Origin of the sequence: Microbacterium sp. DT81.1 (assembly GCF_049844955.1) — a bacterium.
GTDB lineage: Bacteria > Actinomycetota > Actinomycetes > Actinomycetales > Microbacteriaceae > Microbacterium.
Genome location: NZ_JBNCMA010000008.1, coordinates 170,358 through 227,617 on the forward strand (window position 1 = coordinate 170,358; position 57,260 = coordinate 227,617).

Here is a 57,260-nt window from a genome sequence, read left to right on the forward strand (position 1 = left end):
ATGCCTTCTCGACGCGGCTCTGGTACGCGGCCCGCAGGGCCGGGCTGCACCTCGACGGAGACGACACCGACGAGTGGCGCACGGCTGATCGGCTTCAGAAGGCGCTGCACCAGATCGCGCCGATCCTCGGGCTTCGAGGCGGCGAGGCCGATGCGCTCGCGAGCTCGGCCCGCCTCGAACGCTACTGCCAGGGCGAGGTGATCCTGCGACCGGGCACGGTGCCGGATGCGACCCGGTTCATCCTCGACGGCCGGGTGGTCCTCGGCATCCCGACCGAGGACCAGGGCTTCGTGCAGGTGACCACGCTCGGCCGCGACGATGCCATCGGCATCACCGCGCTGACCCGCACGACGACGATCTCTCGCGCGGTGGCTCTGAGCGAGGTGGATGTCGTGTCCCTGCCGGTCGCCATGCTCGATGAGATCGTGCGCGGGCATCCGCTTCTCGCGCGCGAGATCGTGCGTGAGAGCGAGAATCGGGTGCGGCTGGCTCGCGCGGCGCTCGCCGCGGTGGGAGAGGTGCTGCCATACGGGCGCAGCATGCTGGGGTGAGCCACCGAGCCGACCGGCGCAGCCCGCGACGCCCGCCAGGGGCTCGGTAGGCTGGCCCCGTGCGGATCCGGCTCGACATCGCGTATGACGGCACGCACTTCCGCGGCTGGGCCAGGCAGCCCGGGCTCCGCACGGTGCAGGGCACCCTCGAGGACGGCCTGGAGCGCATCCTCGGCTCCCCGGCGGCACTCACCGTCGCCGGGCGGACGGATGCCGGCGTGCATGCGCGGGGACAGGTGGCGCACGCCGACCTCGACGACGCGCAGGTCGCGCGCCTCAGCGCGACCCGGCGCGGCGACGCGGCATCCGACCCTCTGCAAGGCCTCGCGCGCCGCATGCGCGGCGTGCTCGGCGCGTACTCGGACGTCGCCGTCACGGCCAGCGGCCGGGCTGCCGCCGGTTTCGACGCGCGGTTCTCGGCCGTCTGGCGGCGCTACGAGTACCGCCTGGCCGACGGGGTGACCGGCTACGACCCGCTCGAGCGGCACCGCACGACGACGGTGCGTCCCGATCTCGATGTGGTGGCGATGGATGCCGCGGCCCGCTCCCTGATCGGGCTGCACGACTTCGCCGCCTACTGCAAGCCGCGGGAGGAGGCGACGACGATCCGCACGCTGCTGGAGTTCGACTGGCACCGCGATTCCGAGGGGGTGCTCGTCGCCAACGTGCGAGCCGATGCGTTCTGCCACAGCATGGTGCGAGCCCTCGTCGGGGCGTGCGTGGCGGTGGGAGAAGGACGGCTCGAGGTCCACGACGTCGCGGCCCTGCGTGACGCGGGCGAGCGGACCAGCGAATTCAAGGTGCTCGCGGCGCGGGGACTGACGCTGACGCAGGTGGGGTACCCGGATGTCGCCGAACTCGCCGCCCGCGCGGAACAGACCAGGGCGCGGAGGCTCGCCGACTGATCGCCGACTCAGGCGTGCGCGATGCGCGCGGGGCTGGGCTCGGCGTCGATCATGATCGGCAGGTGGTCGGACCGTCCCTGCGGCAGGGTCGTGACACGCGCGATGTCGAAGCCGACGGACGTCGCGAAGTCGTAGTGCCCGCGGAAGAACTTGTAGCGCGTGTACGTGCGCGCGTCGCTCAGGGTCAGCTCGTACCCCTGGTCGCGCACCTTCTGGCCGAGGTGCTCCTTGAACACCGGATAGTTGTAGTCGCCCACCATGAGGGCAGGCAGACCCGGACCCAGCTGTTCCAGTTCGCGCAGGGCCGCCCGGATCTGGTGCCGGCGCAGCGAGTTCAGCGCCGTCAGCGGCGCGGCGTGGAACGACGCGACGATGACGCTGCGGTTCTGATCGATGTCGTGCAGGCGGACGCCGAGCATGCGCTCGTGCGCGGGCTTCAGCACACGATCGTGGAGCGACTTCTTCAACGCGATCGCGCGGACCTCGCTCGCCCGATAGGTGTTCTCACGGTAGTAAAGTGCCAGCCCGAGCCGATTGCCCTGCGTCGAGTGGGCGAGCCGAAGCCCTGCGATGCCCTCGGGGAGCTCATTGGTGTCGCACTCCTGCAGGCACAGGATATCGGGCGCATGGCGCTCCGCCAGCCCGGCGAGTTCGTTGGCCGCGCGGTGCTTGCGCAAGTTGTACGAGATGACCTTCATTGCGAAACCAGCCTAGGGCGCGCGGGAGGCGCAGAGGAGCGCGCGAACTCATGCGAAGCGGATCCCCAGAGGACCCGAAGACGGCGGGCGTCTCCGGCGCTCAGGAAAACACCGACCCGCGGCGGTAGGATCCTGAGGACGAGCGGCGACGACGCGGCATCCCATCTGCCTTCGGAGGACCGCGTGACTCACCTGCACACCACTCGCGCGGGCCTGCAAACGCGTAGGGCCGTTTCCGCCGGCCTGCTCCTCGCCTATGGCGCGCTGCTCGCCGTCGTCGCGCTCTACCCGACCCCCGTCGACCGGCCCGTGTCGGGACTGCTGCAGGGGCTCGATGAGTGGATGCGGGGCAGCTACGACGTGCTGGAATTCACGTCGAACGTGGCGCTCTTCGTGCCGGTGGGCGTGCTCGTCGCCCTACAGCTTCCTCCCCGGCTGCGGTGGGCCGCCGTGCCGATCGGCGCAGCCGTGTCACTGGGCATCGAGCTGCTGCAGGCGGCACTTCTCCCCGAGCGCGTCGCGACGCCTTCGGATGTCTTCGCCAACACCATCGGGACCGCCGTCGGCGTGCTGCTCGTCGCCGTCGTGTCGCGGTCGAGGCAGAGGCGGCGTCGACCGAGCCGCTGAAGGGTGCCGCCCGCTACCCTTGCGGCATGGAGAACCCGACGGACTCCGCACGGTCGGTGTGGCACGACGGGACGGACGCGCTCGAGGTGATGCGCCGGCTCACCGGACGGCCGGTGTTGCAGGACCGGCAGTGGTCGGATGCCGTGCTCGCAGAGCTGTCCCGGCAACTCGATGACCCCCGGATCGTTCGGCGGGATCCGCAAGAGCGCCCCCTGCCCGGCGCCCCGGGCGTGCTCATCCCCGGCGCGCGCTGGCATGTCAACCTCTCGGCGATTCGCGGCCGTTGGCCCGAGCTCGCGCTGGCGGTGCTCGCCACTGTGACGACGCGCGATCCGCTGGTCGCGGCGGGCGCACTGGTTTCGCTGCGCCATACGCTCACGCAGCTCTCCGACGATGAAGCCGAGGTGGCCGCGACCCTGGTCCGTCTGGCCGAGGAGCGAGGAGGGTCGATCCCGCGTGCCGACCTCGAGGCGGCCTTTGCGTACGACCCCGCCCGCGACGGCGAGATGCCTCCGGGCATCCACCCGATAGACGCCCCGGCCGTCATCGGCGTGCTGCTGCAACGAGGTGTGCTCGCCGAGAAGGCCGGGAGTCTGTCGGTGCAGCTCTGAATCTCGCGGCACTCGCCCCAGGCCCCGGACTCGAGCGGGGCAGCCTTTACCTCTGTGAAACAGGCCATTCATTTGCGCTTGGTAGAGTTTCGGCATGCGGTCCACTCTTCTTGCCATCCTTCGCGCCCCGGCCGGCGCATCGAGGAGCCGTGACAGGTGACCGCTCAACTCCGATACTGCCCAGGAGTCCTGGACCACGCGCCCTTCTCGCCTGGCGCAGTCCTGGCCGGAACATAGCCTCTGCCGGCGTCTTGCGACGCCCGCCCGAACCATGTCCCAACGGCGGGACCGTCACGCCGAAAGGATAGACATCCGTGACTGAACTGAGAGGTCTCAGCTCAAGCGCTTCCGATAGGAGCCTGCCATGACGGCGGTGCAGAGCCTCGGTCGCACCGTAGGCCGGGGTGCCGTCGTCACATTCGGCGGCCAGATCGTGCGAATAGCGATCCAACTCGTCGGCATCGTGTTGCTGGCGCGGCTGCTCTCTCCTGCCGATTACGGCGTCACCGCGATGGTCCTCGCGATCGTCGGGGTCGGTGAGATCATGCGCGATTTCGGACTGTCGAGCGCGGCGATCCAGGCGAAGACGCTGACGGCGGGCCAGCGCGCGAACCTTTTCTGGATCAACTTCGGGATCGGAGCTGCGTTGACGGGCGCCGTCGCGGCACTCGCGCACCCGATCGCCGCATTCTACGGCGATGAGCGGCTCGTCCTCGTAACGCTCGCGCTCTCCACGACGTTCGTCCTCGGCGGATTCGTGACACAGTTCCGCGCCGACCTCACGCGAAACCTTCGGTTCGGACCTCTCGCGGCGATCGAGATTGCGGCCCAGGCAGCTGCGCTCGTCATTGCGCTCGCGCTCGCGGCCCTCGGCTGGGGGTACTGGGCGCTGGTGGCGCAGCAGGTGCTGCAGGTGTTCTTCCAGGCGGTGGCACTGCCGATCATGGGTGGCTGGTGGCCCGGCTTCCCTCGTCGCGGTGAGGAGATGAAGCCACTGCTGAAGTTCGGCGGCGGGCTCGTCGGCGCCCAGATCCTCACCTACGCGAGTCGTAACGTCGACTCGATCGTCATCGGCCGCGTCTTCGGCGCTCAGTCGCTCGGCTACTACAACAGAGCCTTCCAGCTGATGCTGCTTCCGCTCAACCAGATCAACGCTCCGTCGACGCGCGTTGCACTCCCGGCGCTCTCGCGGCTTCAGGATCAGCCCGCGAGGTACGCCGAGTTCATCAGCTTCGGCCAGATAGTCCTGCTGAACATCGTGAGCCTCGTACTCGGCTTCTCGGTCGCGCAGGCCACCGACATCATAGCCGTAGCTCTCGGTCCCCAGTGGGCGCCGACCGTTCCGCTGTTCCAGATCCTTGCCATCGCCGGCTTCTTCCAAGCGGCTGCGTTCGCGACGTACTGGGTCTTCCTCTCGCACGGCCTCACGGGGCGCTTTCTCCTTTACACCGTCTGGACCAGGCCGTTCGTCATCGGACTCGTGATCCTTGGCGTCTTGTGGGGCGTCGAGGGCGTTGCATTGGCATACCTGGTTACGACGGCCCTGCTCTGGCCGATCGGCATGCTCTGGCTGCGGGGTCGGTCGACCGCACCGCTCCTCCGCCTCTTCCTCAACGGACTTCGCACGCTTGCCGTCTACGGCGTCGCTGCGGTCGCCTCATACGCGTCGACGATGCTGCTGCCCGAGGCGTCGCCGTTCGTGCGCATCGGTGTCGGATTCGTGTCCTTGATCGCGGCGCTCGTGATCATGGCCGTCATCCTGCCCGCGTACCGACGCGACGTGCTGTCGATCATCGCCGGCCGGCGGTTCCTCGCCCGCGCGCGGCGGACCACCGACGATTCCGAGCCCGATCCTGCACGGGGGGATGCAGGATGACGCCCACGGGGGACGGTTGCGTCGCGTCGTGAACATGTTCGGACTGGGAGGCCGAGATGGGTAACACCGAAACCGTATGGGGCAGGATGCTCCGCACCGACGTCGGAAGGCGGGAGTGGGTGGACTTCGTCAAGGGGACGGCGATCATCCTCATCGTCGCCTATCACACGACACTGTTCCTGACGTCGATCGGGTTCGACGCGGCGGGGATCGGGCGGCTCAAGGTCGTGCTGGAGCTTTTCCCGATGCCGGCGTTCTTCCTGATCACGGGCGTGTTCCACAACCGCGTGGGGCAGTGGTCGTTCGCTGACGTCTGGAAGCGCCGCTTGCGTCAATACCTCTACCTGTACCTGCTGTGGTCCGTGATCAGATTCGTGCTGTACCGGCTGGCGCCGAATGTGCGCTCAGACGGTGCAGGATCGACGGCTTCCGATCCGCTCGCACTGCTCGGCATCCTGATCTGGCCGATCAGCTCCTATTGGTTCATCTACGCGCTCTTCATCTTCACGCTGGCACTCTGGCTCTTCCGCAAGGCCCCTCAGTGGGTGCTGATCTCCATCGCGCTCGTGCTGTCAGTGCTGTCGTCGTCGGGGATCCTCAACGCGCACAATGTCGGCATCAACCGCATGACGGAGTACCTCATCTTCTTCACGCTCGGTGCCTACTTCAGCCGCAAGATCTTCGACCTGTTCGACGGGATGCGGTTGTGGCGCGCGATCGCGCTGGTGATCGGCTTCGCCGGTTTCGCAGCGGTCGTGACGCTGTTCCCGGTCCTGCAGCGAATCCCGGGATCGGCCTTCGTGGGCCAGCTGCTTGCGATCGCGACGGGGTTCGCACTCGCGTACTACCTTGTGCATCTCGTCTTCCTCAAGTGGGTCGTCTATGTAGGGCTGCGGACGCTCAACATCTACCTCGTCCACCTCTTCGTCATCGCGCTCCTCGTCGCTCCGCTGGCGTTTGTCCCGGTGCTCGATGAGCTCCCGGGGCGAGGGCTCCTCCTCATCGGCGTGCTCACGACGCTCGTCATCCTGCTGTCGATCCTCATCACGCGGTATCTCACGCGGTTCTCCTGGCTCTTCGTCTATCCCTTCACGGGGCGAAAAAAGGGTCGCGCGCGCGCGGCGCACAATATGGAGGCGGATGCCACGGCCGAGCGGGCGGCGCGAGCGCCCGAGGGCACGGGTCCAGAGCAAGACCCGCCACAGAGTCCGACAGGGAAGGTTGGAACGGCTTGAGGCTCGCGTGGGCGGACGTCGCGCGCGGCGGCGCGATGATCCTCGTCGTACTGGCACACGCCCTTCAGCTGATGAACGTCTATGGCTGGCACAACGGATGGCTCGACACGCTGAACCTGTACCTGACGGCGGTCAGGATGCCGCTGTTCTTCCTGGTTGCGGGCGTTTTCGCTGCCAACGCGATCCGCCGGACGTGGGGCGGCCTCTTCGCCACTCGTCTCGCGCTGCTGCTCTACATGTACTTCCTCTGGATGCTCATCCGCGCCGTGTGGTTCACGTTCGTGCCGTGGCCGCTCAGTGAGGTGCATCCGTGGATCGCCTTCGTGATATCGCCGATCTGGCCGACCAACGGCCTCTGGTTCCTCTATGCGCTCATCGTTTACCTTGTTGTCGGCAGGCTGACGCAGCAGCTCCCCGCGTGGATCCCGCTCCTTGCATCCGGTGCTCTGGGCGTGGCGGCAGCGATGGGTGTCCTGCCGACGGCGGACAACATCGTGTGGCGCTCGGTTGCGATGTACATGTTCTTCTTCCTGCTCGGCGCGCGGCTTCCGGAGGTGTGGCGATCCGTCGCGGCGCGCGCCAATCCGGTGCTGCTTGTCGCCGCTATCATCGCCGTGCCCGCCGCCATGGCGGCCTTCTCCTTCATTCCCGGCCCCGCGAGGGGGGTGGGGCGCATGGCTCTATCGGTGGTCTGCGTGACAGCGTGTCTGGTCATCGCCGCGATGATCGCGAAAGTGGGGTGGCTGTCCGCTCCCTTCCGGTACATCGGCCAGCGAACGATCGCCGTCTACGTCGCGCACGCGATGCTGCTGGCAGCAGTCGTGCCGCTCATTCCGGTGGGCGTCGTGTCCCCGGTTCTCGCCGCCGCCGCGCTGACGGCGTTCGGAGTCGGTGTGCCGCTCGTCCTCTATCGGTTGCTCGCCCCCGTAGGCGGCATATTCAACCTGCCCAAGCCGATCGCCCGAGCTCTCGATCCGCAGGGGAAGCGGTTGCTCGAGTGATGTGAACGACAAGAAGCTGCACTCAAGGCCGAGGGGATCCCTCGGCCTTGAGTGCACGTCGTCCAAGCAGCGTGGCTCTGCCTACGGCCGCCCCATCCCGAAGTACGTCCATCCGGCCGCTCGCCACGCTGGAGCGTCCAAGCAGTTGCGGCCGTCGACGACGATGCGCCCCGCCGTGAGCGAGGAGGCGTGCGCTGGCGAGAGCTGGCGTCGGTATTCGTCCCACTCCGTGACCACGACGACCGCGTGGGCTCCCGTGAGCGCCTCGTCTCGTTCTGCATAAGTGAGCTGAGGGTGCCTGGACCTGGCGTTCTCAATGGCTTCGGGGTCGGTCACGACGACGTCCGCCCCGAGTCCGCGCAGCTTGACCGCGACATCGAGAGCGGGGGAGTCCCTGATATCGTCGCTGTGCGGCTTGAAGGCAGCACCCAGCACGGCGATCTTCTTCTCGTAGACGTCGCCGTCGAGGGCATCGACGACGAGCTGAACGGCGCGGTCCCGTCGGCGAAGGTTGATGGCGTCCACCTCGCGCAGGAACGCGACGGACTCGCCGCGCCCCAGTTCCTCGGCGCGCGCGGAGAATGCCCGGATGTCTTTCGGCAGGCAGCCGCCCCCGAATCCGATGCCGGCGCCGAGGAATCGGCGACCGATGCGGGCATCGTGCCCGATCGCGTCGGCGAGCTCGGTGACGTCCGCGCCGGTCACCTCGGCGATCTCAGCCATTGCGTTGATGAAAGAGATCTTGGTCGCGAGGAACGCATTGGCCGCAACCTTGACGAGCTCGGCGGTCGCATAGTCGGTGACGATGAAGGGCGTGTCGGTCGCTATCGCGGTGTGGTACACCTCGCGGAGGACGTCGGCGGCCCGTTCACCCTGGGCGCCCGACGGAACGCCCGCGACGAGCCGATCGGGCGAGATCGTGTCTTGCACGGCCCAGCCCTCGCGAAGGAACTCGGGGTTCCACACGAGCGTTGCCCCCGTCGCCGCGACCCGCTCGGCGAGGATGGCAGCAGTGCCGACCGGAACCGTCGACTTGCCCGCCACGATATCGCCGGGCTTGAGATGGGGGATGAGGGCGTCGACCGCGGCGTTCACGTAGGTCAGGTCGGCGGCGTAGCCATCCTTCTGCTGAGGCGTACCGACGCCGATGAAGTGGACGGTCGCTTCCGCAGCCGCGGACATGTCGGTCGTGAAGCGAAGCCGGCCGGACGCGACTCCCTCCGTGAGCAGTTCGGGCAGGCCCGGTTCGAAGAACGGTGCCTTCCCAGCGGCGAGTGCTTGGATCTTCGGCTCGTCGACGTCGATCCCGACGACGTCATGGCCGATGGAGGTCATGGCGGCCGCGTGTACGGCCCCGAGATAGCCGCAGCCGATGACAGACAGACGCATGGAACTCCTTGGTGAATCGTTGTACTACCGAGCGCCTTCGCCCGCCTGATGGTTCATTCCTACCGCCTGGCTGTTACGGCGAGGTTAACGCGGCAGGGTGCGTTAGGGTGGGAGGGGAGGCCTCTGGCGGCTTCGCCCTTTTTGCAGAGGTCGGGTCAAGCCCGCAGTGCAGAACATTAATCCCGCCGAAACAGACACTTCACGGCGACTCTCTACGATTCTGAACATGAACCCGCACGTTCCCGGAGGCACCATCAACGGCTTTATGCGCACGGGGACCAGTCTGTGACGCCTCCATACCTCGTCGCCGGGCGCACGGAGTGGAACCACCGGCTCCGGTCGGCCGCGGTGTTCGTCGTGGCCGTCGCATTCACGGGTATCACGACCGTCGGCCTGCTTGCTACGGTCGAGCAGCCGTCCTATGAGCTTGCGCTGGCGATCCCGTTGCTGACGGTTCTCGTCCTCGGCGTCTTCCTCATGCCGGTGCACATGATCCCGGCGGTGGTCGGTGCGGTGCTCTGCGTGGTGCCGACGAGATTCGTTCCCAACGACGGGCCGTTCAACGCCCTGCCTCCACTCGCTCTGGTGATGGGGATCTGGGTACTGCGCCGAATCGTACTCGCCCACGGCGCGGGGCGTGCATCCCGCCTTCCACCGTTGTCGCGGATCGGCCCCCGTCTGGCCGTGTATACCTTCGCTGTCCTGCTCGTCGCGTGGCTCGGGGTTTCCATCCTGCGGTCGGGCGTCAACGAGACGACGGTCGGATGGACGCTCGCATTCGTGGTCAGCGCACTGGTTCCTCTCCTCGTGTTCGATGCGCGCCAGGAGGTCGCGCTTCTGCGGACGGTCCTCCTGATCGGCGGTGCTCTCGCGGGCGCGAACATCATGGTCGAGCTGGTGCTCGGGATGTCGCCCGTCTACGGCTGGCTGGGCGGTTCGCGGGAATTCGGCTTCGCGGTCTACCGCGCGCAGGGGCCATTCAGCCACCCACTGTTCGCTGCCGCCTTTCTCACCGTCCCCGCCATGCTCGGGATCGGCACGTGGCTGACTACAGGGCGCCGGTGGATGCTCCTATGCGGCGGCCTGGCCGCCGGTGGGGTTCTGGCGACGGTATCGCGTGGCTCGATCGTCGCGCTGGGGGTGGCCGTCGGCGTTGCGGTGATTGCGGCGCCGTTCTTCCTGGGCTGGCGGAACGTCGGCCGGTGGTTTGTTTTCGTCGGCCTGGCCGGGCTCGGGGCCGTGGTGGCCCTCAATTTCGGCCCGCTTGTGGAACGTGCATCGTCGATCGAGTCGCAGCTGTCTGCCGGTGTTCGCGAGCGCGCGATCACCGTGGCGATCAGCGCGGCTGAGTACAGCGACTGGTTCGGCACCGGGCCCGGAACCTCGGGCCAGACGGGACGCCTGTTCGACACCATCGTCATCGAGAACTCGCTTCTCCAGCTGCTCATCAGCATCGGCCTGCCTGGGCTGGTGCTGTTCGTTCTGTTCCTCTCAAGCCTCATCTGGAGCGCGTGGGCGCGCGGAGACCTTGCGGTTGGGCTCGCGATAATCGCGTACACCGTCTCCATCAGCAGCTTCAATTCGCTGGACGCGGTGCGGGGCATGCACATCGTGATCGGACTCCTGGTGCTTCTCGCCGTGCACGACTCGACACCGCGACCGCGCGCCGACGAGTTCGAGCCGCTTTCCGCAGGCCGCGTGATGCAGCCGACCAGCGGGTGACTTCCCCCGATCAGCTCCCGCGCCGAACGGCGCCCACTTCGACCCAGAGGACTCCAATGATCGTTCGCCACGTCCGCCTCCGATACACCCTCCTCACCCGAGGAGTCTTCGATCACCTGGGAATCACCGAGCAGCGGGTCGCCTCGGCGCTCGAGGGCGTCCGGCGCGGATCCGCCCGCCATGTCCTCATCGCGCCACCCGGAGCCGGAAACATCGGCGACCAGGCCATGGTGGAGGCGTTTGTGGCGGCCGCGGACCGGCCGGTGACTGTCGTGACACGCGGTCCGAAGGACTTCACGCTCCCGGTCGATCTCGCCGCCGGCGCGGAGATCGTCGCCCTCCCCGGTCTGTTCTACGGGGCAGGCGGCGCTCACGCGAACGCCCTCGCGCGACTGAAGGTGCTGCTGACCGATGCCGCGACCGTGTCGATCGTCGGGGCCGACATCATGGACGGGGTGTACGTGCTGCGCAGCTCGCTCCGCCGCTCCGCGATCGCCGCGGGCAGTGCCCGCGCGGGCATCGACACGACGGTGCTCGGGTTCAGCTGGAGCGGAAAAGCACCCGCAGCGGCCCTGCGTGCGCTGCGCCGGGCGGGGGCGGCCGGTGTGCGCCTGCTTCTTCGCGATCCTGCGTCCGCTGCCCGAGTGCGTGACGCCGGCATCGGCGGCGTCGTCGAGACGGCTGACATCGTTTTCACCGACGATCGGCGCGACGACGCGAAGGCCGACGGCATCCTGAGGGGGATCGACGGTCCCTTCGCGATCGTGAACGTGAGTGGTCTGATCGCGCGCACGGTCGATCAGGTACCCGAGTACACGGCGCTGCTGGACCACCTGCGCGCGGACGGATTCACCGTCGTCCTGCTGCCGCACGTGCTGCGCGACACGGCGGACGACCTCACTGCGTGTCGCGAAGTCTATGCAGCCAGCGGAGGCGAGGGAGTCCTGCTCATCGACGAGCAGCTTTCGCCGTCCACCATCCGTTCACTCGCGAATCGTGCATCGCTCATCGTCACGGGGCGTATGCACCTGGCCATCATGTCGCTGGCCCAAGGTACCCCCGCGATCACTCTTGCGACTCAGGGCAAGGTCGAGGGTCTGATGAAGCTGTTCGGATGGCCCGAGCTCTGCGTCGCACCCGGACCGGGGATGGGTGAGCGGATCTGGGCCGTAGCGAGCCAGGTGCTGGCGGCGCCGGACGCCCGCGACCGCGTGCAGGCGGGCGCCGCCCGCGCGCGTGCCTTGGCCGCCGCCAACATCGATCGGATCAGTGGGAACGACGCGCGGGAGCGCTACGCGGAGCGCAACGCGAGTCGCTGACGGCTCGGCGCCTCGCGATCGTCGAGCGCGTCGAGCCAGATTCGCTCCACACGGGGATACACCGACTCTGCCGAGTACTCCTCTTCGAACCGGGAGTGCCCCTGAGCCGCGACCTCCGCACGCCAGGTCGCGTCACCCACGGCCTTGCGGAGCGCCTCACCCAGCCCCGCGGCGTCGCCCGGCGGCAGCAGCACGCCCGCGCCCCCACCGAGCACAAGGGGGATACCCCCGACCTCGGTGGAGATCACGCACGCGCGACGCGCCATCGCTTCGAGGATGAACATCGGCATGGCCTCGTCACGGGAGGGCAGAACCGCGATCTCCGCGCGCTCGAGCAGCTCCATGAGTCGAGCATGCGAGACACTGCCGAGCCACCGCGTGCGCGGGAGCGCACGGTCGACCAGGTGCTCGTCGCGCACCGGACCTGCGACCACGAGCTCCCACTCCGGGTGCTCGTCCGAGACCTCGCGCCATGCCTCCTGCAGGACATCGATGCCCTTGCGGTGCGAGACGACACCTCCGAAGACGACCAGCTTCTCTTTCGCTCGCGGCGTCCCACTGGGGATCGCGTTGGGAACGAGCTCGATCCGGTCCGCCGGTACGTGGCGCGCACTTATGTCGCTGGAGTCCTGGGACAGTGTGATGACCTTGGTGCACGCTTGCAGCACTCGTGCGACCGAGGCCGGGTTGGAGCGCTCGTACTGTGCGTACTCGCTTCCGTGGAGGTGAGCGATCACGGGCAGGCCGAGGCGGTTGGCGTATCGCGCAACCAGGCCTTCGCGAAGGAAGGATCCTCGCTCGGAGAGATGCGTCACGATGACTGCGCGCTCTCCCCGTCGAGCGATTGCGCGGACGTTTCGGAGGGTCCGGACGAGGCGCCGAGCTGCCGTGATGTGGTCGCCCGGATCTCCTCGGGATTCGAGCACCCGCACCGAGACGTTCTCGAAGGGCCAGGCCAGATACGCGTTGATGACCTGGGTCATGCCGCCGGGGATGTCGCCTGCGCGGCCGACGTGATAGATGCGGGGCCGTGCGCTCGCATCGGGGGCCGCCGTGGATACGGATGCGGGCGCCTGAGCGATGGTGTCGTGGAAGCCCTGCTTGGTCGCACGAAGACGCTCACGCGCGAGCAGCAGCGCGCCGACCTGCTCGCGCCGACGGCGGGCGATCCGGACGATGCGGTCCGCCAACTCATCGCCCGTGAGGCCGGTGCTGTTGATGGTGAGGTCCTCGAGCCCGATCGTGGAGAAGTGGCGGGAGATCTTGTCAGAGTCATCCAGCTGCAGCCCCACGGCGCCGGAGCCCTCGGTCAGGCCCGCAATGAGGACGTGGAGCCGGTCACTCGCTACGACCGCGGTGCGCCGATAGACCTCGCGCAGCCGAGCCTCCTGCGGACCATGGCCGCGTGACTCCGGCCATGAGACGACTTCTGCCCCGCCCAAGTCGGCGGCGAGTCGATGGGAGCGCCCGTCGTCCACACTGACCTGCGACACGACGCAGATCCGGAGGTCGAGGGCGTCTGCGGCTCCACGGATGCCGGCGAACCACTCCCCATCGGGGTATGGCCTGGGTGCGACCTCCGCGTCCGCCCGCAGGGAGACGACGAGCAGGTCGCGCTCGGCGCGGCCGTCGCCGAGACTCGCGACGAGTTCGTCGTCGGGCATGCCCTCGTAGAAGCCGAGATCGGGGGAAGCGGGCCCGTGGCCCAGGTAAGCAGCCGTGCGGTCGTCGCGCCAGCGTGTATAGCTGCTGAGGGCGTTGGACGGCCACATGAGCGCACGTGGGAACGGGGCGAAGTTGCGCGCTCCGACGCCGACTCGCGACACGGTCCCGCCGCGCAGCCGGACCAGCGAGACGGCTGGCAGCATCGTGACGTGCTCTTTCATGCCGATCAGCGTCAACTGAACTTCGCCGGGTTTGTAGACGGAGTGCGCCCGCCCGCGGAGAGCGGAGCGAAGCAGTGCCGCATACCAGCGCCCGAAGGACCGGTACACGTGATCCTCCGGCCGAAGGCCGAGTCCCTCATCGTAGCCATCGGGGGAGTTTCCGACATAGACGTGCAGCGTTCCTGCTGCGCGGGCCCAGTCCAGAAGCGGTCGCCGCAGGATGATGTCGCCGATGTTCTCGTACTGACCCCGTCCGACGGCGAAGATGTCACGGCTGGTCATCGGGGCCTCCTGCTGTGGGTCGGTCACTAGGCGGCGCCCGCTCGCAGCCCATCGACGATCCGACGCGACGCGGCCCTCTCGATGGCGGAGCCCGTCAGCTCCGGTCCGTCAACGGCGACGCCGATGTCGAGCTCATTCACGAGGCGTGCGATCTCTGTCTGGTGGTCGTCGACGTGCTCGCGGCGGTGAGCGCGGCGCACCGCTTGGACCGGATAGATGCCCATCCCGAGCAGCTCGAGGAGCGTGCCGACGCCGGCGTGCGTGACGACCGCATCCGCCTCGAGCGCGGTGCGCGCGAAGTCATCGGGAGACATGTACTGGTGGACGGTGCCCGGGAGGGAGTCGCTGCGATCCGTATCGCCCAGCTGCCACACCGTCTCGTCGTTCGCGTAACCGGTCCGAAGCATGGCGTCGACGACGGAGTCGAAGCGGTACCCCCGGATGGTACCGAGCGTGACGAACACCTTCCTCGGAACGGCCCTCGTCGCCGCAGGGACGCTGCGGAAGTCCGAGAGGACGCTATGCGCCGGCGCCCACCGTCCGCGGCTCCACTGCGGGTGAGGAGTGCGAAGGCGTACGCCGGGGACGAGTTCGAGGATGCGCCCCGTCGATGAGGGGCCGTGGACGCGGGAGACGCTCTCCACGTACGTCGCAGGAACGCCTGCCAGCACAGCGAGGGGAAGGGCTGCCACCGCCACAGCGGCGCCGGTGCTCACGGCGACCTCGAACGACTCGGCTTGGAGCGCACGGCGCAGAACCGGCATGGCGCGGAGCGTGCCTTTGAGGTCGCGAGGGCCGATATACGGAAGCGCGATCATGCGCCGGCCCTCCAGCAGCTCGCGACTCTGCGGCGTGTCGAAGGTCACCCAGAGGGACTCGGGATTCACACCGAGCTGCGCCTCGAGGCGGATGAGCTCTGACAGATGGCCGCCCGTCGAGCAGACGAGTAGGGCCTTTGCGCCCATCGGCGCGATCGAATCCGTCAGCATGCCTTCTCCTCGCCCGCAGAACATCGTAGGCCTCGGCACGCCGTCGGCGAGTCCTCCTCTATATGACCAAGGCTAGTAGGGCAAGCCGTCGGTGCACAGGGGCTTGACCTGACCTTTTACCCGCCCGAAACGACCGTTAACGGCTCGTTCACGCGCCTAGACCCGTGACATAGTTGGATGCTTACAGGTTAGGGGAAAAATATGGGGACTGTTAATCGAGGACTTCCGTCGACATCGCCGATGGTGTCGCGACGCGGATTCATCACGCTCGCCACGGGCGGTGTAGGCGCGCTGGCGCTCACCGCTGCCACCGGAGTGCCGGCGTTCGCCGAGTCGACTCCTACGCCCAAGCTGCCGGGCGAGTACTTCCGCAAGCCGAACCAGTTGACGGCTGCCGGAACGCTTTTCGACAACATCTGCGTGCGCATCAATGGCGATGTGGCGCGCATCCACGTCCCCCAGACGGTCAAGCCGTTCAGTGGCCAGGCGGTGCCGGTCGTGTGGTTCTACCACGGCGGCTCGAGCGATCACAACGCGCTCGACGGCGGCTTCAAACTGGTCTCCGCGGCCGTCGTCGACCACGGATGGGTGGCGATCTGCCAGACGGCGGGCGGCAACCTCTACTCGCATCCCACTGCCACCGCGCTTCAAGTCGCCGGCTATCAGTACATGAGCCAGACCTTCACAGTGAAGACGAACGTCCTGCGAGCGACCTCCGCCGGCGGCGCGCTCGCGACGGAGACTTACGCATCGAAGCTCATCCCATCGATTGCCGGAATGTACAGCGTGAACGGAACGTACGACATACGCGCTCACTATGACTCGGGCGGCCGGGCTCGCGACTCGGTCATCGCCGCCTTCGGGGACAACCCTGGCGCGATCGACGCAGCCAATCCCGCCCGTCACTCCGCCGCAGCGTGGGCCGGATCGACGATGCGTATCGTCGTGTCGCAGCCCAGCGAGACCGATCTGACCGTCCCGCCGGACGATCACGGGCTCGCGCTCCTTGCACTCGCCAGCCCCGTTGCCGCCGAGGCGACGATGCGTGCCCACACGAACGGCCACTCGACCCCCGGTTTCGCCCTCCCGGACTTCATCGCGTCGATGGAGCGGTGGGTCGGCGCCTCGTCCGGCGGCGACCGCACTCCGCCATCAGCGGCCATCGTCGCGCCCGTCAACGGTGCAGTGCTCAAGGGCTACGCCACGGTGACCGTCAACGCCACCGACAACGTGGGGGTGGTCGATGTCGGCATCTACCACGGTGAGTCCCGGCTGCTGACTCTGACCAAGCAGTCTGCGACACAGTGGGGCGCACGGATCTGGACGGTAGGGCCCCGGACTCCGAACGGCGATTACGTCGTGACGGCGCGCGCCACCGATGCGGCAGGCAATGTCGGTATCAGTTCGCCGATCAAGGTGAAGATCGCCAACTGAGTGCGGGCGTCTCAGCCCGCCGGTGGGCGCTTCAGCCTGCCGGCGGGTCGTCTTGGGGCTGCGTCGGTCGTGATGGGTGTGCCTCGATGACCGAGGCCTGCGACAGGGCGGTGTCGATGCCGACCGGCGAGAGGGGGCGCGGGTCGCTGCTCACGTACGCCAGAAGTGTGCCCACCTGCGTCGTGGAACTCGCGGCGAAGTACGTCACATCGAGCTCGTACTCGTCGGCGAGCGAGTAGAACTGATCGAAGAGCTCGTTCCACCCTGCGGCGTCCGCATCCGACTGCGCTCCGTTCGCGCCACCGGACGGCCATCCCACTTCCCCGACGGAGCATCTCACAGCCCACGCGCGGCACCAGTCGCCGAACGTCCGCAACCGGTCGAGCACGGGCGAGTAGTCCGTGCCGGGAACGAAGCCGGCGCCACGCTCGTTCGCGTAGAAGTGCTCCGAGTACATGACTTTGTCGAGAGGGTCGATGACCCAGGGGCCCTGCCGTGCGATGGCCGCCAGTCGCCCACGCTTATCGCTCAGGATCCCCTCGACCCAGATGACGTGGTCATCGCCTGTGGAGCGGATGGCATCCACCGCGACCTGCGCGTATCGCTTGTACGTCTGCACGCCTACGGACCAGCGGGGCTCGTTGAAGATGTCGTACGCGGCGACCCGCTCATCGTCGCGGAACCGTTCGGCTATGGTCTGCCAGAGGTTGGTCACGTGCGCCTCGGTGATACCGTCGCCGCATCGGAGGCTCCCCTCGACGAAATCTCCGGCGCCCCACGGATACGTGCATCCGTTGTGAAGGTCGATGATGGTCCGGATGCCTGCATTCGCTGCTCGGTTCACCTGCTCGGCGACCACCTCGAGGTAGGCGGCGTCGATGGGCTGCTGCAGCCCGTCCGCGGCGTCGCCGCCCGGCGGGATCTCCTGGAGCCGCTGCCATGGCACCGCAAGACGGATGATCGACACCCCGCGGGACGCGAGGAAAGCATAGCTTGAAGCGGGTTCCCCGAGAGCGGAGAGATCGTCCTGCTTGCCGGCGAAGATGAGGCTGTAGATGTTCACCCCACGCAGGTAGTCGTGACCGTCGAGGTAACTTCCATCGCCGAATCGAAGTGTCTCGTCGACGCTGCGGGATCCGACGGCCCTCCCGCCGGAGGGATCGGTGCTTGTGGGCAGGGGAGTGGGCTGTGCCTGCTCCCCGGAGCCGCCGAGGAGAGGATCTCCGGTGGAGCTCGGCCAGAGCATCAATCCGACAGTCATCGCGATCGCAGCAGTGACGGCCAGCAGCACCGTCGCGCGAACTCCTATGCGTTTCCTAGCGCTCCGCAAGGCCATGGCCGTACTGCACGGCGCGTTCCAGGAGCGCGCCGCTGAATCGAGGGGTGAAGCGATCGATCCAGCCGCCGACGTCCGTGACCTTGATCTTCGATGCGCGCTCGACGGCGTCGGCAACGGAGAGCGGGTGGTCATCGAGGGCGAGCTCGCCCGTGACGCCCGGAATGATCGCATCAGCGACGCCCAGTGCCGTCGAGATCGCCGTCGCCGGCACGGCGCGTGAGGTCGCCTGGACGAGGTCCGCGCCGACGCCTTCGCTGCGGGACGGGAGGACCACGACCGATCCCGCGGGAAGCCGCCAGTCGTCCTCGCCGACATCGTGGCGGATCGAGAATGGAACCCCGAGAGTGTCGGCCAGCGCGCCGAGAGCGGCTTCGCGTGGGCCTCCGCGCAATGACAGCACCTCGCTCCGGATGCCGCGATCGCCGAGGGACTTCGCGGCGTGCACGACGACGTCGGCGTCGGTGCGCGCCGTCAGCTCGCACGTCAGCACGAGGTGGATCGGACCGTCCCCCTCCGGCGGGCCGGCGAACGTGGCGTCCTCCCGGTTCTGCGCGAGAACGGGTCGCGGCACGACGAGGCTCCGGCTGGCGGGCACCCCGAATGCCGCGGTGAGCTCTGCAGCGATCGGATGCGAGGCGGAGATCGCGAGGTCCGCGCGTCGATAGGCTCGGCGGGCGTCGCGCACTTGCCGGCGTCGGGTGCGCGACTCGGAATCGAGGAAGAGGCTCAGAGGGTTCTCCTCCGTGACAACCGCAAGCGGCGGCGATGAGTGCCCCTTCATGGCCTCCAGCACGACGAGATTCGATTCCGTGCGCACCCCGACGACGGCGCCGAATGCACTCGAGCCGATCAGCGCGCTGAGGGCGCTGATCTTGGCTTTGTGCCCGTGCACCGCGGCGTTCTCGGTCACGTCGACCGAAGAATGCAATGACGACGAGACCGGCCCGGCCAGCAGAGGGATCGCGGTCACGGCGTACCCGGCGTCTGCGAACCAACCCATCCACGCGATCGACGGGTCGTCGTCACCGTCGCGCAGCGACGTGACGACGAACGCTATCCTGCCCTTGTCTTTCGATGCCACCGAAGTTCCCCCTGTGCCTTCCACCCTAATGTCCCCGAGTTCGCTCTCTTCGCCGCCCATGACCCGGTCACCCACTAGTAGGCCCCGGGATGGACGACGCGGCGAACCTCACGGGGCGCAGAACACGTTCGTGACGCCACCCGCCGCCGCATCCACCCAGTTGTCGCACGACACCTGCGAGCCCGACGACGGACTCTGGATCCAGAGGCCCGTGCCGGGGGTGCCGCTTCCCGAATTGTCCCGGAAGATGTTCCGGTAGCCCCAGTTCCCGTCGCTCGAGACGAACGACGCGTACCCGTGCTTCACGGCGTTCTGGCCGGAGTTGCCGCTGATGTACCAGTCGTTGCCCGTCACCATGATCCAGGCGTTGGCGTTCGAGCCAGAGCTGTGCCCGATGACCGTGTTGTGAAGGATCGAGCCGTCGGAAGTGCCTTCCTTGGCCTCGATCGCCTCAGCACCCGTTGCCTTGACCGTGTTGAGCGCAACGGTGTTCCGATCCGAGCGGTCGGGCTGGCCGTTGGTCACCTCGGCCCATCGGCGTCCCGACGTACCGATGTAGATGCCCTCACCGTATGGCCGGTTCACGAGACCTGTTCGCTCCACGAGGTTGCCCACGACGAAGCTGTCGGTGGTGTGCCCGTAGAGATGGATGCCTTCGTTCCCCGTGTCGCGGACATGCAGGTCGGTGATCGCAACGTCGTTGCCGTACTTGACCATGACTCCCGCCAGGGCATTGGTCACCGTGAACCCGGTGACACGTGCATGACTGGCTGTGCCCAGGCGCATCGCGGTTCCCGAGAATTCCGAATCACCCTGTACCACGGCGGTCCTGGGCCCGCAGACCCAGATCGGAGCGGTCGCCGTTCCCGACGCCGTCAGTGCGAAACCGCCCCTGTAGGTGCCGGCGGCGAGGTGAATGACGGTGCCCGGACGTGCCGCAGTGAGGGCATTCGTAAGCTCACTGGCAGTGTGCACGCGGACTGTGGCGGCAGGGCAGTCCTCGATCCGGATCGGCAGGGACCTCACAGCGGGAGGTGATGTCTTCCTTCCGACCACGAAGGAGTCATGGTGCGTGATCGTGCCGCTTGAGTTCGCGTTCGACAAACCCGTCCCGGCGATCCGGATCGTGTGGATGTCGCCGTTGAGCCCGTCAGCCGTGAACGCCCGGATCTTCGTCGTCCTCGTACCCGAGTAGTTGTCGACGCGCTTCTGCCTGACGTCGTCCAGGTACACGTCGACGATGCCACCCGAGGTCGAGTTCCACGTGTACCAGGTGATGCTCGATCCACGGAACGTCAGAGTGGCCGAGGCCTTCCCGTCGGCGTAGCGGATGGCGCCGCCGCTCGAGCCGCCGGACTCGAGCGAGGCCCATGAGCCCGTGTACACGGTCGCACTCGAGGACTCTTCGTACGTCGCCGGTCCGACGATCGTGGCGGCGGAGGCGGGTCCCGCCTGAGTGACTCCTCCGAGGATCAGCAGTGCTGTGAGGGCGAGTGCGGTCTTCCGGTCGGCGCCTGGGCGTCGCATGTTTCCTCCGTGAATTGTCGATTCGGTCCCCAGACGTCAGTTGGGGGCTTCTTCGCAACCCACTTGACAAGTATGGTCCCAAGCGCTGTGTAGGCGAAAGAGCCAGGGACGGACGCGCACGCAGCCGAAACACAACGTCACGCGAACGTCACACGAACGTCACAAATCCAGCTATCTGTCAGCGGCTCGCAGCAGGGCGCGGTGAGCGGCGAGCGAACTCTTGGCGGTGAGCGCCAGCGCGAGGCGACGCGCGTCTCGCCGCTTCGCGAAGAGGGCTATGTCGGACCACGAGAGCTCGGATCGCCGATCAGCCAGGTGGCGTCGGCGCTCATTGTCAGGATAGGACGCGAGAAGAGCGTCCTTTATGCCCGACAGTTGGATGTAGCGGGCGCGGAAGTACCGGTAATCGTCCGTATCGACGAGTCCGATTCGGTCCGCGTCCGAGCGGATGCGGGAATCGATGAGTCCGAGCGACTCCGCCCGCGCCGAGGTCGAGGTGATGACGGAGCCTTGCCGGAGACGGTATTCGTACACCGGCTGATCGGTGAATCGCACCGACCTGGCGTACGACAGGGCATCCGCGACCATGATGAGGTCGGACTGCACCCGGGCGGGCGCGAACGACGCCTGAGCCATCACTTCGCGGCGGAACAGCTTGTTCCACAGGTGACCGGTGATCTCGCCGCGCAACAGCATCGCGAACGCGCCGGCGCCGTCCACGCCAGGGCTTCGGGGCGCGCGCAGGGGGCGTCGAGAGCCGTCCTGATAGTGGAACTCGGCATCGGCTACGACGATATCTGCGCCCTCTGCGGCGGCGACCAGCGTCTTGAGCGCGGACTCGGGCCAAGAGTCGTCCGCATCGACGAACCACAGGTACTCGCCGGTGCTCTCGGCGACCGCGCGTTCGCGGGCTCGGGCGACGCCACCGTTCTCGGGAAGGATGATCGCCCGGACGCGAGGCTCGGCGTCGGCGAGAGCCCTCGCCACGTCGGCCGTCGCATCGCCGGAGCCGTCTTCGACGAGGACGATCTCGAAGTTCTCGTACCGCTGGCGCGAGAGCCGCTCGACGCACACAGGCAAGAAGTCGGCGACGCGGTAGGCGGGGATGATGACGCTGACCTTCGGCGCGCTCACACCAGAGCTCCCTTCGCCTCCAGGCGCTGTCGCAGCTCACCCGTCACCGCTTCCAGTCGGGAGCGAGCCTCCACGACCGATTCGATGATCTCAGCGCGCCGTGCCAGTGCATCGCGCACGACGTCATTCAGCGCGGCTTCGTCCGGGATGCTTCGGCCGACGCTGGTGCGGTCGATCCCCACCGAGGTGAGGGTTCGCGTGACTTTGTCCATGCGTCCCGTGCTGAGAGCGATGGGGATAGCCCCCTCGGTGGCAGCGATCACGGCGCCGTGCAGCCGATCGGTGAGCACGAGCGCGGACTCGCGGTAGATTCCCCGCAGCCTCTCCTCCTGCCGCGCGTGATCGTCGTCGAGCCAGGTCAGTGCCTCGCAGCCGAGCCGCTGCGCAAGATCGAGTGTCACTGGACCGTCGCGCTCGATCTGCGCGACGACGATGGGCTCGAGCGCGAGCCTGTCGGCGAGGGTGCGGACCTTCCGGACCCACTCGTCATCCAGACGGTCCCGGGCTGCGTGGTCGAGGCTCTGTCGAACCGCTATCGCCATCCGCGGCCGAGGGGCGTCGGCATCTCGCAGCACCTCAGCGGATGATCCGAGGGCGAACGCCCAGTCGGGGCTGACGGACCCGAAACCCATGATCGCGCGGCTGTCGGCGTCGCGCCACGAGACCAGGTCGCAGAGCCGGACGATGGCGCCGATCGGCTTGCGCCACGCAGTCGATTCCCGCACGCCCACGCCGAGGTGCACCGCCGTGCCGCCGCGGACCTTGTTGACCACCAGCAGCGGCGCGAGCTTGAGGTAGCGCTTGGCGAAGGCCCGGTCGACCTCTCGTTCCCCCGTGTCGAAGGCGTAGACACCGCCTTTCATCAGGTCACGCGAAACGACCGATCGCCACTCGCCGTTGTCACGCACGGCGACGTCGTCCGAGTGCAGCCCCAGACCGCTGATGTACGAGTCGGGCTTGCCCCCGACGAAGACGCGCAACGGCGCGATCGTACGCAGGTGGTCGAGGAACCCGCGCCGGAGCACCGTGTCGCCGACGTTGTCCGTCTGTCCTACGGCTGAAACAAGGATCCTCACGCGGTCGGGCCTTTCTGCCGGTGTCCGTCAAGGTGATTCGAGATGGCCCGTTCGAGAGCGACCGTGAGCAGCCTGCCGCTCTCGTCTGTGGAGAAGCGCCGGGTCCAGTCGCCGACGTGGTGCATGGGAGTGTCGCGCGCGGCGAGAACGGCATCGGCGAGCGCCTCCGGAGTGCCTACAAGCGCCAGCTGCCCGCTGAAGCCCGGGATCAGGGCGTCCGCGACGCCGAAGGCATTCGACACTGCGACGCTGGGGATTCCCGCATAGGCGGCTTCGACGAGCACGTTGCCGAATCCCTCTCGGTACGAGGGAAGGACGGCTACTGCGCCTGGAGGAGTGGCAGCGACCCAGTCGGGAACCCACCCAGGCGCCTCGAGCGGAACGCCGTGAGACTCGGCGTCTGCCGCCAGCCCTGTCATGCCACTCTGAGTTCCGAAGCACAGGATGCGCGCATCGATGCCTCGTTCGCGCAGGACGGCGGCCGCCGCGACGGCGAGCCCGACCCGCTTCTGCGGCACCAGTCGCATGGGCAGCGTAAGGCGCACGGGTTCGTCGCCGGTCGGTACGGGACGAACGAGCGAGCTGCGTGCCTCCGCGCGCTGACCGGCGGGATTGGGCACCGTCACGACGCGCGATCCGGGTACTCGATAGACGCTCACGAGCTCGGCGGCGACCGAGTGCGAGACGGCGATCGCGAGGTCGGCGCGACGGTAGAAGCGCAGGGCGAGCATCCGCTTGATGCGATCAGGAAGGCGCATCGGCTCGCCTTCGCGACTTGTGATGTTCCGCTCCGACACGATCAGCGCGGGGCGTCGCCTGCCCATGCAGGCAGCCAGAGCGAGAAGATTCGGCCACGACTGGATCGCGAGGACCACGTCCGTGGGCTCGCCGAGGAGGACCTTGCGAAGCGAGCGGATCGCCCGAGCAGGATTCCGTCCGTCGAGCGGGATGTGCCGCACCCCTTTCGGCGCCTCGCCGTTGTCGTGGATGGTGGTCGTGGCAAGCCGCACATCGAAACCGTGCGACGCGAGCCAGTCGGCCCAGGTGCGCGCGACGAACTCCGCGCCGCCGCCCGCGAACGACGTCGTCACGATCAGGATGCGAGTCGAGTCGTGCCCCCGGCTCACGAGCGCGCGGGCCGCAGGTCGCGGTACGCCGCCGTCGAAACGTCGGCGTCCGCGCCGGACCGTGCCGCATCGAGCACAACGACACCCAGCACCGAGGCATCCACGCCCTCGAGCGTGGTCTTCGCCGCCTGGAGCTGTGTAGGCGTGACGCTGCCCGAGGTGACCGCGAGGAGGACGCTCTTCGCCGCGGACGCCGCGAAGAGCGTGTCGCTCAGCGGAAGCACGGGCGCCGAGTCGATCAAGACGATGTCATACGAGGCGGCGACCTCTCGGACGACGCTCGAGAAGCGAGCACCGGCGATGAGCTCGGCCGGGCTGTCCGTCGTCGTACCTGCCGGCAGCACGCCGATCCCGTTCACCTGCGTGATCGCGTCGCTCGCCGTCGCCGTCCCGGACAGGCACTGCGCAAGACCCGGACCATCGAGCCCGAGCGATGACGAGATCGAGCCGGAACGCAGGTTCGCGTCGATGATGGCTACCCGGGCGCCGAACTCCTTGAGCGTCAGCGCGAGATTGCTGGTGAGAGCCGACGAACGGTCCCGTGGCGTTGCAGCGGCCACCGCCACGACGCTGAGGTCCGCATCCGTCGAGTGGGCGAGTGTGGCTGCGATCGTGCGGTACGACTCCGCGATCGCGCTCAGGGGATCGTCGAGCACGACGGTCGGCGAGTCGGACTTGGCGCCCACCGGGACGCTGCCGATGGCGCGCAGCGAACCGGGCTCGGACGCAAGATCCGAGCCGTTGTAGATCTTGCGGTCGCGAAGCGCTGCGATCGCGATCCAGAGGATGCCCAGGGCGAAGCCGACGAACATGCCGAGTGCGATGTTCACCAGGAGATTGGGGGATGACGGGTCCTCGGAGGCCACCGGCTCCTCGAGCGACTCGATCCGCAGGGGCGGTACGCCTCCCGCCGTCGGCGTCTCCAGTTCGAGGACGACGTCGGAGAACGACGAGACCACGGCAGCCGACAATGCGGCTGCGTCATCGGCGTTGGGTGCAACGGCGGTGATCTGGAGCACCGCGCTGTTCACCGGAACCATGACGGTGATATCGCGGGCCAGCTCGTCCGCCGTCGTGTCGAGGTTGAGCTCATTGATCACTTCGTCGAGCACACGCTGCGACTTCGCGACCTCGGTGTAGGAGTACACCTTCTGGATGGCGAAGTTGTTCGCCTGTACGAGCTCTGAAGAATCAGCGCCGGCGGGCGCGTCGAACGCCACGAAGATCTGGCTCGTCGATTCGTACTGGGGAGTCATCAGCATGGTGGCCGCTGCTCCCGCCGCTCCGCCGAGGACGGTCAGGCCGACCACGACCCACCACCACTTTCGAAGAGCGCGGACAAGTGTCGTGGGGCTCATTGGCATTATCCGTTTCGCTTGATTCATGTCGTTCGTGGCGTGGAACCGAGGCTGCCTGCGGTCATCACGAGGGCTAAGTCACCGGGACGGTGCTGCGCTTACGTCCACGCTAGCCTCGCATTGTTGCGAGAGTGTTGCGACCGATGAGCGGCTGATGACGTTATGGCGACATCCGGTCGACGAGAAAGTCCCTGATCTGGACTCTCGATCCATTGTCTATGAGTTGCAGACCGTGCCGCTCGCCGTCGACGACGAGAAGCGTCACGTCGGCGCCGGCTTCGCGCATCGCCTGTTCGAGGGCCTCCGCCTGCTCGACAGGAATCACGTCCTCTGATCCGTGCACCAGCAGTGTCGGAGTGTCGGCGGGAACGTTGAACCGGGGCGAGGCGGTGACGGCCTGCGGGCAGTCGTCGATGTCGTCGCACCCCAGGTATGAGAGGACGACCTCCTCGAGGGAGGGGTCAGGGTCACCCAGTGCGAGCGCCTCGGAGGTGAGGTCCCCGGCGGCCGACAGCGTCACCACCGCCGACACCGGCGACCCTGACTTCGCGAGTGCATCGGCGGCGGTCAGGGCGATGATCCCACCTGCGGAACTTCCCAGGAGCGCAATGTCGCCCGAGAGGTTGAAGCGGTCCGTCTGAGCTGTTTCGCGCAGCCAATCGACCGCTGTGGCGGTGTCCTCCGCCTGAGCGGGGAAGCTGGCCGGCAGCAGTCGGTAATCGATCGCGAAGGCGGCCAAGCCATCTTTTGCCAGCTCGCCGCACAGGCTGAGCATGTTGGAGCGGCTGCCCTCCTGGAAGGCGCCGCCGTGGATCAGGATCACCGCGGGGAACGGCCCCGCGGAGTCGTCTTTAGGAATGCAGGCATCCAGATCGAGGTCTTTCCCGTCAACCTGTTCGTACGCGATGGACTTCTCCACGTCGACGGTCACGCCCCCCGTGGTCGTCGCGCCCGGCGCGGGCGGCGAGCTCTGGCACCCCGCGAGGAGCACGGCGCTCACCAGCGCGACGACCCCGAGCAACAACCGGGTCCTCATCGGCGCCCACGATCCTTGGCGCCGGCGATCGCGTCGTGGTACACATCGCGGTGCAGCCGGCCGATCGCGACCCAATCGCGTCCGTCCAGCTTCGGACGTTCCTCCGAGCCCAGCTCGTCCGCGGCCGCCAACGCGCTCATCAGCACCTCCTCCGTGAGGTCGCCGTCGTACTGACGGACCCACGCGTCACCCACCTCGTCGGCAAGGGCGGAGTTGGATGGCGTGCGCGGGACCAGGATGGGCCGGTCGAGCGAGAGCGCCACGAGCGCGGCGCCGGAGTTGTGCATCTCGGCGTAGGGCAGAACCACCAGCGAGGCGGCGGTGATTTCACGGACCAGCACGTCGTCGTCGACGAATTCGAGCCGGCCCGACACTGCCTGGTGGGCGTCGATGAGTGCGCTGATGCCCTCCCGCAGCTCGCGGCCAGGAGATCCGACGATGCGCAGAGACGTTCCGGGGCGCTCGCGGCGCGCATAGAGCTCGATGAGCTTGTCGACGTTCTTGTACGGGCGGATCAGCCCGAAGTAGAGGATCCGGCCCTTCTCGCGCTCTGAGCGCGGGTGATGCGCGAACCGATCCCTGTAGTGCCCGTGGAGAATGGTCACGCCGTGCATCTGCGGCTCGAGCTGGGTCGTCGGGTTCAGCTTGATGAACACCGCCGTCCGGCGGTCGATCGCGTTCAGGAGCCGGCGCTCCGCGCGGCCGCCGTCCTCGTGCGGGTGCAGGTTGTGCACCGTGCGGACGATCGGGATGCGCCGCATCCGTGTCATCAGCAGGGTCGCCCGCATAGCCTGCCGCTTGCCGACCCGCTTCGAGAGCCGCTGGTCCCGCGTGAGGAACTCCGGCCAGTGCAGGTGCAGCACGTCGTAGTCGCCCTTGAGGGCCTTCTTCCAGGAGAAGTAGCGCACTTCGACGTCGTCCGGCGCCCCCTCGGTCATCTGATCGATGAATCTCGTCCGGCCATCGGGCGGGGCCAGGGAGTGCAGCACTCGAATTCGGTTCTGGGTCATCTGGAGCATCCTTCTGCAAAGGCCGTCAGATCGTCTGCATCCGGGCTGTCGCCGACTGCTGCTGTAACGGATGAGACGGTCTGACCGGAGGCTTCGAGCGCCGAGACGAAGGCGTTGGCATCCTCGGCGAGCAGGGGCGGACCATCGGGCACCACGACACGATACGTCATCCCGCTGGGCAGCGACTCAACGAGGAGAATCGGGTTGTCATCGGCACCGGGCTCTCGTCCCCACGCATCCGCGATCCGGGGGCCGATCGCTTGGTTCTCGCCGACGAGCGCGGCGAGGTCGGTCAACGGCGCGGCGGCGTAGAAGCAGGTCACGCCTAGGTCGGGGTATCGAGCGAGCGTCGTGAGACCCGTCGTCGCACCCATGCCGACGCCCGCGAGCAGCGCCGGCACCGGCCCGGCGGTCTCGACCGCCCACGCCTTCAACTGAGACAGCCCCTCGCTGGCGGCGGTCGAACCCCAGCTCTCGCCCCCGAGCACCCCCGTGGCGACGGCCCACCCGCTCCCGCGGAGTTCCTCCGCGGCACGCGTATCCAGCAGCGCCCGCGCGTCGTCCGTCGCGTCGGGCAGCAGGATCGCGATTCCCGCCGGTTCGCCCTGCGGCATCGCCAGCCACGCCGTTCCGCTCGGCAGGGTCGTCTCCTGGACCTCCGGCACCGCGGGCTCTGTCGTCTCGACGGTGTCCGAGGCCGGCGGAATGATGGTCCGCGCGGGCGCCGTGGTATCCGAAATCGAAAAGGCGACGACGAGGATGATCGCGGCGCCGAGAAGCAGCCCGATGAACGCGCATACCGCGATCACGCGGTGGCGCCGCCTGAGGCGGGCGGGCGTGGCGTCGGTCGGCGCGATCAGTCGCGAGGCGGTCGGGCCGCCGGGCTTGGAAGTCGGGTGCACCGTCCCGACCCTATCCCGCGGAGGTTTCGCAGGCGTTAACGGGCAGCGTCGCGAGTGGCGTTCCGACGGATGCCTCCGCCGGCTACTCGGCGGGCATCGGGAGCAGGCCCCCAACGATCGAGTCGACGCGGTCGCGGTAGGTGGACCCCTTCATGTCCGCTGCGGCGGGCCACTCCCGCATCCGGGTGATGAAGTCATCCCACGTGGACACCACGCGAGCCGGAACGCCGGCGACGACGCTGCCCGAGGGCACCGACCGGGTCACGACAGATCCGGCGCCGACGACGACGCGGTCACCGATCTCGACGCCCGGCATGATCGTCGCGCCGGCTCCGATGAACACGTCGCTCCCGATGCGGATGGGCGCGTACCGGTAGCGGCGGCCGCGCTCGTCGTTCAGGATCCATCCGGAGCCATCGTGCGTGACGAGCGAGACGCGACTGCTGACCGTGACTCGGTCGCCGATCGATACCAGCCACGGCTCGCTGGTGGCGACGTTGGAGAGGATGCGGCATCCCGTTCCGATCCGCACGCCTTCGCGTCTCGCCCAGCGCTCCCACCCGAGCTGCCGTTGCCTGATGCCACGAATCACCTTGCCCATCGCACTCCTCCCGGGTCACCCTCACGGCGTCCCGTTCACCGTACTCTTGCTCGAGGCGGCGACATCCTCGTTTCGGGCATTGAGCCCGACCTGACGCGGAGAATTTACATGGGCGAGCACTTCAGGTTCACACACGGCGGCTATCGTCGAATTGCACGCGCGATCGACGCTTTCCGGGATCGGTCGCGGGCCCGCGGCCAATCCCCGAACGCACGGGAATTGGGTCCGGCAGACTCGTGAAGGCCCCGGGTGAAGGAGTTCGTATGCGCATCGTGAGTGACATCTCGTACGGAAAAATCGTCGACGCCGTCGACCCCGCGCCGGGCGCACGGGGCGGTGTCGCGTCGTCGCTGCGCCTGTTCCGGGCGTCGAAGAGCGCCGACGCGATCTTCACCAACGAGGGCAAATGCACTCGACCGGGACTGATCGTGCTTGCCCTTCTCCTCTGGGTGTCGCGTCGCCGCAAGCTCGTGCTCTCGGAGTTCCTCCCGGGACATCTGACGGGGCTGAACGGCCGGGTCGTCACCGCCGCCTACCGTCTGCTGCTGCCCCGCGTCCTGCTGGCCGCACAAGTGATGACGCAATGGGAGCGGGACGATTATGCGGTGCGGTACGGGATTCCTCTCGAGCGCCTCAAGCTGATCCCGTTCTACTCCTACGACGATCGAGTCGAGCCGGAACCTCTCGCCTGGGATGCCAAGGAGCGCCACGGATATCTGTCGACCGGAAAGAACTCCTGTGACTGGGAGACGCTGATCGCGGCCGCGCAAGACGAGGACTGGCCGCTCACGATCGTGTGCCGCGGAAGCGAGCGCAAGAAGTATGAAGATGACGCGGCGGCCGCCGGGGTGACGATACGCAGCGACATCCCTCGAGCGGAGCATGACGAGCTGCTCGCATCCTCGGCGCTGCTCATCATGGCGCTCAAGGATCGTGCTGTCAGCGCCGGCCACGTCCGGCTGATGACGGCTGCCACGCACGGAGTGCCCGTGATCGCGAGCGAGATCCGGGGCATCGCCGGCTACGAGGAGCTGGCCGTCGCGATCGTGCCTCAACGCGACCCGGAGGCACTGCGGGCGTCCGTCGACGACCTGATGGGCAACCCCGACCACCTGGCGCGGGAGATGGAACGGGTTCGCGAGTATGCGCGTCGGCGACCGTACAGCGTGTACGAGGCGGAGATCGCCGCGCTGGTCGGCGACGCGGTACGCCAGCGGGCGTGATTCGAATTGCCGGTGTCGCAATGGCCGAGGTTCGTGGCAGACTGGACGAGCTTTCGCTGGTGCAAGGGCAAACGTCTCTCGGAGGGGGCAGACCGGCGAAGGGCGACGTCACCGATATTCGTGCAGGCTCTCGGATATCGATGATTGTGCCGGTTGTAACAAGCCGGTAACCCATCGTTGGCAAAAGCCAGCCAAGATGCTTAATAGGAACCGTCTCTGGGGGGAGAAGGGGGTGAGCCTCCTGCCCGTCTGTCCATCCCCAGGGCCGAAGCTAATTCGGAAGTGGTGGTTATGGCAGTGACGATGGCAGTCGACAACGAGCGAGTCCGCGGCGGGTCGATCCCTCGGGTGGCTGCAGCGCCACGCCCGGCGCGGTGGGAGCGAAAGTACGTGCGCGCTCTGGTGAGCACCGACGTGCTCCTGCTCGCGACCGTGGGGACGGCGGTCATGCTGGCGGCGCCGCATCCCTCGGTCGTGGAGTCCACGCGGCTCGGCGTGACCATCCCTGTCGTGGGAATCGTCGCCGGCGTGGGAGCCGTCATCCTGGCGCTGCTCTCCCTCACCGGCAGCCGGGCGCCGCGGGTGGTGGGCGTCGGAAGCCAGGAGTATCGCGCCATCGTGCACGCGACGTTCCTCGCCTTCACGACGGTCGCGCTGCTCGCGTACATCCTCGGGATCGACGGCCTCCACTACATCCTTGCCTACGGCCTGGTGGCGACGACCGGCACACTCGTCTTGAGCCGGTGGGTCTGGCGACGGTGGCTGGTCGCCCAGCGCAGGCAGGGCAAGATGGCGAACCGCGTGCTGCTCGTGGGGTCAGAGGAGTCCGTCGCCGGTATCGCGCGGGATCTCCGGCGTAACCCGGCGGCCGGACTGCTGGTCGTGGGAGCGTGCACGCCGACGGGCCGAATCGCCGACGTCATCCCGGGCACCGACATCGCGGTTTCCGGTTCCGTGGACAACGTCATCCAGGCTCTTGCGCGGGTAGAGGCGGACACCGTGCTGATCACCAGCGCGAACGAGCTCAGCGCGGCGACGGTGCGCACCCTCAGCTGGGAGCTCGAGCCGGGGCGTCAGCACCTGATCCTGTCCCCGAGCCTGACGGACATCAGCGGGCCCCGCCTGCACGCGCGGCCGGTCGCGGGCCTCCCGCTCGTACACGTCGAGACGCCCCGGTACGAGGGCGGCAAGCTGCACGCCAAGCGCACTTTCGACATCCTGGCCGGGGCGGCCCTCCTCCTCCTGCTCTCGCCCGTTCTGATCGCCGTCGCGCTGGCGGTACGGTTCTCGAGCCCTGGTGGGATCTTCTTCCGTCAGGAGAGGGTGGGCCTCGGCGGGGAGCGGTTCAACATGCTGAAGTTCCGCTCCATGTACGTCGACGCGGAGGAGCGTCTCGCTGAGCTGGCCGAGGCGGGGCGTGACCGCGGCAACGACGTCATGTTCAAGATGAAGGACGATCCACGCGTCACGGGGATCGGACGGGTTCTGCGACGGTTCAGCCTGGACGAGCTGCCGCAGCTGATCAACGTGGTCCGCGGCGACATGGCTCTGGTCGGGCCGCGCCCGCCGCTCGAGCGCGAGGTGGAGCTGTACGCCGACACCGTGCATCGCCGCTTCCTGGTGAAGCCTGGCATCACGGGGCTGTGGCAGGTCAGCGGGCGAAGCGACCTCAGTTGGGACGAGACGGTTCGCCTCGACCTGTTCTATGTCGAGAACTGGACGCTGACGGGCGACCTGACGATCCTCCTGAAGACCGTGCGGGCGGTGCTCAAGAGCCAGGGGGCTTACTAGCCGGTGCGAGCGATCGTGGCTCAGCCGCTGGTGTAGCCGGGATTGAACTCGTGGCGAAGCGTGTCCATCGCGTGCTCGTGCTCTCCCACGGCGGCCGCGCGTCCGAGCAGCACGGCGCTCGGAAGCGCCACGGCCATCCAGGTGGCGGTGGCGGCAAAGATCAGTACGAGGTTCATGTCGCTCTCCGTTGAGCCGGTGAATCGGTGCGGTGCGTGACGTCGGAACCCGTCTGGATCAAGACTAACAACGCGCGACCAGTTAACGGCAGGGGCAATATCAACCGATGTAGGCGCGCAGCGAGTCGAACATGCGGTTAATCGCTCTGCCGTATGTCGAATCCGCTGAAGCGGCATGCGCAATACCCCGCCGGTTTGGATGCCGCATCCGGATGCCGTAAGCTTGATCCTTGGTGCCCGCGCCCCTGCTGGCCGGTCACCGCGAACGTGAGCCCTCCACTGGTGTGTTTCGCCCTTCGCTCCTCGACAAGCTTGGGGACAGGGATGGAAACCCCCCGGAGCGGGATTCACGAACCTCTCCGTTCGAATCAAGAAAGCAGCACTATTGTGACGCGCACGTACACCCCCAAGGCTGGCGAAGCCCAGCGCGAGTGGCACATCATCGACGCAACAGACGTCGTGCTCGGCCGCCTCGCGAGCCACGCCGCCGTTCTCCTTCGCGGCAAGCACAAGCCGACCTTCGCCAACCACATGGACATGGGCGACTTCGTCATCATCATCAACGCCGACAAGGTCGCGCTGACGGGACAGAAGCTCCAGAAGAAGAAGGCCTACCGCCACTCGGGCTACCCGGGCGGCCTCAAATCGATCACCTACGAAGAGCTGCTCGCCAAGAACCCCGAGCGGGCCGTCGAGAAGGCCGTCCGCGGCATGCTCCCCAAGAACAGCCTTGGTGCCCAGCAGCTGCGCAAGCTCAAGGTCTACCGCGGCGCCGAGCACCCCCACGCTGCTCAGCTGCCCAAGACCTTCACCCTCGACCAGGTCGCCCAGTAAGCGCCTCCCAGACTGACTAAGGACACACTCGTGGCGAAGATCGAAGATTCCACCGACATCCCTCAGACGTTTACGACCGAGACCCCGGCAGACCAGGCCGTGGAAGCGGCCCCGCGTCCCGTTCTCAGCGTTCCCGGCGCAGCCGTCGGCCGTCGCAAGCAGGCCATCGCGCGCGTGCGCATCGTCCCCGGCTCCGGCGTCATCACGGTCAACGGCCGTTCGTTCGAGGACTACTTCCCCAACAAGCTGCACCAGCAGCTCGTCAAGGACCCCTTCACGGTGCTCAACCTCACCGACGCGTACGACGTCATCGCCCGCATCTCGGGTGGCGGCCCCTCCGGCCAGGCGGGCGCACTGCGCCTCGGCATCGCGCGCTCGCTGAACGGTATCGACGAAGAGAACAACCGCCCGACCCTGAAGAAGGCCGGCTTCCTCTCGCGCGACGCTCGCGTGAAGGAGCGCAAGAAGGCCGGTCTCAAGAAGGCCCGCAAGGCGCCTCAGTACTCCAAGCGCTAGTCGCGAAGGTTCCGATGCCGCTCTTTGGCACGGACGGTGTACGGGGGCTGGCCAACGGCCCCCTGACCGCCGACCTCGCACTCACCCTGGCCCAGGCGACCGCTGTCGTCCTGGGCCAGGGGCGTACCGCGGAGGCCCGTCGGGCCGCCGGCAAGCGCCTCACGGCCGTCGTCGCTCGCGATCCCCGCGTCTCGGGTGAGTTCCTCTCGGCCGCGGTGTCGGCCGGGCTGGCGTCATCCGGCGTCGACGTGCTCGACGCCGGCGTCCTTCCGACTCCAGCGGCCGCTTACCTGATCGCCGACATGGATGCCGACTTCGGCGTCATGGTGTCGGCGTCGCACAACCCCGCGCCGGACAACGGCATCAAGATCTTCGCTCGTGGCGGCGTCAAGCTCCCCGACGTGGTCGAGCAGCGCATCGAGGCCGCGCTCACTGCGCCCAAGCTGCAGCCGACCGGTGGGGGCGTGGGCCGCATCCGCCGATTCGCCGATGCGGAGGACCGCTACGTCGTGCACCTGCTCGGCTCCCTGCCGCACCGGCTCGATGGCCTGCACGTCGTGCTGGACTGCGCGCACGGTGCGGCATCCGGTGTGTCGCCCGAGACGTTCCGCGACGCCGGCGCACGCGTGACCGTCATCGGAGCGGACCCTGACGGCCTCAACATCAACGACGGCGTCGGCTCCACGCATCTCGACCAACTCGCCGTGGCGGTGCTGAAGCACCGCGCAGACGTCGGCATCGCGCACGACGGCGACGCGGATCGCTGCCTCGCGGTGGATGCCGCCGGTCGCGTCGTCGACGGCGACCAGATCATGGCGATCCTCGCGGTGGCGATGAAGAACCGCGGACATCTGGTGGAAGACACTCTCGTCGCCACCGTCATGAGCAACCTCGGCCTGCACGTCGCGATGCGGCAGCAGGGCATCCGTGTGCTGCAGACGGCCGTCGGCGACCGCTACGTGCTCGAGTCGATGAACGAGGGCGGCTACTCGCTCGGCGGCGAGCAGTCAGGCCACGTCATCATGAGCGAGTACGCGACCACGGGTGACGGCCTGCTCACGGGCCTGCACCTGATGGCGGAGATGGCACGCTCGGGCAAGAGCCTCGCCGAACTCGCGTCGGTCATGACCGTGTTCCCGCAGGTGCTCGTCAACGTCCGGGGCGTCGATCGCGCCGGCGTCGGCTCGGACGATGTGCTGGCCGCTGCGGTCGCCGACGTCGAGACCGAACTCGGCGACACGGGCCGGGTGCTGCTTCGCGCTTCGGGCACGGAGCCCCTCGTGCGGGTCATGGTAGAGGCGGCCGACGCGCACTCGGCGCAGTCCTACGCCGACCGCCTTGCCGACATCGTCAGCGACCGGCTCGCTCTCTAGGGTTTCGCTTGTCGCCTACGGACGATGGGCGTTCGACACCGCCGCATCCGTCGGCAGAGCCGAGCGGCGCATGGTCCGCTCGGCCCACGCCGCGAAGCCCCCGTAGAGGACGAGCGCCATGCACAGCAGCGCGACGAACCCCCACGCGGCGGGCCGTTCCCAGTGCATGTCGTCGCGGCGCACCAGGACCGCGAAGAGAAGGAACGCCAGGCTGACCAGCTGCGCCGCGTAGAGGGCCCGGTAACTGCTCCATCGGCGATCCACGATCATGGCGACGTTGACGAATCCGGTGAGGCTGAGGATCGCACCGACGGTGCGGGCGGTCAGCGGCGTCAGATCCCAGCCCCAGAGTTCGATGAAGGCGGTAGGGACGACGAACATCGTCAGTCCCGTCACGGCGGCGATCGCACCGACCCCGACGAGGCACCATGCGAGAAGGGCCGGGATCTCCGTGTCGAGGGGTGCCGGCGTGCCGGGGTCCGCAGGGCGCTGAACGATCGCCGCCCACGCGACGAGGAAGGGGGTGGTGGCGTAGAGCGCCGCCCAGGCCACGAACGGAAGGTTCAGCGTGAACTTGTCCATGTGCAGAGCCGTCGCGATCCCGAGAAGGGTGGCGAACACGAAGACGGGCAGGAAGCCCCGGCGAACGCGGTGCCAGTCGCGGGTCAGGACGACGGCGGCGAAGAACACGATGCCGCCGACGTACGCGGCACCGAGCACCATCGCGGTGAGCGGCGGCGCGATCGGCCAGGCGAAGAACTCGGCCGTCCGGCCGGGAAGCAGGATCAGGATTCCGGCGGCGACCAGGAGGAAGGGCAGCAGCAGAACGGCCAGCCACCGAACGGGAAGCAGGATGCGGTCAGAGCCCGCGAGGGGCGGCCGTTCAGACTCGCGCATGATCGAGAACCTCCGCAATCGGCAGCGCGCGACCCCGGGCGGCCGCGGCGTCGAACTCGTCGCCCATGCCGGCGGAGCGGAGGGCTTCGATGGCCGGCCCGTGGAAGGAGAAGGCGGCGGCGTTGAACGATCCGGTTCGCTGCCGAAGCGACTCGGCAGCACCGGACAGCTCTCCCGCGCGCGCCGCGTCGCCGGCGCCCGCCGCGAGGGCGACGAGCCCCTCGAGCCCGTAGGCGACGCCCTCATCGTGGCCCAGGGATGCCGAGATCTCCAGTCCCCGGACGAAGTCGCCCTCGGCGCCATCGACGTCTCCGCCCAGCAGGCGCACCCACCCCCGGTGGTTCAGCGCGATCGCCATGCCGAGCGGCTCTCCCTCGGCCGTCGCGAGATCGAGGCTCTCTTCGAAGCGGGATGCCGCGGCATCCACCTGCCCCGCCACGAGAAGCACCCGCCCCATCGTGACCAGCGACATGGCCTCGCCCCAGCGGTCCTGGGCGGCGCGGAAGCGAGTCAGGCTGCGCTCCAGTTCGGCGATCGCGCCCGGCACATCCGGGGTGGTGGCGGCGAGCCGGGCGAGGGCGGATGACACGCGGGCCAGGGCCTCGCCCGACGCGTCGCCGGATTCGCCGAACAGCTCGGCGCTTCGGGTGAGGCCTCCGACGAGGTCGACGTCCTGCTGCTGCCAGAACGCGATGGCCCGGGTGAAGTACAGCGCGATCGCCTCGGCGCGCGGAGAGAGCTGTTCGCCGCGGGCGGCCGCCTCATCCATCAGCCGCGTCATCCACGTGCGCACCTGCCCGAGCAGTCCGCCGAGCCAGAGGTAGAGCCAGAGCGACCACGCGAGATCGGTGGCGCTGTCCCACGCGCCCCGCTGAGTGAACCAGCCCACGGCCGAGGCGAGGTCGGCGCGCTGGATGTTGAGGACGATCAGCCAGTGGGCCTGATGCCCGCCCGCGCGCAGGCCGACGCCCGCGCTCCGGGCGAGGCCGAGGAAGTACTCGGCGTGCGCGTCGCGCGCGGCATCCCACTCGTCCGGCGTGCTGAGTCCCGCCGAGTACGACCGCACCGTCGCGAGCAGGCTGAACACGTCCTCGCCCTGCATGTCCCGCTGACGCACGAGACTCGACTCCACCAACGCGTCCAGCGAGTCCAGCGTGCCGTCGCCGACCAGCGCTTCGGCCGCCTCGAGGGTGAAGGGTCCCGTGAACACCGCGAGCCTGGCCAGAGTCGTCCGCGCCGAAGCCGGCAGCAGGTCGACGCTCCACTGGATCGTGCCGCTCAGCGTTCGCTGTCTCTCCGGCAGGTCCCGGGCACCACTGGAGAGAAGGCCGAGGCCATCGGCCAGGCGCTCGAGGATGCTCTCGGGGGAGAGGCTGCGGACGCGCGCAGCGGCCAGCTCGAGCGCGAGGGGCACGCCTTCGAGTGCCCGGCAGATGCCCATCACCGCCGACACATTCGCCTCGGTCAGCTCGAAGTCGGGGCGGACCGCCCGTGCACGCTCGACGAAGAGCGCGACGGACGGCACGGCCGCCGCGGCGTGCGGCGACAGCTCGGCATCCATCGTCGGCACTTCCAGCGGCTGCACCTCGAAGGTGCGCTCGGGCCGCAGGCGCAGCGGCGAGCGGCTCGTGACCAGCACCGTGAGGTCGGGCAGCGTCGAGATGAGCTTGATGACGACGGATGCCGCATCCAGCACGTGCTCCATGTTGTCGAGCACGAGCAGCAGCCGGCGCTGCGCCAGCGCGGTGAGGATCTTGTCCTGCAGCGGGCCGTCTCCTGAGTCCCGTACGCCCAGCTCGTGCGCGATGGCCGGCAGCACGAAGTCCGCGGAGCGCACCGCCTCGAGCGACACGAAGACGACGTCTCCCCCCTCCGCTGCCATTCCGCCGGCGATCTCGATCGCCAGGCGAGACTTGCCGATCCCGCCGGGTCCGGTCAGGGTGACCAGCCGAACGTCGCGTCGCTCGAGCAGCTCCCGGACGGTCGCGATGGCGCCGGCGCGTCCGACGATCGCAGAGAACGGGGCGGGAACATGACCCGCCGTGCCCCCGTCCTCCGGGGGCCTCTCCTCCGTCTCGGCGGACCGGCTCGCGTCGAAGCGCTCGGCGAGCATCACGGCGATGTCCGCGGTGATCAGCTCCCGCAGCTCGTCGGCGTCCGTGTACCTCTTATAGGAGGTCTGATCGTCCTCACGCAGGCGGTCGAGCAGCTCCTCGAGGCGGGGCTCACGGCCGGGCGCCTGGTCCTTGACGTAGATCAGCTTCGGCAGGCCGGCGCTCAGGATGTACTCGTCCTCGAGGCCCGAAACCTCCTCACCCGGTGCCACCCAGCCGTAGCTCTCGCCGTAGATGCCGACGAAGATGTCGCTCTGCGCGAGGTATGAGCGATAGAGCGACCGGGGCGGGTGCGGCCGGGCGCCGAGCTCGAACATGATGGGTGCCAGATGCAGCGACTCGATCGCCTGGCGCGCCGCGCGTCGTTCGGCCTCCAGCTCTCGAAGAGTGGAACTGACGAAGACACGGATGCGCTGGTCGGGAGTGCGGATCGACACCGCAGGTGCGTCCATCTACGCAGTGTGGACCACGCAGGCCCGCCGCGTCCAGCCCGCCGTGCCGGTGGGCGTCTACGTGGGTGGCGCTGTCCACGAGAGCGACTCGATGTAGCGCAGCAGCACGCCTTCGCGCAGCGCCCACGGCGACACCTCGAGCTCGTCGACATCCATCGCCTTCATCGCCTGGTGCAGCACCACCGCGCCGGCGACGATCTGGAACGTGCGGTCGGGCGTGATCCCCGGCAGCTCCTGCCGCGCCTCCGCCGGGATGCGCGCGAGCCGGGGGATCCACGCCTTCAGTGCTGCGCGGGGCAGCACCATGCGCTCGATGCCCGACCAGCCGGGCATCGGGTAGCCCGCGAGCTTGGCGAGGGAGCGGATCGCCTTCGACGAGCCGACGACATGGTCCGGACGGGGCTGCGACGCGAAGACGCGGGCAACGGGCGCGAGCAGCTCGGCCGCATGCGTTCGGAGCCCCTCGATCTGGGCCTCGCCCGGTGGATCATCCGGCAGGAACTCCACCGTCATCCGGCCCGCACCGAGCGGAACCGACTCGGCGACCGCGGGCAGCTCGTCGGAGCCCGCGGCCAGCTCCAGCGAACCGCCGCCGATGTCGAAGAGCAGGATCTGGCCGGCCGACCACCCGAACCATCGCCGCACCGCGAGGAAGGTGAAGCGCGCCTCCGTCTCACCCCCGAGCACCTGCAGCGGCTGGCCCAGCGCCGCCTCGATGCGAGCGATGACGTCCTCGCCGTTCGTCGCGTCTCGAACGGCGGATGTCGCGGTGGCGAGCAGCTCGTCGACCCCTTCCTTCGCGGCGACCTGCCTGGCGGCCGCGACGGCGGACTCCAGGCCCGAGACGCCCTCCTCGGTGATCGATCCGTCCGGCGCGAGGTAGCGCATCAGACGCAGCACGGTCCGCTGGCTCGTCCGGGCGAGGGGACGCCCGCCCGGCAGCATGTCCGCCACGAGCAGATGGACCGTGTTGGAACCGATGTCGAGGACTCCGAGGCGCACGCGTCGACCCTATCGCGGGGGCTCCCGCCGTCCGGCGATACGATGGGCGCGATGACCACCGCCGACCCCGGAATCCCCAGCACCTCCGTGCTCTCCCCCTATCGGGAGATCGATCGAGCCGACTGGGCGCGCCTCGCCCCCGAGGTCGAGCAGCCGCTGACGGAGACCGAGATCGTGCAGATCCGCGGACTCGGAGACCGGCTCGACATGCTCGAGGTCGCCGAGGTCTACCGCCCCCTGAGCCGGCTGCTGAGCCTCTACGCCACAGCCACGAAGCGGCTCGGGGCATCCACCAGTGAGTTCCTGCGCGAGCCCGACACGACAACGCCCTTCGTCGTGGGCGTCGCCGGCTCCGTCGCGGTGGGCAAGTCCACGATCGCCCGTCTGCTCCGCGAGCTCATGAGCCGATGGTCCGACACCCCTCGTGTCGAGCTGGTGACGACCGACGGATTCCTCTACCCCAACGCCGAGCTGGAGCGGCGCGGACTGATGGACCGCAAGGGCTTCCCGGAATCGTACGACCGGCGCGGTCTGCTCGATTTCCTCACCGAGGTCAAGAGCGGCGCCCCGGAGGTGCGCGCGCCCTTCTATTCGCACATGCGCTACGACATCGTGCCCGACGCTCATGTCGTGGTGCGCAGGCCCGATGTCGTCATCGTCGAGGGGCTCAACGTGCTGGCCCCGCCGCCCACCCCGAACGACGTGTCGGTGGGCGACCTCTTCGACTTCTCCATCTACGTGGATGCCGAGACCGCCCACATCGAGCAGTGGTTCGTCGACCGCTTCCTGGCGTTGAAGCAGGGCGCCTTCGCCAACCCGTCGTCGTTCTTCAACGTGTTCGCGCACCTCGACGACGCGGAGGCCGCGCGCACCGCGCTCGGCTACTGGAACGACATCAACCTGCCGAACCTCCTCGAGAACGTGCTCCCGACCAAGCACCGCGCGACGCTGATCCTGCAGAAGGGCGCGAACCACTCCGTCGACATGGTGCGGTTGCGCAAACTGTAGGACCGGTTCCGAGCCACGGTCCCTGAGCATGTCAACGGGTCGACGCCTCGACAGGCTCGGCGACCGGCGGGTCTGCCCAGAGGTTCGTCCAGGGTCCTCGCATACCCTCCCGCTTAAGCTGGTCGCATGTGTGGAATCGTCGGATACGTGGGCCCTCGCGACAGCCAGGCCATCCTCCTCGCCGGCCTCGCCCGGCTCGAGTACAGGGGATACGACTCGGCGGGCGTCGCCGTCATCGACGGCAGCGGTGAGCTGGGCATGCGCAAGCGTGCGGGCAAGCTCAAGGTGCTCCGGGAAGACCTGATCGAGCACCCGCTGGCCGACGGCACCACCGGCATCGGTCACACGCGCTGGGCGACCCACGGCGGCCCCACCGACACCAACGCGCACCCGCACCTCGCCGACGACGACAAGCTCGCCGTCATCCACAACGGCATCATCGAGAACTTCGCCGAGATCAAGGCCGACCTGCTCTCGGACGGCTACACGTTCGTCAGCGAGACCGACACCGAAGCGGCCGCGATCCTGCTCGGCCGGGAGTACCGGGCCGCCGGCGGCGACCTCGAGGCCGCGTTCCGCGCCGTGGTCAGCCGCCTGGAAGGCGCCTTCACGCTGCTCGCGATGCACGAGGACCACCCCGGTCTGGTCGTCGGCGCCCGCCGCAACTCGCCGCTCGTGATCGGGCTCGGGGAGGGCGAGAACTTCCTGGGATCGGATGTCGCGGCCTTCGTCGAGCACACGCGCAACGCGCTCGCCATCGGTCAGGACCAGATCGTCTCGATCACCCCGACCGGCGTGCGGGTGACCGACTTCACCGGCGCCGACGTCGAGGTGGAACCCTTCGAGGTGCTCTGGGATGCCGCGGCCGCCGACAAGGGCGGCTGGTCGAGCTTCATGGCCAAGGAGATCAGCGAGGAGCCCGAGGCCGTCAACAACACGATCCTCGGGCGCGTCCGCGATGGCCAGGTCGTGATCCCCGAGCTCGACGGGATGGACGAGCTGCTCACCGGCATCTCCCGCATCATCATCGTGGCGTGCGGCACCGCCGCCTACGCCGGCCTGGTGGGCAAGTACGCCATCGAGCAGTGGGCCCGGGTGCCGGTCGACGTCGAGCTCGCGCACGAGTTCCGCTACCGCGATCCCGTGATCGGCGACGACACCCTGGTGATCTCGATCAGCCAGTCCGGCGAGACGATGGACACGCTGATGGCCGTCAAGTACGCCAGGGAGCGCGGCGCGCGCACCCTGTCGATCTGCAACACTCAGGGCGCCACGATCCCACGGGAATCGGATGCCATCGTCTACACGCACGCCGGCCCGGAGGTGGCCGTCGCGTCGACCAAGGCGTTCGTCGCCCAGATGACGGCGCTCTACCTCTTCGGGCTGCACCTGGCGCGTGTTCGCGGGTCGATCTCGCCGACCGAGGGCGCGCAGCACGTGCTCGAGCTCGAAGGCATCCCGGGCAAGATCCGGCGGATCCTCGACGGCGAGCAGGGCCGCATCGAGCAGCTCGCGCATTGGATGGCCGACACCCGCTCGGTGCTGTTCCTCGGCCGCCATGTGGGGTACCCGATCGCCTTGGAGGGCGCGCTCAAGCTCAAGGAGCTCGCGTACATCCACGCGGAGGGCTTCGCCGCGGGCGAGCTCAAGCACGGTCCCATCGCGCTGATCGAACCCGGGCAGCCCGTCTTCGTCGTCGTGCCGTCTCCTCGGGAGTCCGCGGAGCTGCACCGCAAGGTCGTCTCGAGCATCGAGGAGATCCGCGCCCGCGGCGCCCGCGTCATCGTGATCGCCGAGGAGGGCGATGTCGCCGTGCTGCCGTACGCCGACGAGGTTCTGCGCATCCCGCTCGCGGGTCCGCTTTTCGAGCCGCTGCTCGCGGTGGTTCCCCTGCACATCTTTGCGATGGGCCTCTCCACGGCCAAGGGCCTGGATGTCGACCAGCCGCGGAACCTCGCGAAGTCCGTCACGGTAGAGTAGCCGCGGCCCGCGCGGGCGGGAGGGGATGCGTGTGATCATCGGCATCGGCGTCGACCTCGTCGACATCTCTCGGTTCGAGCGATCGATCGAGCGCACCCCGCGGCTGCTGGAGCGGCTCTTCTCGCCGGGTGAACGCGCCCTCCCCGTGCGCTCGCTCGCCGCGCGATACGCGGCCAAAGAAGCGCTCATCAAGGCACTCGGCGGATCGGAGGGTCTGCACTGGTCCGAGATCGAGGTCACCCCGGAGGAGTCCGGGCGCCCGTGGTTCACGCTGGGCGGCTCGACCGCCGTCGTCGTCGCTGAGCGCGGAATCACCGTCATCCACCTGTCGATGACGCATGACGGCGGCTTCGCCGTCGCGTACGTCGTGGCCGAGGCGGCGGACGGGGCGCTGCTGTGACGCGGATGCCCGCCGGGGTCATGCGCGAAGCGCTGATCGACGTCTCCGCGATCACGGCGAACACGCGGCACCTCCGAAAGCTCACCGGCGCCGAGGTGATCGCGGTCGTGAAGGCGGACGGCTACGGCCACGGGGCCGCCCGCTCGGCGGTCGCCGCGCTCGAGGGCGGTGCGTCGCGCCTGGGTGTCGCCGACACCGCCGAGGGCATCGCCCTGCGCCGCGCGGGCATCATGGCCCCGATCGTCGCGTGGCTGCACGCTCCGGGGGCTTCCTTCGCCGAGGCCGCCTCGGTCGGCGTCGAACTGGGCATCTCGACGTTCGATCAGCTTCTCGCGGCCGCGGCCGCGGCATCCATGGATCGCCCCGTCGGCGTGCACCTCAAACTCGAGACGGGTCTGTCCCGCAACGGCATCGCGCCCGCCGATTGGGGCGTCGTGTTCGCGGAGGCGGCGCGGTTGGAGCGCATCGGCAAGGTCAGAGTCGTGGGGCTGTTCAGCCACCTCTCGAACGCGTCCGCCGACGACGATCGCGCTGCCCTGGCGGAGTTCGAACGCGGTGTCGCCGCGGCGGCCGCGGTCGGGATCGCCCCGCCCCTGCTGCACCTCGCGGCCACCCACGCGGCGATCGCGCTGCCCGAGACGCGCTTCGGCTGCGTCCGTATCGGCGTCGGCCTGTACGGGCTGTCGCCGTTCACGGACCGATCATCGGCGTCGCTGGGCCTCATCCCGGCGATGACGCTGCGCGGCGCGGTGGCGGCGGTTCGCCGAGTGCCGGCGGGTCAGGGGGTCTCCTACGGGTACGACCACCGCACCTCCGCGGAGTCCACGCTCGCGCTGGTGCCGCTCGGATATGCGGACGGGGTGCCCCGGCAGGCGTCGGGGAGCGGTCCGGTGATGATCGGCGGATCCCGGTTCTCGGTTTCGGGACGCATCGCGATGGACCAGTTCGTCGTCGATGTCGGCGACCACCCGGTGGCCGTCGGCGACGAGGTCGTGCTCTTCGGCGACCCCACGCTCGGTCTGCCGGCGGCCGATGACTGGGCGGACGCCGCGCGGACGATCAATTACGAGATCGTCACGCGGATCGGACCACGCGTGGCGCGGAGGCAGGTGTCGTCGTGACCTCTTCGGGGCCTGCGGAGCTGGAGGGGCGACAGGTTCTGTCGACGGTGGATGACACGGAGGCGTTCGGCGAGCGGTTGGGGCGGATGCTGCGCCCTGGGGATCTCGTGGTGCTGACGGGTCCGCTGGGAGCGGGCAAGACGACACTGACGCGCGGAATCGCGGCGGGGCTCGGAGTGCGAGGTCCCGTGCAGAGCCCGACGTTCGTCCTCGCACGCACGCACCCGTCGCTGGTCGGCGGCGCTCCACTGGTGCACGTCGACGCCTACCGGCTGCGGTCTGCCAGGGAGCTGGACGATCTGGACATCGACTTCGACGGCTCGGTGGTGATCATCGAGTGGGGTCGCGACATGGTGGACGGGCTGCGCGACTCGTGGTGGGAGATCGAGCTGGAGCGCCCGGTCGGCGGCCGTGGCGCGGACACGGCGTGCGGGGGACCCACCCGCGTCGAGGTCGAACTCGACGCCGATGCCCCCCGGGTCGTGACGGTGTCGCGCCGACCGTAGGGTTCCGGCCTCCGGCGTCGCTGCGCTCCGCCCTCGCGGAGTCTCGGCCGGCGGGGTCTCTGCCGGCGGGGTCTCGGCGGCGCAGCTGTTCTCTTTCGACGTACTCAAGTCTGCGTCTGCCCAAGCGCAGACTTGAGCGGTGCGTGGGCCAGCCTCGCGTCGATGCAAGTCTGCGCGAACCTCAGCGCAGACTTGATATCGCGAATCGCCGACACCTGCGCCCGAGGGCCGACCACGCGAACGCCCGCCCGAGCGGGGCGACGGCCCGCACTACCCTTGAAGGGTGATCCTTGCCGTCGACACCTCGATCGGATCGACCGTCGTCGTGGTCGAGCCGAACGGCGTCGTGCGCGGCGCGGCCGTGAGCGAAACGCGACTCGGACACGCCGAGGCCATCGGCCTGCTGCTCGAGCGCGCGCTGGCCGAGGCATCCGCGGCGCCCGCCGACATCACTCATGTCGTCGCCGGCATGGGCCCCGGTCCATTCACCGGGCTGCGCATCGGCATCGCCGCCGCCCGTGTCTTCGCGCTCGCCAGGGGAGTGCCCATGATCCCCGTCGCCAGCCACGACGCGGCGGCCCTTGCCGCGACGACGGGTGCCGAGCGCAACATCCGTCGCACGCCGTTCGCCGTCGTCACGGACGCCCGGCGGCGCGAGATGGCCGTCAGCATCTACGACGGAGTCGACGACGACGGGATGCCCCACAAGCTGGAGGGTCCGCAGCTTCGCGCGGCGGGCACCGACGTCGTCGTCGACGGGCTCACGCTCGAGGGGGATTCCCTGCAGGTCGTGACCTCGATCGACCCGTCAGGGCTGGGCCTGCTCGCGGCCCGGGCGGTCACGTCGCAGAGGAGCCTGCCGACATCCGAGCCCCTCTACCTGCGCGCCCCCGACGTGACGATCGGTCACGCACCCAAGCGGGTGGGCACATGAGCATCCGACTCGCGACACCCGCCGACCTCGAGCCCATCATGGCGATCGAGAACGCCTCGTTCCCCACCGACGCCTGGTCGCCGGCCATGATGCGGGAGGAGCTCCGGAGTCCGCACGGGCACTACATCGTCCTCGAGACGGCCGGGCGCATCGTCGGGTATGCCGGTCTTCGCGCTCCACGCGGGGCTGCGGATGCCGACATCCAGACCATCGCGCTCGCCGAGTCCGCCCGTGGCCGCGGCCAGGGTCGCCGACTGCTGCGCACGCTGATCGCAGAGGCGTCGGCGCGCGGCGCCCGCGACCTCTTCCTCGAGGTGCGCGCCGACAATCCGGTTGCCCAGGCGCTGTACGCATCCGAGGGCTTCACGGAGGTCGGGCGTCGCCCGCGCTACTACCAGCCCGACGACGTGGATGCGGTCGTGATGAAGCTCGATCTGCCGGCATGGGCCGCGGCGCGGGCCCCGCGTGCGAAGGAGACCATGCACCTGAACCGCGAACCCCTCGTCCTGGGCATCGAGACGAGCTGCGACGAGACCGGCATCGGCATCGTCCGAGGGCGCACGCTGCTCAGCAACACGATCGCGAGCAGCATGGACGAGCACGCGCGCTACGGCGGGGTCGTCCCGGAGGTCGCTGCACGCGCACACCTCGAGGCCCTGCAGCCGGCCATCGAGGCGGCGCTCGCCGAGGCGCGCGTGGCGCTGAGCGACCTCGATGCGGTCGCGGTCACCAGCGGGCCCGGTCTGGCCGGCGCGCTCATGGTCGGCATCGGGGCCGCGAAGGCTCTCGCGGTGGCGCTCGGCAAGCCGCTCTACGCCGTCAACCACCTCGTCGGGCACATCGCGGCCGACATCCTCGACGCCGAGGCGCCGCCCCTGGAGTACCCGACCGTCGCCCTCCTCGTCTCCGGAGGGCACACGTCGCTGCTCCTTGTCCGCGACCTGACCAGTGACGTCGAACTGCTGGGCGAGACCGTGGACGACGCCGCGGGCGAGGCGTTCGACAAGGTCGCGCGGCTGCTGGGGCTGCCCTACCCTGGTGGCCCCCAGATCGACCGGGCCGCGGCATCCGGAGACCCCGCCTCGATCCGCTTCCCCCGCGGCCTCTCACGTGCCTCGGACATGGACAAGCACCGGTATGACTTCTCGTTCTCCGGTCTGAAGACCGCGGTGGCACGCTGGGTCGAGCAGCAGCCGGAGGGTGCGGAGATTCCCGTCGCCGACGTCGCGGCCAGCTTCCGCGAGTCGGTCGTCGACGTGCTCGTCACCAAGGCCCTCGACGCGTGCGCCCGCTACGAGGTGCCCCGGCTGCTGCTCGGCGGCGGGGTCATCGCGAACAGGCGACTCCGCGACGTGGCGCTCGAGAGGGCGGATGCTGCGGGCGTGACGGTCCGCATTCCCCCTCTGTCGCTCTGCACCGACAACGGCGCGATGATCGCCGCCCTCGCGTCGGAGCTCATCATGGCCGGCCGCGCGCCCTCGAGCCTCGGCTTCGGCGCCGATTCCACCTTGCCCGTGACGCAGATCCAGGTCGACGAGGCGGTGCCGGCATGAGCGGCTCAGCCATGAACGGCAGTGGCACGAATTGGGGGGGTGAGCGGCCCGTTCCACAGGAGCCGCCCACGCCGGATGTCGATCTCGACCACGCCGCCCGACCGGAGGCACGCGTCCCCGGCGTGCCCTCCGCGTCGTTCTCCCGGCTGCCGACCGGCCCGGTGGATGCCGTCACCGCCTCGCACGACGAACCCGATCCCACCGCGCCGTTCCCGCAGTGGATGGTCACGCCGCCGATCGCTCCGCACCGCGGCCTCGGGGCCTGGGGGCTCGGATTCTCGCTGACCGGGCTGATCTCCTCGTTCTTCGTCGGATGGGGTTTCCCCATCTCCGTCGTCGGCATCGTGCTCGCGGCGCTCGCGCTCCGCCGACCCCTCGAGAGCCGCCCCGTTGCGACCTGGGCGCTGGTGCTCGGCATCCTGGGCCTCGTCTACAGCGCCGGCTGGATGCTGTGGGCGGCCGCGCAGCTGAGGCTCTTCAGCTGACGCCTCTCGCCGTCAGCGAGCCACTCGGTCGGCGAGCACCGTCAGCCGGCGGTCGCCGATACGGGTGAGGATGAGCGTCCCGCGCGCGGGCCCGCGCAGCGACAGGCGCTTCCGCAGCACGGCCGGATCGACATCCACGCCCCTCTTCTTGATCTCCAGGGTCCCGATCTCCCGCGAGCGGAGCGCCTTGCCGAGCGCCTTCAGATCATTCGGCAGCACCTCCCGCACCCGGAAGGTGGACACGAACGGGCTCGTCACGGCCGCATCTCCGGTCAGATAAGCGATACCGGGCGAGAGCATGCCCGCCTCGAGCGCCCGCCCGACCTCGCCGATGAGGCGGGCGCGGATGACGGAGCCGTCGGGTTCATGGATGTACTCCCCGAGCTCTCGCGCTTCGACGTCGGGCGCGTCATCCGCCGCGGTCAGCTCTGTGGCGCTGTCGCCCCGGATCACGAGCGCCGCTCGGCGGATACCGGGCCGCGCGAGGGATCCGAACCACAGCGCGAGCTCGACGACGGAGCCGTCGACGCTGACCCACTGCGCCTCCGCGTCGACCGGAATGCGGGACCGGTCGAAACCGGGTCCGAGCTTCATGCCGAGCGGCCGGCTCGCGGCCAGTCCGAACGCCCACTCCACAGGGGGCGAGTAGTCCTCGCTGCGCGTGAGCCGGGTCGTGTCGGTATGCCCCGCCGTCCGCCGCGCCGGGTCGAGCCACACCCCGTCCCACGCCTCCAGATCGACGTCCTCCGCCCTCGCGTGCCGCACCTCCGTCCCCGGCCGGAAGGGTGCGAGGTTGTAGGCGGCCATCGCGGCGGTGACCTCGTCGGCGTCGACGGCCAGCACGTCGATGCCGACGCCGCAGAATGCCAGGGCATCGCCCCCGATGCCGCTGCCGAGATCGGCGACCCTCGTGATGCCGGCGTCGCGGAAGCGGCGCGCGTGCATCGCCGCGACCGGCAGCCGGGTCGCCTGCTCCAGGCCGGCCGAGGTGAAGAGCATCCGGTCGGCGAAGTCCCCGAACTTGAGCCGGGCCCTCGCCCGCAGTCGCGCCTGGCCGACGACCGCCGACACGAGTTGGGGGGAATGCCCGGCCGCGCGCAGCCGCGACACCTCGTGCGCGACATCCGCCGTCGACCAGGCCTGATCCAGCAGGCGCAGCCCTTCGGGCGTGAGCAGCGCGGTGAGTTCGGCCATCTCCACACCCTCAGCCTACGGTCGTCTTTTCCGGCGATCGGGTCTCGACTGGCACTCGCGTTGCATGAGTGCCAGCGCTTGCCTAGACTGGCGTTAGCACTCTCGGGGTGAGGGTGCTAACAAGTCTTCCGTGTTCAGAAGCGTTAGAAAGAAGAGGTAGACCGTGTCGGTTTCCATCAAGCCGCTCGAAGACCGCATCGTCATCAAGCAGATCGAGGCAGAGCAGACCACCGCAAGTGGCCTGGTCATCCCCGACACCGCCAAGGAGAAGCCCCAGGAGGGCGAGGTCGTGGCCGTGGGCCCCGGCCGCATCGATGACAACGGCAACCGAGTTCCGCTGGACGTCGCCGTCGGCGACCGCGTGATCTACAGCAAGTACGGGGGCACCGAGGTCAAGTTCGGCGCCGATGAGTTCCTCGTGCTCTCGGCCCGTGACGTGCTGGCGGTCGTCGTCCGCTGATCACGCCCAGAGCGATGAAGGGCCCGGATGCTTCGGCATCTGGGCCCTTCTGCGTGTCCCGGCCGGGCGGCCAACGCGCGGGCGCATCGGACAGAACGCGGGGCCGAATGGCAGAGAACGGATGCCGGCCGGCATGCGGTTCGCGTCGCCCGCGTCGGCGCGCGGCATAGGCTGGACGAGTGTCAGCCGCCCGTCCCGACCCCGCCCGGGAGCGCATCCTCGGCGGCGTATACGCCTTCTGCGCGTATTTCCTCTGGGGCTTCCTGCCCCTGTACTTCCTGACGCTCAGCCCCACGGGCCCGTGGGAGATCGTTGCATGGCGCATCGTCTTCTCCCTGCTGTTCTGCATCGTGCTGATCGCGGTGCTGCGATCGTGGCGGCGATTCCGCGACATCGTCCGGCAGCGCCGCCTGCTGTTCTGGACCGCTGTCGCGGGCATGCTGATCTACGTCAACTGGCAGGTCTTCCTGATCGGCACGCTCACCGGCCATGTGCTCGAGACGAGCCTCGGCTACTTCATCAATCCCATCGTGACGGTGCTGCTCGGCGTGCTCGTGCTTCGAGAGCGCCTGCGGCTCACGCAGTGGATCGCGATCGGCGTCGCGGCGCTCGCCGTTCTCGTCATCGTGCTGGGATACGGCACCTTCCCCTGGATCTCCCTCAGCCTGGCGGTGTCGTTCGGGCTCTACGGGCTCGTCAAGAAGCAGATCGGACCCGCCGTCGACGCGGTGAGCGGCCTCACCCTGGAATCGTTCTGGCTCCTGCCGATCGCGATCGTCCAGCTGATCGTGGTCGGCGCCACGACAGGGATCACGCTCGGCGCGGCCGGCCCATGGCACGCGGTGCTGCTCTCGCTCGCCGGAGTGTTCACGGCCACGCCGCTGCTCTTCTTCGCCGCGGGTGCCCGCCGCGCGCCCCTCGTGCTGATCGGCCTGCTGCAGTTCGTGGCGCCCATCCTGCAGTTCGTGATCGGCGTGTGGCTGCTGGGTGAGCCGATGCCGCCCGAGCGGTGGGTCGGCTTCGGGCTGGTGTGGCTCGCGCTCACCGTGCTGACCGTGGATTCGGTCGTGTTCGCACGCCGGGCGCGGGGCGTCTCGGATGTGGCCGCGATCACTTGAGATGCGCCGGTGCGTTGCGGAAAAGTAACGATTCAGTCGCGTTACACATCGTTAACGAGACGCAACACTCGGGAGCCCGGCGCGAGGTTAGGGTAAACCTCATTGGGTCGGCGCCCGAGCCGCGCCCGCGTTCATTCACAGCAAGGAGCACTATGAGCGTCTTTTCCCGAGGCACTGCCTCACGCTCGCGCGTACGCGCGGCACTCGGCGGCATTGCGATCGCCGGCGTCAGCGTACTGGTCCTCGCCGGCTGCACGAGCGGCGGCGGCGGCGAGGCAAGCGAGCCGACCGAATCGGCAGGTCCCGTCGAGGATCTCGCCCTGACCATCGGAACGGCACTGCCCCAGACCGGCAACCTGGCCTTCCTCGGCCCGCCGGAGGAAGCGGGCGTCGCCTACGCGCAGTCGCAGATCAACGCGGCGACGGCCGACACCGGGCTCGAGCTCGAGGTCGTCTTCGGCGACTCGGGCAACACCGACAACAAGGCCTACGAGACCGAGATCCCGCGTCTGCTGGGTGAGGGTGTGTCGGCCATCATCGGTGCGGCATCCTCGAGCACGTCGTTGCAGTTCATCGACCAGGTCGTCGGTGCGGGCGTCATCCAGTTCTCGCCGGCCAACACCTCTGACGCGTTCACCACCTATGACGACAACGGGCTGTACTTCCGCACCGCGCCGTCCGACGTGCTTCAGGGCGAGGTGCTCGGCAACCTGATCGCCGAGGACGGCAACCAGACGCTCGGCATGATCGTGCTGAACGACTCGTACGGAACCGGACTCGCGAAGTACGTCACCGAGGCCTTCGAGGCCGCCGGCGGCGAGGTCGTCGCGGCCCCGACGTACAACACGGGTGACACGAGCTTCGACGCGCAGATCAGCGAGGTGCTCGCCGCCGCTCCGGATGCGATCGCGCTGATCACGTTCGACGAGGTCGTGACCATCCTGCCGAGCCTCATCGGTCAGTTCCCCGCCGACAAGTTCTACTTCGTCGACGGAAACCTGAAGAACTTCGAACCGGGACAGTTCCCCGAGGGCTCCCTCACGGGTTCCAAGGGCACCCTTCCGGGCCTGACGATCGACACCCTCGGTGAGTTCACCGATGAGCTCGACGCCTTCCTTGAGGAGGAGGGCACCCCGGCGCTCACGGACTACAGCTACGCGGCTGAATCCTACGACGCCACCATCCTCCTCGCGCTGGGCGCACTTGCGGCCGGCTCCACCGAGGGCGAGGCGATCGCCGGAAAGCTGCAGGAAGTCTCCGGCGGATCCGGCGACGGCGAGAAGTGCGAGACGTACGCCGACTGCGCAGCGATCATCGTGGGAGGCGGCACGGCCGACTACGACGGTATCTCCGGTCCGATCACCTTCGACGAGGTCGGCGACCCGACCGAGGCGTCGATCGGCATCTACGAGTACCAGGACGACAACACCTACGTCGCCTACGAGGGCTGAGCAGCACTCCCAGGGAAGCGGCCCCGATCCTCTGGATCGGGGCCGCTTCTTCGTGCGGCCGGCATCGAGGGACCCCGGGAGATCACGAAGACGGATGCACCTCTGGTCGGACGGCACGGGGCACGACGAGGGGTGGATGCCGCGGCATCCACCCCTCCTCTTCCAGAACTGCGGGCCTGCGCCTAGGTGCCGAGTGTTCCGAGGTACAGCTCGGTCACCTTCGGGTCGTGCAGCAGCTCGCGGCCCGTTCCGGTGTAGGCGTCCCGGCCCTGATCGAGCACATAGCCGCGGTCGCAGATCTGCAGGCAGCGGCGGGCGTTCTGCTCCACCATGATGCAGGTCACTCCGGCCTTGTTGATCTCGGAGACGCGGATGAAGGCTTCGTCTTGACGGACCGGTGAGAGTCCCGCCGACGGCTCATCCAGCAGCAGCACCTTGGGGTCCATCATCAGGGCCCTGCTCATCGCCACCATCTGGCGCTCACCGCCGGAAAGGGAGCCGGCGCGCTGCTTGAGCCTCTTGCCGAGTTCGGAGAAGATTCCGGTGACGAACTCCAGGCGTTCCTTGTAGGCCGACGGGTTCTGGTAGAGGCCCATCTGCAGGTTCTCTTCGATCGTCAGGCTGGGGAACACGTTGTTCGTCTGAGGTATGAACCCGACCCCACGGCCGACCAGCTTGTTCGCCTTCAGGCCGGTGATGTCTTCGCCCTGGAGGCTGATCGTGCCGCTGCGGACGTTCACCTGCCCGAAGATCGCCTTCAGCAGTGTCGACTTGCCGGCGCCGTTGGGGCCGATGATGCCGATGAGCTCGCCCTGATGAGCGACGAGCGAGCAGCCGTTCAGGATGTTCACTCCCGGCAGGTAGCCCGCATGCACGTCGTCGATGAAGACGACGGGGGTGGCGGTCGTGACGTCGGTGCTCACTTCTGTTCCCCTTGGTCGAGTTCTGCGAGGCCGGCGGCCTCGATGTCTTCGGCGCTGACCGCCTGCGAAGCCGCGGCATCCGTCGTCGGATCGGCATCGACGACGGAGATGCGTCCGGTGACCACTCCGAGGTCGAGCTCCTGGTGGGCACCGAGGTAGGCGTCGATGACTGCGGGGTTGCGCATGACGGTGTACGGATCGCCCTCGGCGACCACGCGGCCCTCCGCCATGACGACCACCCAGTCGGCGATGTGGCGCACCATGTGCATGTCGTGCTCGACGAAGAGCACCGTCATCCCCTCTTCCTTGAGGTCGAGGATGTGGTCGAGCAGCGACTGCGTCAGGGCCGGATTGACGCCGGCCATGGGCTCATCGAGCATGACGAGCTTGGGCTGCGTCATGAGCGCGCGGGCCATCTCGAGCAGCTTGCGCTGGCCCCCGGAGAGGCTCGCCGCGAAGTCGTTCGCCTTGGTGTCCAGCTTGAACTTCGCGAGCAGGCCCATCGCCCGCTCCTCGATCTCCTTATCCTGCTTGCGCCAGAGCGCCGGGATCATGCTCACGAAGAAGTTCTCACCCCGCTGACCGGTGGCCCCGAGCTTCATGTTCTCGAGCACCGTGAGCAGGCCGAGGGCCTTCGTGAGCTGGAATGTGCGCACCTGCCCGAGGCGGGCGACCCTGTATGCAGGGACGCCCGAGAGGGACTTGCCGTCGAACGTCCACGTGCCCGTGTTGGGCTTGTCGAAGCCGGTGAGCAGATTGAAGAGTGTGGTCTTCCCGGCGCCGTTCGGTCCGATGAGCGCCGTGATGACCCCGCGCGGGATCTCGAGGTGCTCCACGTCGACCGCGTTGACGCCGCCGAACGAGCGGCTGACGTTGTCGGCGATGATGATCGGGTCGACCTTGGCGACTCCGGGAACCGCGTCGCCGACGTGCAGGCCGGTGGCCTTGGGGCGCTCGACCGGCGCCGTCATGCGACGCTCCACCGGAGCGCCCTCCTGGGGTGAGCCGTCACTTGACAAAGGTCAGCTCCTTCCTGTTTCCGAGCAGGCCCTGAGGCATGAAGATGACGAGCAGCATGAGGGCGACACCCACGAGGATGAAGCGCAGTGTGCCTGCCTGGATGGCGGTCATGAACGGCAGGAACCCCGCCTGCACGAGCGCCGGCAGGAAGTTGCTCAGGAACGTCTGCAGCGCCCAGAAGATGAGCGATCCGAGGAGCGGTCCGAAGACCGTCGCGGCACCGCCCAGCAGCAGAGCCGTCCACACGAAGAATGTCAGGGACGTCACGTAGATGCCCGGGCTGACGGCGGAGGGGAGCGCGTAGACGATACCTCCGGCGCCGGCGAGCACGCCGCCGAGCACGAGCGACTGCATCTTGTAGGCGTAGACGTTCTTGCCGAGGGCCCGCACCGCGTCCTCGTCCTCGCGGATGCCCTTCAGAGAGCGGCCCCAGGGGCTGCGCATCAGCATCCAGACGACGAGCGCCGCGAAGGCGAGGGTGATCAGACCGGTGATCCGCACCCACCAGCCCGTCTCGTTGTACGTCCACGGGCCGAATCCGTAGGTGCCGTCGGGAATCGGGTTCGAGGCCCGGAAGCTCTGGTGATACCCGCTGAGGCCGTCGGCGGACCCGGTGACCTCGTCGAAGGCACTGGTGAGGAACAGCAGGCGCACGACTTCGGCGGCGGCGATCGTGACGATGGCCAGGTAATCGCCGCGAAGGCGCAGTGTCGGAATGCCGAGGATCAACGCGAACACGGCCGATGCCACGAGACCGATGAGGGCGGCGAGCCACCATTCCAGGCCGAACGACAGCACAGAGATGGCGTAGCCGTAGGCGCCGATGGCCATGAAGCCCGCGATGCCCATGTTGATCAGGCCGGTGTAGCCGAAGTGCACAGCGAGACCGAGAGCGGCGAGTGCGAACCCGATCGTCGCCGGGCTGATGATCGACGATGCGGTGTTGGAGAGGATCTGAAGCCAGTCCATGTTGCGCCTAACCTATTCTCTCGCGGCGACCGAGGATGCCCTGTGGCCGGAACAACAGGATGACGATCAGAATGAACAAGGCGCTCGCATACCGCAGATCCGCGGGGATCCAGAGGCTGGAGACCTCGACGAGGACCCCGACGATGAGGGACCCGATCAGAGCGCCGAACGCCGTTCCGAGGCCGCCGAGGGTCACGGCGGCGAACATGAGCAGCAGAACCTCAGCGCCCATATCCCACTTGATCCCGGGCCGGAAGTACGCGTAGAGGATGCCGGAGAGGCCGGCCATCGCGCCGGCGAGCACCCATACGACGCGAACGACGAAGTCCACGTCGATGCCCGACGCGGCGGCGAGCGACGAATTGTCGGAAATGGCACGTGTCGCCTTTCCGATGCGCGAGTAGAGCAGCCAGAGCGCGAACGCGACGATGACGATGATCGAGATCGCGAGCGAGACCATGTCGATGACACTGAGCTGCACGACACCGAACAGGGGGATCTTGGCGGCCGAGGCGAACGGCAACTGGCTCGTGCCGCCGCCGATGAAGAACTGGAACGTGTAGCGCAGAGCGAGCGAGAGGCCGATGCTCACGATCATGAGCTGCACGGCCCCGACGCCTTTTCGCCTGAGCGGTCGCCACAGGATCACGTCGAGCACGAGGCCTAGGAGCGCGCTCAGGATCACCGCCACCGGAAAGCCGATCCAGAGGGGAAGGGCGAGCGATGCCGGGCCCACCAGCAGCAGGGCCGCTATCGCGCCGAAGGTCACCATCTCGCCGTGAGCGAAGTTCGAGATCCCCGTCGTGCCGAACACCAGCGAGAGCCCGACGGCCGCGAGCGCGAGCATGAGGCCGAAGCTCACTCCTGTCACGATTCGCTGTACGAACTGGTCGAAGAAGCTGGTGACGTTGCGCACGCCCTCGCCGATGAAGAAGTTCACCGTCACCCGGCCACCGGCTCCCACCGTGACTTCCTTCACGTTCGGGGTGTCATCCCCCTCTTCGACGACGGCGATGCCCTCCGGGAGCGACTCCTCGTCGAGCGTGACGGTGTAGTCCTCGTTGCGCTCGGGAACGCCGACGCGCCACTGGCCGTTCTCGTCGGTCTCGACCTCCTGCTCACCGCCGGGGCCGTCGATCACGAGGATGACTCCTTGCAGGGGCTCCCCATCCAGCTGGACGTTGCCGCTGATGCGGTAGGGATCGTCTTCGGCCGCGCTTGCGGGCGCGGCTGTCAGCACGCCGACGCCCATCAGTGCGGCGAGTACGAGTAGGAACGCAGCGATCAGCCGGGAGAGTCGCCCCGGCGATGATGCGGCGAGAGGGGTATGGGATCCCACGAAACCTCCAGTTGAGATGCCACGACCGAGCGCGGGTCTCGCATCGGCCGTGAGGGAGACTTTATGAGCGTAGTGTGTCGGCCGCGTTTCGAGCGCATGCCGTCCGCCAACCGGTGCGCAAACGTGAGAAAGCCGTGTGTCCCGGCTCCCGGGAATGAGCGAGGGGCACCCGCGCTTAGACTTCTATACAGCGGACTCGCCCCGCGGCTCCGCTGAAGCCCTTACCCTGACGCGCGCGACCCGCGAGAAGGAATCAGCATGGAGCAACCCGATCCGTTCGGCTTCGTCGGACTCACCTACGACGACGTCCTCCTGCTCCCGGGGCACACCGATGTCATCCCGAGCGAGGCCGACACCTCCTCGCGCGTGACGCGCCGCATCACCGTCGCGACGCCGCTCCTCTCGAGCGCCATGGACACCGTCACCGAGGCGCGGATGGCCATCGCCATCGCGCGCGAGGGCGGCCTCGGCATCCTGCATCGCAATCTGTCGATCCAGGAGCAGGCGTCGCAGGTCGACCGGGTGAAGCGCAGCGAGTCGGGCATGATCTCGAACCCCATCACGACCACTCCGGATGCTTCCATCGACGAGGTCGAGGCGCTGTGCGCTCAGTTCCGCATCTCCGGACTGCCCGTCGTCGACGAGGATGGACGTCTGGTCGGCATCGTCACCAACCGCGACATGCGCTTCGTCTCCGGCTTCGAGCGCTCCACCACCCTGGTCAAGGACGTCATGACGAGCGAGGGCCTCGTCACCGCGCCCGTCGGCATCGGCGCCAACGACGTCATCGCGATCTTCGCGAAGCACCGCGTCGAGAAGCTGCCCCTCATCGACGAGGACGGCAGGCTCGCCGGCCTGATCACGGTCAAGGACTTCGACAAGAGCGAGAAGTACCCCCTCGCCACCAAGGACGATCAGGGCCGGCTGCGCGTCGGCGCGGCGATCGGCTTCTTCGGCGACGCATGGGAGCGGGCCGAGGCTCTGCGCGACGCGGGCGTCGACGTGCTCGTGGTCGACACCGCGAACGGCCAGTCCGCGGGCGTCATCGACATCGTCCGCCGACTCAAGGCAGACCCCTCCTTCGAGCACATCGACATCGTCGGCGGCAACGTCGCGACCCGCGAGGGCGCGCAGGCGCTGATCGACGCGGGGGTGGATGCCGTCAAGGTGGGCGTCGGACCCGGTTCCATCTGCACGACCCGCGTGGTCGCGGGCGTCGGTGTGCCGCAGGTCACGGCGGTGTACGAGGCATCCATCGCCGCGCGTGCCGCCGGCATCCCGGTGATCGCGGACGGCGGGCTGCAGTACTCCGGCGACATCGCCAAGGCGCTCGTCGCCGGAGCCGACTCCGTGATGCTCGGATCGCTGCTCGCCGGCACCGACGAGTCGCCCGGTGAGATCGTCTTCCAGGGCGGCAAGCAGTTCAAGCAGTACCGGGGCATGGGATCGCTCGGCGCACTGCAGACGCGCGGCAAGAAGACCTCGTATTCGAAGGACCGCTACTTCCAGTCCGACGTACCCTCCGACGACAAGCTCATCCCGGAGGGCATCGAGGGTCAGGTCGCATACCGCGGTCCGGTGTCCGCGGTGGCGTACCAGCTCGTCGGCGGCCTGCGGCAGTCGATGTTCTACGTCGGAGCACGCACGATCGACGAGCTGAAGGCCAAGGGCCGTTTCGTGCGGATCACCGCGGCCGGGCTCAAGG

The 57,260-nt window shown here is 68.4% G+C and carries 51 protein-coding genes and 1 pseudogene (2 of these 52 cut by a window edge); 28 read left to right on the plus strand and 24 right to left on the minus strand.

Annotation, left to right across the window (positions count from 1 at the left end; genetic code table 11):
- Positions 1–551, plus strand: the final stretch of a protein-coding gene (locus ACLQ2Q_RS19990) for a mechanosensitive ion channel domain-containing protein (protein ID WP_425823186.1). The gene continues 895 nt to the left of window position 1, outside the view; only the last 551 of its 1,446 coding nucleotides appear in the window; the start codon falls outside the window, past its left edge; it ends in the stop codon at positions 549–551.
- A gap of 59 nt (positions 552–610) precedes the next feature.
- Positions 611–1,456, plus strand: a complete 846-nt coding sequence (locus ACLQ2Q_RS19995; RefSeq protein ID WP_425823188.1) for a tRNA pseudouridine synthase A — start codon at positions 611–613, stop codon at positions 1,454–1,456.
- Positions 1,457–1,464: 8 nt separating this feature from the next.
- Here the strand turns inward: ACLQ2Q_RS19995 and ACLQ2Q_RS20000 are convergent, their stop codons facing one another.
- Positions 1,465–2,154, minus strand: coding sequence for an endonuclease/exonuclease/phosphatase family protein (locus ACLQ2Q_RS20000; protein WP_425823190.1), 690 nt, complete (start codon positions 2,152–2,154; stop codon positions 1,465–1,467).
- A 183-nt stretch (positions 2,155–2,337) separates the two neighbouring features.
- Here ACLQ2Q_RS20000 and ACLQ2Q_RS20005 point away from each other — a divergent pair, with 183 nt between their 5' ends.
- The 5 genes from ACLQ2Q_RS20005 to ACLQ2Q_RS20025 all read left to right on the plus strand — a co-directional run bounded on the left by ACLQ2Q_RS20005 (position 2,338) and on the right by ACLQ2Q_RS20025 (position 7,504).
- Entirely contained in the window at positions 2,338–2,781 is a 444-nt protein-coding gene (locus ACLQ2Q_RS20005; protein WP_425823192.1) for a VanZ family protein, read from the plus strand.
- 26 nt (positions 2,782–2,807) lie between these two features.
- Complete coding sequence (locus tag ACLQ2Q_RS20010; protein WP_425823194.1) at positions 2,808–3,392, plus strand: hypothetical protein; 585 nt, start codon at positions 2,808–2,810, stop codon at positions 3,390–3,392.
- Positions 3,393–3,756: 364 nt separating this feature from the next.
- Positions 3,757–5,268, plus strand: coding sequence for a lipopolysaccharide biosynthesis protein (locus ACLQ2Q_RS20015; RefSeq protein ID WP_425823196.1), 1,512 nt, complete (start codon positions 3,757–3,759; stop codon positions 5,266–5,268).
- A gap of 56 nt (positions 5,269–5,324) precedes the next feature.
- Complete coding sequence (locus ACLQ2Q_RS20020) at positions 5,325–6,503, plus strand: acyltransferase family protein (protein WP_425823198.1); 1,179 nt, start codon at positions 5,325–5,327, stop codon at positions 6,501–6,503.
- Positions 6,500–7,504, plus strand: a complete 1,005-nt coding sequence (locus ACLQ2Q_RS20025; protein ID WP_425823200.1) for an acyltransferase family protein — start codon at positions 6,500–6,502, stop codon at positions 7,502–7,504. The genes ACLQ2Q_RS20020 and ACLQ2Q_RS20025 overlap by 4 nt, the downstream gene beginning before the upstream one ends.
- 81 nt (positions 7,505–7,585) lie before the next feature.
- Here ACLQ2Q_RS20025 and ACLQ2Q_RS20030 read toward each other — a convergent pair whose 3' ends face one another.
- Positions 7,586–8,893 carry a UDP-glucose dehydrogenase family protein gene (locus ACLQ2Q_RS20030; RefSeq protein ID WP_425823202.1) on the minus strand — a complete coding sequence of 436 codons (1,308 nt, stop codon included), beginning with the start codon at positions 8,891–8,893 and terminating at the stop codon, positions 7,586–7,588.
- A gap of 285 nt (positions 8,894–9,178) precedes the next feature.
- On the opposite strand from ACLQ2Q_RS20030, the gene ACLQ2Q_RS20035 reads away from it, so the two are divergent.
- On the plus strand, positions 9,179–10,615 hold the full coding sequence (locus tag ACLQ2Q_RS20035; RefSeq protein ID WP_425823204.1) for an O-antigen ligase family protein: 1,437 nt from the start codon (positions 9,179–9,181) through the stop codon (positions 10,613–10,615).
- Positions 10,616–10,671: 56 nt separating this feature from the next.
- On the plus strand, positions 10,672–11,934 hold the full coding sequence (locus ACLQ2Q_RS20040; protein ID WP_425823206.1) for a polysaccharide pyruvyl transferase family protein: 1,263 nt from the start codon (positions 10,672–10,674) through the stop codon (positions 11,932–11,934).
- Here the strand turns inward: ACLQ2Q_RS20040 and ACLQ2Q_RS20045 are convergent.
- Both ACLQ2Q_RS20045 and ACLQ2Q_RS20050 read right to left on the minus strand, forming a co-directional pair.
- Positions 11,907–14,102: a glycosyltransferase gene (locus ACLQ2Q_RS20045; RefSeq protein WP_425823208.1), complete on the minus strand. Its 2,196-nt coding sequence runs from the start codon at positions 14,100–14,102 to the stop codon at positions 11,907–11,909. The genes ACLQ2Q_RS20040 and ACLQ2Q_RS20045 overlap by 28 nt on opposite strands.
- Positions 14,103–14,128: 26 nt before the next feature.
- The gene (locus ACLQ2Q_RS20050) at positions 14,129–15,091 is read right to left on the minus strand and encodes a glycosyltransferase (RefSeq protein ID WP_425823210.1); all 963 of its coding nucleotides are present in this window, start codon (positions 15,089–15,091) and stop codon (positions 14,129–14,131) included.
- A 240-nt stretch (positions 15,092–15,331) separates the two neighbouring features.
- On the opposite strand from ACLQ2Q_RS20050, the gene ACLQ2Q_RS20055 reads away from it, so the two are divergent.
- Positions 15,332–16,525, plus strand: coding sequence for an Ig-like domain-containing protein (locus tag ACLQ2Q_RS20055; RefSeq protein ID WP_425823212.1), 1,194 nt, complete (start codon positions 15,332–15,334; stop codon positions 16,523–16,525).
- 31 nt (positions 16,526–16,556) lie between these two features.
- On the opposite strand, the gene ACLQ2Q_RS20060 is transcribed toward ACLQ2Q_RS20055, so the two are convergent.
- The 11 genes from ACLQ2Q_RS20060 to ACLQ2Q_RS20110 all read right to left on the minus strand — a co-directional run bounded on the left by ACLQ2Q_RS20060 (position 16,557) and on the right by ACLQ2Q_RS20110 (position 28,716).
- Positions 16,557–17,786: a glycoside hydrolase family 5 protein gene (locus ACLQ2Q_RS20060; RefSeq protein WP_425823213.1), complete on the minus strand. Its 1,230-nt coding sequence runs from the start codon at positions 17,784–17,786 to the stop codon at positions 16,557–16,559.
- A 55-nt stretch (positions 17,787–17,841) separates the two neighbouring features.
- Complete coding sequence (locus ACLQ2Q_RS20065; protein ID WP_425823215.1) at positions 17,842–18,945, minus strand: glycosyltransferase; 1,104 nt, start codon at positions 18,943–18,945, stop codon at positions 17,842–17,844.
- 108 nt (positions 18,946–19,053) lie between these two features.
- Complete coding sequence (locus ACLQ2Q_RS20070) at positions 19,054–20,472, minus strand: right-handed parallel beta-helix repeat-containing protein (protein WP_425823217.1); 1,419 nt, start codon at positions 20,470–20,472, stop codon at positions 19,054–19,056.
- 171 nt (positions 20,473–20,643) lie between these two features.
- Positions 20,644–21,606, minus strand: a complete 963-nt coding sequence (locus ACLQ2Q_RS20075; protein ID WP_425823219.1) for a glycosyltransferase family 2 protein — start codon at positions 21,604–21,606, stop codon at positions 20,644–20,646.
- Complete coding sequence (locus ACLQ2Q_RS20080; protein ID WP_425823221.1) at positions 21,603–22,682, minus strand: polysaccharide pyruvyl transferase family protein; 1,080 nt, start codon at positions 22,680–22,682, stop codon at positions 21,603–21,605. The genes ACLQ2Q_RS20075 and ACLQ2Q_RS20080 overlap by 4 nt, the downstream gene beginning before the upstream one ends.
- Positions 22,679–23,773: a glycosyltransferase gene (locus tag ACLQ2Q_RS20085; RefSeq protein WP_425823223.1), complete on the minus strand. Its 1,095-nt coding sequence runs from the start codon at positions 23,771–23,773 to the stop codon at positions 22,679–22,681. The genes ACLQ2Q_RS20080 and ACLQ2Q_RS20085 overlap by 4 nt, the downstream gene beginning before the upstream one ends.
- Positions 23,774–23,805: 32 nt before the next feature.
- Complete coding sequence (locus tag ACLQ2Q_RS20090) at positions 23,806–25,167, minus strand: Wzz/FepE/Etk N-terminal domain-containing protein (RefSeq protein ID WP_425823225.1); 1,362 nt, start codon at positions 25,165–25,167, stop codon at positions 23,806–23,808.
- A 160-nt stretch (positions 25,168–25,327) separates the two neighbouring features.
- On the minus strand, positions 25,328–26,203 hold the full coding sequence (locus ACLQ2Q_RS20095; RefSeq protein WP_425823227.1) for an alpha/beta hydrolase: 876 nt from the start codon (positions 26,201–26,203) through the stop codon (positions 25,328–25,330).
- Positions 26,200–27,213 carry a glycosyl transferase gene (locus tag ACLQ2Q_RS20100; RefSeq protein WP_425823229.1) on the minus strand — a complete coding sequence of 338 codons (1,014 nt, stop codon included), beginning with the start codon at positions 27,211–27,213 and terminating at the stop codon, positions 26,200–26,202. Before ACLQ2Q_RS20100 ends, ACLQ2Q_RS20095 begins: the two co-directional genes overlap by 4 nt.
- Entirely contained in the window at positions 27,210–28,115 is a 906-nt protein-coding gene (locus tag ACLQ2Q_RS20105; RefSeq protein WP_425823231.1) for a hypothetical protein, read from the minus strand. The genes ACLQ2Q_RS20100 and ACLQ2Q_RS20105 overlap by 4 nt, the downstream gene beginning before the upstream one ends.
- Positions 28,116–28,197: 82 nt before the next feature.
- Positions 28,198–28,716, minus strand: a complete 519-nt coding sequence (locus tag ACLQ2Q_RS20110; protein ID WP_425823233.1) for an acyltransferase — start codon at positions 28,714–28,716, stop codon at positions 28,198–28,200.
- Between the two features lie 263 nt (positions 28,717–28,979).
- On the opposite strand from ACLQ2Q_RS20110, the gene ACLQ2Q_RS20115 reads away from it, so the two are divergent.
- Together ACLQ2Q_RS20115 and ACLQ2Q_RS20120 are read left to right on the plus strand one after the other, a co-directional pair.
- The gene (locus ACLQ2Q_RS20115) at positions 28,980–29,939 is read left to right on the plus strand and encodes a glycosyltransferase (protein ID WP_425823235.1); all 960 of its coding nucleotides are present in this window, start codon (positions 28,980–28,982) and stop codon (positions 29,937–29,939) included.
- Between the two features lie 303 nt (positions 29,940–30,242).
- A complete protein-coding gene (locus ACLQ2Q_RS20120) occupies positions 30,243–31,730 on the plus strand; it encodes a sugar transferase (protein ID WP_425823237.1) in 1,488 nt (495 codons plus the stop codon).
- 20 nt (positions 31,731–31,750) lie between these two features.
- Here the strand turns inward: ACLQ2Q_RS20120 and ACLQ2Q_RS20125 are convergent, their stop codons facing one another.
- The gene (locus ACLQ2Q_RS20125; RefSeq protein ID WP_425823239.1) at positions 31,751–31,906 is read right to left on the minus strand and encodes a hypothetical protein; all 156 of its coding nucleotides are present in this window, start codon (positions 31,904–31,906) and stop codon (positions 31,751–31,753) included.
- A gap of 387 nt (positions 31,907–32,293) precedes the next feature.
- On the opposite strand from ACLQ2Q_RS20125, the gene rplM reads away from it, so the two are divergent.
- The 3 genes from rplM to glmM are packed head-to-tail and all read left to right on the plus strand — an operon-like array spanning position 32,294 to position 34,629.
- Positions 32,294–32,740 (plus strand): 50S ribosomal protein L13, encoded by a 447-nt coding sequence (gene rplM / locus ACLQ2Q_RS20130; protein ID WP_425823241.1) that lies wholly within the window; start codon positions 32,294–32,296, stop codon positions 32,738–32,740.
- 30 nt (positions 32,741–32,770) lie between these two features.
- Positions 32,771–33,256, plus strand: a complete 486-nt coding sequence (gene rpsI / locus ACLQ2Q_RS20135) for a 30S ribosomal protein S9 (RefSeq protein WP_425823243.1) — start codon at positions 32,771–32,773, stop codon at positions 33,254–33,256.
- A gap of 14 nt (positions 33,257–33,270) precedes the next feature.
- Positions 33,271–34,629 (plus strand): phosphoglucosamine mutase, encoded by a 1,359-nt coding sequence (glmM, locus tag ACLQ2Q_RS20140; protein ID WP_425823245.1) that lies wholly within the window; start codon positions 33,271–33,273, stop codon positions 34,627–34,629.
- Between the two features lie 15 nt (positions 34,630–34,644).
- On the opposite strand, the gene ACLQ2Q_RS20145 is transcribed toward glmM, so the two are convergent.
- Genes ACLQ2Q_RS20145 through ACLQ2Q_RS20155 form a run of 3 tightly spaced genes read right to left on the minus strand, consistent with a single transcriptional unit; the run spans position 34,645 to position 39,094 of the window.
- Positions 34,645–35,526 carry a hypothetical protein gene (locus tag ACLQ2Q_RS20145; RefSeq protein WP_425823247.1) on the minus strand — a complete coding sequence of 294 codons (882 nt, stop codon included), beginning with the start codon at positions 35,524–35,526 and terminating at the stop codon, positions 34,645–34,647.
- Positions 35,513–38,092, minus strand: a complete 2,580-nt coding sequence (locus ACLQ2Q_RS20150; protein ID WP_425823249.1) for a DUF4062 domain-containing protein — start codon at positions 38,090–38,092, stop codon at positions 35,513–35,515. Before ACLQ2Q_RS20150 ends, ACLQ2Q_RS20145 begins: the two co-directional genes overlap by 14 nt.
- Positions 38,093–38,149: 57 nt before the next feature.
- Positions 38,150–39,094 carry a Ppx/GppA phosphatase family protein gene (locus ACLQ2Q_RS20155; RefSeq protein WP_425823251.1) on the minus strand — a complete coding sequence of 315 codons (945 nt, stop codon included), beginning with the start codon at positions 39,092–39,094 and terminating at the stop codon, positions 38,150–38,152.
- Between the two features lie 42 nt (positions 39,095–39,136).
- On the opposite strand from ACLQ2Q_RS20155, the gene coaA reads away from it, so the two are divergent.
- From coaA to ACLQ2Q_RS20200, 9 genes and pseudogenes are all read left to right on the plus strand, one after another.
- Entirely contained in the window at positions 39,137–40,102 is a 966-nt protein-coding gene (coaA, locus tag ACLQ2Q_RS20160) for a type I pantothenate kinase (protein ID WP_425823253.1), read from the plus strand.
- Between the two features lie 126 nt (positions 40,103–40,228).
- Positions 40,229–42,082 carry a glutamine--fructose-6-phosphate transaminase (isomerizing) gene (glmS, locus tag ACLQ2Q_RS20165; protein ID WP_425823255.1) on the plus strand — a complete coding sequence of 618 codons (1,854 nt, stop codon included), beginning with the start codon at positions 40,229–40,231 and terminating at the stop codon, positions 42,080–42,082.
- Between the two features lie 31 nt (positions 42,083–42,113).
- Positions 42,114–42,482, plus strand: coding sequence for a holo-ACP synthase (locus tag ACLQ2Q_RS20170; RefSeq protein ID WP_425823257.1), 369 nt, complete (start codon positions 42,114–42,116; stop codon positions 42,480–42,482).
- A gap of 5 nt (positions 42,483–42,487) precedes the next feature.
- Positions 42,488–43,603: an alanine racemase gene (gene alr / locus ACLQ2Q_RS20175; protein WP_425823309.1), complete on the plus strand. Its 1,116-nt coding sequence runs from the start codon at positions 42,488–42,490 to the stop codon at positions 43,601–43,603.
- Positions 43,600–44,109: a tRNA (adenosine(37)-N6)-threonylcarbamoyltransferase complex ATPase subunit type 1 TsaE gene (gene tsaE / locus ACLQ2Q_RS20180; protein WP_425823259.1), complete on the plus strand. Its 510-nt coding sequence runs from the start codon at positions 43,600–43,602 to the stop codon at positions 44,107–44,109. The genes alr and tsaE overlap by 4 nt, the downstream gene beginning before the upstream one ends.
- A gap of 283 nt (positions 44,110–44,392) precedes the next feature.
- Positions 44,393–45,043, plus strand: coding sequence for a tRNA (adenosine(37)-N6)-threonylcarbamoyltransferase complex dimerization subunit type 1 TsaB (gene tsaB, locus ACLQ2Q_RS20185; RefSeq protein WP_425823261.1), 651 nt, complete (start codon positions 44,393–44,395; stop codon positions 45,041–45,043).
- Positions 45,040–45,456: pseudogene (rimI, locus tag ACLQ2Q_RS20190) on the plus strand (ribosomal protein S18-alanine N-acetyltransferase); the annotation flags it as partial. The gene tsaB and the pseudogene rimI, both read left to right, overlap by 4 nt.
- A 66-nt stretch (positions 45,457–45,522) precedes the next feature.
- Positions 45,523–46,596 (plus strand): tRNA (adenosine(37)-N6)-threonylcarbamoyltransferase complex transferase subunit TsaD, encoded by a 1,074-nt coding sequence (gene tsaD / locus ACLQ2Q_RS20195; RefSeq protein WP_425823311.1) that lies wholly within the window; start codon positions 45,523–45,525, stop codon positions 46,594–46,596.
- A complete protein-coding gene (locus tag ACLQ2Q_RS20200; protein ID WP_425823263.1) occupies positions 46,593–47,081 on the plus strand; it encodes a hypothetical protein in 489 nt (162 codons plus the stop codon). The genes tsaD and ACLQ2Q_RS20200 overlap by 4 nt, the downstream gene beginning before the upstream one ends.
- A 12-nt stretch (positions 47,082–47,093) precedes the next feature.
- Here the strand turns inward: ACLQ2Q_RS20200 and ACLQ2Q_RS20205 are convergent, their stop codons facing one another.
- Positions 47,094–48,281, minus strand: coding sequence for a class I SAM-dependent methyltransferase (locus ACLQ2Q_RS20205; protein ID WP_425823265.1), 1,188 nt, complete (start codon positions 48,279–48,281; stop codon positions 47,094–47,096).
- Between the two features lie 157 nt (positions 48,282–48,438).
- Here ACLQ2Q_RS20205 and groES point away from each other — a divergent pair, with 157 nt between their 5' ends.
- From groES to ACLQ2Q_RS20220, 3 genes are all read left to right on the plus strand, one after another.
- Positions 48,439–48,735, plus strand: coding sequence for a co-chaperone GroES (gene groES / locus ACLQ2Q_RS20210; protein WP_425823267.1), 297 nt, complete (start codon positions 48,439–48,441; stop codon positions 48,733–48,735).
- Between the two features lie 179 nt (positions 48,736–48,914).
- Complete coding sequence (rarD, locus tag ACLQ2Q_RS20215) at positions 48,915–49,853, plus strand: EamA family transporter RarD (RefSeq protein ID WP_425823269.1); 939 nt, start codon at positions 48,915–48,917, stop codon at positions 49,851–49,853.
- 152 nt (positions 49,854–50,005) lie between these two features.
- Positions 50,006–51,304, plus strand: coding sequence for an ABC transporter substrate-binding protein (locus tag ACLQ2Q_RS20220; protein WP_425823271.1), 1,299 nt, complete (start codon positions 50,006–50,008; stop codon positions 51,302–51,304).
- A 182-nt stretch (positions 51,305–51,486) separates the two neighbouring features.
- Here the strand turns inward: ACLQ2Q_RS20220 and ACLQ2Q_RS20225 are convergent, their stop codons facing one another.
- Genes ACLQ2Q_RS20225 through ACLQ2Q_RS20240 form a run of 4 tightly spaced genes read right to left on the minus strand, consistent with a single transcriptional unit; the run spans position 51,487 to position 55,468 of the window.
- Entirely contained in the window at positions 51,487–52,227 is a 741-nt protein-coding gene (locus ACLQ2Q_RS20225; RefSeq protein ID WP_425823273.1) for an ABC transporter ATP-binding protein, read from the minus strand.
- Positions 52,224–53,198 (minus strand): ABC transporter ATP-binding protein, encoded by a 975-nt coding sequence (locus ACLQ2Q_RS20230; RefSeq protein WP_425823275.1) that lies wholly within the window; start codon positions 53,196–53,198, stop codon positions 52,224–52,226. The genes ACLQ2Q_RS20225 and ACLQ2Q_RS20230 overlap by 4 nt, the downstream gene beginning before the upstream one ends.
- Before the next feature lie 37 nt (positions 53,199–53,235).
- Positions 53,236–54,216: a branched-chain amino acid ABC transporter permease gene (locus ACLQ2Q_RS20235; protein ID WP_425823277.1), complete on the minus strand. Its 981-nt coding sequence runs from the start codon at positions 54,214–54,216 to the stop codon at positions 53,236–53,238.
- Between the two features lie 7 nt (positions 54,217–54,223).
- Positions 54,224–55,468 (minus strand): ABC transporter permease subunit, encoded by a 1,245-nt coding sequence (locus ACLQ2Q_RS20240; RefSeq protein WP_425823313.1) that lies wholly within the window; start codon positions 55,466–55,468, stop codon positions 54,224–54,226.
- Between the two features lie 345 nt (positions 55,469–55,813).
- On the opposite strand from ACLQ2Q_RS20240, the gene guaB reads away from it, so the two are divergent.
- A protein-coding gene (gene guaB, locus ACLQ2Q_RS20245) for an IMP dehydrogenase (protein WP_425823279.1) crosses the window boundary here: on the plus strand, positions 55,814–57,260 show its 5' portion. Its footprint extends 56 nt past the window's final position; the window shows 1,447 of its 1,503 coding nt (coding positions 1–1,447); the start codon lies at positions 55,814–55,816; its stop codon lies off the right edge, out of view.

Bases quoted from the DNA above. Each gene is read 5' to 3' on its own strand.
- ACLQ2Q_RS20000 (WP_425823190.1), bottom strand. From the start codon at position 2,154: ATGAAGGTCATCTCGTACAACTTGCGCAAGCACCGCGCGGCCAACGAA.
- ACLQ2Q_RS20010 (WP_425823194.1), top strand. From the start codon at position 2,808: ATGGAGAACCCGACGGACTCCGCACGGTCGGTGTGGCACGACGGGACG.
- ACLQ2Q_RS20015 (WP_425823196.1), top strand. From the start codon at position 3,757: ATGACGGCGGTGCAGAGCCTCGGTCGCACCGTAGGCCGGGGTGCCGTC.
- ACLQ2Q_RS20020 (WP_425823198.1), top strand. From the start codon at position 5,325: ATGGGTAACACCGAAACCGTATGGGGCAGGATGCTCCGCACCGACGTC.
- ACLQ2Q_RS20030 (WP_425823202.1), bottom strand. From the start codon at position 8,893: ATGCGTCTGTCTGTCATCGGCTGCGGCTATCTCGGGGCCGTACACGCG.
- ACLQ2Q_RS20040 (WP_425823206.1), top strand. From the start codon at position 10,672: ATGATCGTTCGCCACGTCCGCCTCCGATACACCCTCCTCACCCGAGGA.
- ACLQ2Q_RS20045 (WP_425823208.1), bottom strand. From the start codon at position 14,102: ATGACCAGCCGTGACATCTTCGCCGTCGGACGGGGTCAGTACGAGAAC.
- ACLQ2Q_RS20050 (WP_425823210.1), bottom strand. From the start codon at position 15,091: ATGCTGACGGATTCGATCGCGCCGATGGGCGCAAAGGCCCTACTCGTC.
- ACLQ2Q_RS20055 (WP_425823212.1), top strand. From the start codon at position 15,332: ATGGTGTCGCGACGCGGATTCATCACGCTCGCCACGGGCGGTGTAGGC.
- ACLQ2Q_RS20060 (WP_425823213.1), bottom strand. From the start codon at position 17,786: ATGACTGTCGGATTGATGCTCTGGCCGAGCTCCACCGGAGATCCTCTC.
- ACLQ2Q_RS20070 (WP_425823217.1), bottom strand. From the start codon at position 20,472: ATGCGACGCCCAGGCGCCGACCGGAAGACCGCACTCGCCCTCACAGCA.
- ACLQ2Q_RS20090 (WP_425823225.1), bottom strand. From the start codon at position 25,167: ATGAGCCCCACGACACTTGTCCGCGCTCTTCGAAAGTGGTGGTGGGTC.
- ACLQ2Q_RS20095 (WP_425823227.1), bottom strand. From the start codon at position 26,203: ATGAGGACCCGGTTGTTGCTCGGGGTCGTCGCGCTGGTGAGCGCCGTG.
- ACLQ2Q_RS20100 (WP_425823229.1), bottom strand. From the start codon at position 27,213: ATGACCCAGAACCGAATTCGAGTGCTGCACTCCCTGGCCCCGCCCGAT.
- ACLQ2Q_RS20110 (WP_425823233.1), bottom strand. From the start codon at position 28,716: ATGGGCAAGGTGATTCGTGGCATCAGGCAACGGCAGCTCGGGTGGGAG.
- ACLQ2Q_RS20115 (WP_425823235.1), top strand. From the start codon at position 28,980: ATGCGCATCGTGAGTGACATCTCGTACGGAAAAATCGTCGACGCCGTC.
- ACLQ2Q_RS20120 (WP_425823237.1), top strand. From the start codon at position 30,243: ATGGCAGTCGACAACGAGCGAGTCCGCGGCGGGTCGATCCCTCGGGTG.
- ACLQ2Q_RS20125 (WP_425823239.1), bottom strand. From the start codon at position 31,906: ATGAACCTCGTACTGATCTTTGCCGCCACCGCCACCTGGATGGCCGTG.
- glmM (WP_425823245.1), top strand. From the start codon at position 33,271: ATGCCGCTCTTTGGCACGGACGGTGTACGGGGGCTGGCCAACGGCCCC.
- ACLQ2Q_RS20145 (WP_425823247.1), bottom strand. From the start codon at position 35,526: ATGCGCGAGTCTGAACGGCCGCCCCTCGCGGGCTCTGACCGCATCCTG.
- ACLQ2Q_RS20150 (WP_425823249.1), bottom strand. From the start codon at position 38,092: ATGGACGCACCTGCGGTGTCGATCCGCACTCCCGACCAGCGCATCCGT.
- coaA (WP_425823253.1), top strand. From the start codon at position 39,137: ATGGGCGCGATGACCACCGCCGACCCCGGAATCCCCAGCACCTCCGTG.
- glmS (WP_425823255.1), top strand. From the start codon at position 40,229: ATGTGTGGAATCGTCGGATACGTGGGCCCTCGCGACAGCCAGGCCATC.
- alr (WP_425823309.1), top strand. From the start codon at position 42,488: ATGCCCGCCGGGGTCATGCGCGAAGCGCTGATCGACGTCTCCGCGATC.
- tsaD (WP_425823311.1), top strand. From the start codon at position 45,523: ATGCACCTGAACCGCGAACCCCTCGTCCTGGGCATCGAGACGAGCTGC.
- ACLQ2Q_RS20200 (WP_425823263.1), top strand. From the start codon at position 46,593: ATGAGCGGCTCAGCCATGAACGGCAGTGGCACGAATTGGGGGGGTGAG.
- ACLQ2Q_RS20220 (WP_425823271.1), top strand. From the start codon at position 50,006: ATGAGCGTCTTTTCCCGAGGCACTGCCTCACGCTCGCGCGTACGCGCG.
- ACLQ2Q_RS20230 (WP_425823275.1), bottom strand. From the start codon at position 53,198: ATGACGGCGCCGGTCGAGCGCCCCAAGGCCACCGGCCTGCACGTCGGC.
- ACLQ2Q_RS20235 (WP_425823277.1), bottom strand. From the start codon at position 54,216: ATGGACTGGCTTCAGATCCTCTCCAACACCGCATCGTCGATCATCAGC.
- ACLQ2Q_RS20240 (WP_425823313.1), bottom strand. From the start codon at position 55,468: ATGGGCGTCGGCGTGCTGACAGCCGCGCCCGCAAGCGCGGCCGAAGAC.